This is a genomic window from Rothia terrae, from assembly GCF_012396615.1.
Taxonomy (GTDB): domain Bacteria; phylum Actinomycetota; class Actinomycetes; order Actinomycetales; family Micrococcaceae; genus Rothia; species Rothia terrae.
The window spans coordinates 1-40760 of record NZ_JAAXPV010000021.1 but is presented as its reverse complement, the minus strand read 5'-3'; the positions used below and the strand labels follow the sequence as shown (position 1 = coordinate 40760).

Here is a 40760-nt window from a genome sequence, read left to right as displayed (position 1 = left end):
GTTGGGCAACGGTCTCTCCGGTATGGCTTGAGGTTATTTCTGGCGATTTAGTCCTCTTATTTTGCCATTGGTGGGGCCGTTGTCTTTTGGTGGGGTGGGGTTGCCCCTCCCTTATGAATAAGCCTCAATGGTGACAAGAGAGCCTTAGCCCGCTACATTTTTAGATATGCAGATTAATAACGATTTAGAAAAACAGTTCCAAGCTCAGATCACTCTCGAATTTGAGTCATCACTTGTTTACCGTCAGCTGGCTATTGAAGCCGATGAGCAGGACCTTCCCGGCATTTCAGCCTGGTTCAACGCTCAGGCTGAAGAAGAAACTGAACACGCTCTCAAGTTCATCAAGTTCCTCTCAGACCGCGGTAACCATGCCAATATCGGCGCTATTGCTGAGCACAATGTAAAGACCGGTCTTACCCCCGTTGAGATGTTCGAAGCAGCCCTTGCCCACGAGCAGAAGGTTTCAGCGTCCATCCGCGATTTGTACCGAGAAAGCGATGCGGCTGGTGATCTTGAATCACGCCCTCTGCTCAACTGGTTTGTTGAAGAACAGATTGAGGAAGAAGCTACCGTCTCAGAGATTCTTGCGCATCTCAAGATGATCGGTAACGACGGCTCAGGTCTCTTGCGCCTAGACCGCGACCTAGCATCTCGCCAGCCCGCGCTGGACGCACCCGGCGAGTAAATGGTTTTATTCACTCAAAGATTGAGGGGTTCGGTACATCTACCCGATGTACCGAACCCCTCTTTTCGTAGTGGTTCAGTGTTTTGCCTCGTTAGTCGATGGTGCTGTGATGATGGCGTCCTACCAGCAGATACTCGAGCGAGAACTTACCGGCTCCGGTGAAGAAAAGAACCACGCCGGGAACAAAATAGAAGAGCGCCGGTTCAAAGCTCAAGCCGCCCTGCTCGCTGATCAAACCATTAGTGGGAATATTGACAGCGAGAATGATGAAAGCAAACATGCAGACCAGCCAGAGGCCAGACCAGCGAGTGAAAATTCCAAGAGCCAGAGCAATACCCAAAAGCAACTGCCCTGCAACAACCAAGAAACCGAAGAACTGTGGAGCCAGCTCACCTACTGGAGCTGTTCCCAAGAATTTCACGATCCCCTGGTAGCCGTGAAGTTTATGTCAGCCGTGAAGGAAAATCGCCAAGGTTCCCAGACGCAAAATCAGAAGACCGAAGCTTCGCATATTTTCGTGATTCAGGTAATCCAAAGTGACAAGGCGCTTCCAACCGCTGGTCTGTGCAGTGGAGTTGGCCGCGTACGAGCTGGTAGACGTAGTCATCATTTCTCCCATGAAACTATGAATGTAATGTGATGAATTACTTTCATTGTAGGAAGAGCTTTTAAAACTGTTAGTTATAAAACAACCTTATTACGTTGCCTTCTGCGAGGTTCACTGAAGAATCTAGGGCTGACAGCCATCAAATCTTCTAGTCACCCGGTATATTCTTTCCAGCACCCAACTACCCCGCAGATACATTCACGCAGCACCAGCTATGAAGTTACCCAAATGTTAAGTTAGAGATTATAAGACTCAGAGTTCTCTCATCTTCTACGGAGTTTACACGTAAGAACTAGCAACCCTGCGATTGCTTCCAGAGCGTCCTTTACGAAGAGAGTTTCGTCCCCTCCCGGAGAAGACCAGGCATGCAAAAGCCCCGCATCAGCAAAGACTGCGGATGCGGGGCTTGAGTGTACTTCGATGGTCTATGCGGCGTCCAAACAGGTTGGCCCAAAGAGCACCTTTAGATCGCCGTAGAGGTCGGGATTAGGCGTCACCCGAAGGTTCGGCGGTATGCGCATGTGCACCTTCTTAGTGCGAGTTGAGAGCATAATGCGCACCTCTGACTCACCGCGGTGGTTCTCCAGCACATCGCGAAGCGCAGTAATTGAATCCTGCGTGGCCTTATACTCAGGGATAAAGATCGTGACCGGCCCTGCCTTGCCGTCAGCTGAAATCTCGGGAATCTGCATCTCCTGAGCAGAGATTGTCACAGAGCCATCGTCGCGACGCTGCAGGCGCCCCTTAATCGTACAAATCTGATCTTCGACGAGCGCGTTGGAATACGGACCGTAGACCTTACCGAAGAACATGATTTCAATCGAACCGGTACGATCTTCAAGTTCAATACGCGCGTACGGGTTACCGCTAGCTTTAGCGATACGACGCGATACAGAGGTAATCATGCCTGCAACAGTCACAATCGAGCCATCACCGCGCGTAGAGTCCTCATCCAACAACGACTGTACAGACGCGTCCGACAGCGCATCCAGCTGCTCCTCTAAGCCACGCAGAGGGTGGTCAGAGACGTAAAGCCCGAGCATTTCGCGCTCAAAGTTGAGCTTGTCTTTCTTCTCCCACTCGGGAACATCCGGGATTGCAATCATGAGATCGTCGGAGGGATCATCGCCGCCCATTCCCATATCGCCAAAGAGGTCGAACTGGCCAGCAGCTTCTTGACGCTTGACCGAGACGGTTGCATCAATAGCTTCTTCGTGAATCATCGACAGCGGACGACGCGAGTGCCCAAGATCATCGAAAGCACCAGCCTTAATGAGTGAGTCCACGGTGCGCTTATTGCAGACGACCGCAGGGACTTTCTTCAAGAAGTCGTGGAAAGACTCAAAGCGTCCCTTTTCCTCACGGGTTTCGACCATTGCTGTCACAACGTTTGCGCCGACGTTACGAATAGCGCCCATGCCAAAGCGAATATCTTTACCTACAGGAGTGAAGTTCAGCGCTGATTCGTTGACGTCGGGCGGGAGCACCGTGATCTTCATGTGACGGCACTCGTTAAGGTACAGCGCGAGCTTGTCTTTATCATCGCCCACTGAGGTGAGCAGTGCTGCCATGTACTCCTGCGGATAGTGAGCCTTCAGGTAGGCGGTCCAGTAAGAGACCAAACCGTACGCCGCGGTGTGTGCCTTGTTGAACGCGTAGTCAGAGAAGGGCAGCAGAATGTCCCATAGAGCCTTGACAGCACCTTCTGAGAAGCCGTTATCGAGCATGCCCTGGTGGAAGGTTGCGTACTGTTTATCCAGCTCCGCTTTCTTCTTCTTACCCATTGCACGGCGCAAAATATCCGCCTCGCCCAACGAGTAACCAGCGACCTTCTGAGCGATTGCCATTACCTGCTCCTGATACACGATCAGGCCGTAGGTGGTATCTAGGATTTCTGCCAGCGGCTCTTCGAGCTCAGGGTGAATAGGCGTGACTTCCTGCAGTCCGTTCTTACGCAAAGCGTAGTTGGTGTGCGAGTTAGCACCCATGGGGCCGGGACGATACAGCGCCAAAACCGCCGAAATGTGCTCAAAGTGATCGGGCTGCATGAGCTTAAGGAGCTGACGCATGGGACCACCATCGAGCTGGAATACGCCCAGAGTATCGCCGCGCGCTAGGAGCTTGTACGACTCGGCGTCATCAATCTCAAGCGTCTCAAGGTCGATCTCTTCGTTTCGGTTCATCTTGATGTTCTCAAGAGCATCCGAAATGATGGTGAGGTTTCGCAGACCCAAGAAGTCCATCTTGATCAGGCCAAGACCTTCACACGTGGGGTAATCGAACTGAGTGATGACCTGGCCGTCTTGCTCTCGGCGCATAATAGGAATCACATCGATGAGGTCGTGGCTCGACATAATAACGCCTGCCGCGTGCACGCCCCACTGACGTTTCAGACCTTCCAAGCCTTTAGCGGTCTCAAAAACCTTGGCGGAATCGGGGTCGGTCTCAATCAGTTCACGCAAATCACCGGCGTCCCCGTAACGCTTATCATCGGGGTTGTAGACATTGGCGAGCGCGATGTTCTTACCCATAATGTCTTCGGGCATCGCCTTGGTCAGGCGTTCACCGGTTGAGAAGGGGTAGCCGAGGACGCGAGAGGAGTCTTTCAGCGCCTGCTTCGCTTTAATGGTGCCATAGGTAACGATCATCGCTACCTTGTCTTCGCCGTACTTCTCGGTCACGTAGTGAATCACTTCAGAACGGCGGCGATCATCGAAGTCGACGTCGAAGTCGGGCATGGAGACGCGGTCGGGGTTGAGGAATCGCTCAAAGATGAGGTCGTGTTCAAGAGGGTTGAGGTCGGTAATACGCATAGCGTACGCCACCATGGAACCCGCACCGGAGCCGCGTCCGGGACCTACGCGAATACCCTGACTCTTTGCCCAGTTGATGAAGTCCGCGACCACAAGGAAGTATCCGGGAAAGCCCATCTGAGAGATGATGCCGACTTCGTATTCGGCCTGTTTGCGCACCTCATCGGGAACTCCGTTGGGGAATCGGTAGTGTAGACCTTTTTCAACTTCTTTAACGAACCAGGATTCCTCGTTTTCGCCCTCGGGCACGGGGAAACGCGGCATGTAGTTCGCTTTGGTGTTGAATTCGACGTTGCAACGCTCAGCGATTTCTAGGGTGTTATCGCAGGCTTCTGGGAAATCACGGAAGAGATGACGCATTTCTTCCGGGGATTTCAAGTAGAAATCATCGGCATCGAATTTGAATCGCTTGGGGTCCTGCAGTGTTGAACCGGACTGCACGCACAGTAGAGCTGCGTGGGCTTTCGCGTCCTCCGCATGGGTGTAGTGAAGGTCGTTGGTGGCAACCAGTGGAAGATTCAGCTCTTTGGCGAGCTTGATGAGATCGTTCATCACGTTCTTCTCAATGGTAAGACCGTGATCCATGATTTCGCAGTAATAGTTTTCTTTACCGAAAATATCGCGGAAGTCGCTGGCTGCCTGCACAGCTTCTTTATACTGTCCCAGTCGCAAACGGGTTTGAACTTCGCCAGAGGGACACCCCGTGGTTGCAATCAGACCTTTACCGTAGGTCTGAAGCAGGTCGCGGTCCATACGCGGCTTATAAAAGTGACCTTCAAGCGATGCCAGTGAGGATGCGCGGAACAGGTTATGCATACCCTGCGTGTTTTCTGCCCACAGGGTCATATGGGTGTAAGCACCGCCGCCTGAGACGTCATCACGACCACCGTCAGCAAACTTCACTCGAGTGCGGTCCTGACGAGCAGTTCCGGGAGTGACATAGGCTTCAACACCAATAATAGGCTTCACGTCTGCTTGTTTTGCCTTGTTCCAGAAATCAAAAGCACCAAAGAGAAAGCCGTGGTCAGTGGTCGCCAAAGAGTTCATGCCGAGTTCTTTGGTGTGGTCGAAGAGGTCAGTTAGACGTGCTGCCCCATCGAGCATCGAGTACTCGGTGTGTACGTGAAGGTGGGTAAAGCCTTTGCCGCTCACTGCATTCCCCTGTTTCTCGTGAAGTTATAGTCAATCAAAGTGTTTAGAAGTCGCCGTTGCGCAGAGTTTCTACAGCGTATTCCAGGTCTTGCGGGTACGGTGATTCAAATTCAACGTACTCCCCCGTGCCCGGGTGTGTAAAGCCTAGTTTGTGAGCGTGCAACCACTGGCGAGTGAGACCGAGGTTCGCACTCATGGACGGATCTGACCCGTAGGTTAGGTCGCCTGCGCACGGATGCTTGAGGGCAGAGAAATGGACGCGAATCTGGTGGGTTCGTCCTGTCTCAAGGTGAACCTCAACTAACGAAGCCGGTCCGAACGCCTCAATGACCTCGTAGTGCGTCACGGAGTCGCGTCCACCCTCAATAACCGCGAACTTCCATTCGTAACCGGGGTGGCGTCCGATCGGCGCATCGATTGTGCCTTTGAGAGGATCGGGGATTCCCTGTACGAGGGCATGATAGACCTTCTCAACGGTGCGTTCTTTGAAGGCACGCTTGAATTCGGAGTACGAGTTCTCATTTTTGGCAACCACCATGAGCCCGGAGGTTCCAACGTCCAAGCGGTGCACGATACCCTGGCGTTCAGCGGCTCCAGAAGTAGAAACCGTGATTCCTGCCCCGAGTAATACTCCCACTACGGTGGGGCCGTGCCAGCCTTGCGATGGATGCGCCGCCACACCGGCAGGCTTATCGACGACCACGATGTCATCGTCTTGGTACACGATAGAAAAGCCATCAACGTATTCTGGCTGCACATCGGTGATATCCCGCGGCGCAGGCGCATCCACCACCACGGTGTCGCCTTCAGCAACCTTGGCAGATTTTGTACTCTTAACCGGTTTACCAGCTCGCTCAATCTTAATCTGGCTATCTTTGGCCCAGTCAGCAGCAACGCCACGCGGCACATCCAGTGAGGACGCTACGAAGGCGTCCAAGCGCGTCCCTGCATTATCAGATTCCACAGTCAGACGCTGGGTAATACGGTTACTCACTAGTTATTTCTCCTCGCTGGTTGATGCAGATTTTTCAAAGGTTCCATCGAGCTTAAGTCCCGCAACTGTCATGATGATGATTGCTGCCATCGCAAGGCAAATAGCGCTATCTGCAATGTTGAAAATAGCGAAATTGCTCACGGAGATGAAGTCAACGACATGCCCAATCGCAAATCCAGGTGCGCGGAATAAACGATCCGTGAGGTTCCCTAAAATACCGCCCAGCAGACAGGCAAGAGATACGACCCACCATAGTGCACGAGCCCGCATCAATGCCGTCACAACTATTACTGCCGCGACCGCCTGAATCACCGTAAAAACCCAGGTATGACCTTCGCCGAACGAGAAAGCGGCGCCCGGATTCAGAATGTAAAACCAACGAAAAACACCGGGAATAATTTCAATCCGTTGCCCCAGTGTCATCGCGTGTTCGACCAACCATTTAGAACCCTGGTCAATCACGTAGACCAACACAAAGAGGACAATAGCGAGAACCCACTTAGAATGAGAACTCACTAAACGACCGGTACGAACAACATCCTGCCCTGCGTTCACCTCACGCAACCCTTTCGCGAAACCGAATAACTTATCAAGCATACACGCGAGCTACCACTGACACCTATGACCTCAGACGGCGCACTCATCACACATAAAAATGATGGGCAAGACCTATACTGTCTTACCCACCACTTTTAATAAGTTTTATACGCCTAAACAGCATCAGTCACTTGCGAAGTGCTCACTTTCTGAGCTTCAATATTCGGCGTCGAATTCAGTTCTTTCAAATTCGCTTCCATGAATTCACGCAGGCCCTGGCGGTACTGCTTTTCAAAGGTACGTAAGCTATCAACAGAATTCTCAAGCTGCTTCTTGGTCTGATCCAAATCAGCCAACATACGATTACGCTCGGTGCGAGCATCAGAAAGCATAGTGTTTGCTTCTTTTCGAGCCTCACCAATCATACGTTCTTTTTCTGCCTTACCAGCAGCAACGTATTCGTCGTGCACCTTCTGAGCCATAGCAAGCAAAGAGGTGGCGTTATCAGGTCGCGCTGTAGAAACAGGTGCAACTTCAGGCTCCGCAACTACAGACTCAGTGTTCTGAACAACGGTTTCAGAAGCGTTGACAGGCGTTGAATCTTCAACCACCTCTGCCTCAAGCATCTCATTTTCAGAAGCACTAGCCTGAGACAGCTGATTCTCAGCTTCTTCGAGCTGTCGCTTGAGTGAAGCGTTTTCAGCATTCAATCGGCGAAACTCAACCACTACCTCATCAAGAAAGTCATCGACTTCCTCCATGGAGTAGCCCTTGGTGTACTTCGTGAATTTGAACCCCTTGTTGATCACGTTTTCTGGCGTAAGAGCCACGAGTGAATCACCTCATAATTCGAATACAACCGTTTTGGATAAAACGGTCAGATGTTACCCCAAAACATCTCTAACGGAATAAGATTCTACAATCTTTTGAGCGCTCGACAACCTCAAAACCAGCCAGAAAACCCGTGTAGGTTTATTTTCAGAGGAAATCTTCATCGTTACTAGTGTCTACACACAGAACTTGAAATGAAACACATCATTACGACACATCGCTCACCAATCCATGCGTTCACTTTATGAAATGCTCACTGTCACGGCATTGATAAAGCACTAAAATTCTATCCCCCAAACAGCCTACGAAGCTACCAAAAGAGAAAAATTTTATACTTAAAACTTAAACCAAGTAAAAACTATGAAAGTCCCGCAGTAATTCCACGCAAGATCGTCTGAGCAAAACCAACCGCAATCACAAGAATGAGGAAGCCGACATCCAGACCAACAGCGCCAAGACGCAAAGGGGGGATCCGGCGTCGCAACGCATTCATCGGAGGATCAGAAACGGCATAAACAGCCGACGCCACCACCAACACAATGCCCTTCGGCTTCCAATAACGCGAGAACATCTGCACCCAGTCAAAGACCAAGCGCAAAATGAGAGCTATGTAAAAGAGATACACAGCGATTGTTAACAGCGCAAAAACGTATCCCATTCAACAACCTATGCCTGGTTGAAGAGGTGGTTTGAATCCTCATCGACAGAAAGAGGAATATCAGCACCTTCCGCACCTAACACCTCGAGGTTAGCGGGGGTCAACAAAAAGACCTTGTCTGTCACACGCTCAATGGAACCGTGAAGAGCGAACGCCAAGCCAGCTGAGAAATCAACCAAGCGCTTAGCTTCTCCCTCACCCATATCTGTCACGTTCATGATGACGGGAATATTCTCACGGAATGATTCACCGATAATTTTTGCATCATTGTACGAACGGGGGTGAATAGTGGTAATACGGCGCAATTCTTCTTCGCTTTCGTAGTGGGTTTCAAGAGGGCGGACGGCGCGAGCTGCTCTACTGCCAGAGGTAGAAGGTTGAGGACGCTCAGCAATAGGAGTAGATTCAAAAACCTCATTAAAATCTGACTCTTCTTCGACCTCTGGCTCTTCTTCTACGGGCTCAACTGTCGTAGTAGTGTAGTCCTCAAAGAACTCTTCGCGAGGGAAGTCCAAATCATCGTCGCTGTAATATTCTTCCTGATGAGCAGGTGCTTTACGCGGCTGATTAGGCACGGGCTCACCTGGTTCAGCGAGTCCAAGGTATGCCATAGCCTGCTGCAGGGTTCGAGCCATCGTCTCTCCTTATACTGAGCATTTTTATCAATAATAAATCTATTGGATTGGAACTTGCTGAAAACTACGCTCCTACCGATATGTTCTACTGTACCAGCGGACGCGGTCCCATAATCTGCGACCCCACACGAACGATGGTGGATCCCCAGCGGATTGCAGATTCCATGTCGCCACTCATTCCTGCTGAAATCTGATCTGCGTGTGGAAACTGTTCGCGAAGACGCGATGAAATACCATAAAGACGTTCAAAGGCCTGGTCAGGGTCTCCACCCAGCGGAGGAACACCCATCACGCCCGCGCAACTCAACCCCGGTAGCTCTTCAAGAAGTTGCGCAATCTCAAGAGCAGCATCAGCGTCGCTTCCGCCGCGCTTTCCTTCAGCAGCTTGACCTGCTGTTGCAGCAGCGTCCTCATCAAGGCTCACCTGCACAAAGCACTTCAACCCGCCCAAGCTGTGCGCCAACGGAGCAGAATCTTCTTCTGCCTCATAGCGGTTGAGCTGGTTAGTGTAAGCCTTCGCCAATGCCTTAGCCAGCGAAGGACGATCCACGGAATGCACGTCCGTTGCGTAGCGCACCACTGACTTTGCTTTGTTTGTTTGCAACTGACCAATGAAAGACCAGCGCAAAGGACTCTCATTGTTCAAGGTGAGCGAATCTAGATCACGTGCCTTGACAGATGCTTCTTGATCTCGGTTTTCACCGACATGGCGCACGCCGATCGAATAGAGTTTTTCCACATCGGATGCGGGAAAAAACTTGGTCACAACCATGAGCTCAACATCGCGAGAGGTTTCGTTCCGAACAGCAGAATAATCAGTGGATGCCTCAGCAATAGCGTCCTGAACTTTCTCAAGACGAGCCCGAAGCTCCTCTACACGTTCATTCATTGTTCTTCCTTCCAAATTACTCCAGCAATTCGGCCGTGGGGTGCGCCGCGTCTGTGCGAAAACAAATTCTTATTTTCAAAGGTGCAAGCGTTGAACTCTGTACTCACGCGAGACACAAGGTGATGCCGGCTGGCAATAGCAACAGCTGCTGCAGGTAGATCAAGCGCAGGAGTACCCCAGCTCGTCTCAGAATCAAGCTCAGGGTGCTGCGCAACAGACTCATCATGCATAGCTGATGGCACCTCATAGCATTTACCGCAGATTGAAGGCCCAACCCATACCTGGATGCCAGTAGCGCCCTTTGCTTCTAAGGACGCCAAGGTTTGTTGAATAACACCGTCCAGCAACCCACGTCGTCCAGCGTGAGCCACAGCCATCAGAGGAAACCCCTCTTGTCGAGATGCACAAAAAACAAGCGGTACACAATCTGCCACCATCACAGCCAAAGCGCGAGCGTTCTCACTGATGGCAGCATCGGCAACAGGTGCGGTTTCCAGCAACTCAGCACCCGACTTCTCTGCCGCATCTCGACAAGTAACTGGCTCCAGCTCCTTATCGGTAGCCACGTGGATTCCATGCACCTGGTTGAGGTAGGCGACAGACCCCTCCATCAGCCCCAGCTCTCGATCAAGCAAGACCCTGGACATCTGCACTGCACGTGCATTATCACCCACGTGCAAGCCTAGATTTCCGGTATCTACCGAAGTAAAACCAACACACACTCGATGCTCGCCCAAGGTCACTTTTTCTTGGGCAAATAAAGTGCTCACCGAGACTCCTTAGAACAGCGAATAACGTGAAGTGGTACAGCAAGAGGTCGAGACTCAAAGCCTCGACCTCTTACTCAATAGCCCATAGGCAAGAATTACTTCAGGAAGTCAGGAACGTCCAGCGAATCCTTGCGAGAATTTGATGAAGAATCATCAACAACCGGAGGTAAATCTACATCGAAGCCTGCGGAAGCGGGAACGTCGTTGTTGGACTGTGACCAGTTGTTGGACGCGGGAGCTGATGAGAAACCACCGCGCTGAGGCGCTGAGCCAACACCGGGCTGTTGCTGTGCAGAGTTACCGCCGAAGGTCTGCTGAGTGCGCTGAGCCTGTGAAGCTGCCGCGTTGTTGTTGTTTGAGTTGGTTTCGGGGTTTACCGAATCGAAACCAGCTGCAATCACGGTCACGCGCGCTTCATCACCAAGAGCGTCATCGATAACAGCACCGAAGATGATGTTCGCATCGGGGTGTGCAACTTCCTGAACCAGGCGAGCCGCCTCGTTGATTTCGAACAGACCCAAGTCTGAGCCACCCTGGATGGACAGCAGAACGCCGTGCGCACCATCGATGGATGCCTCGAGCAAAGGTGATGCGATTGCAAGCTCAGCTGCCTTGACTGCGCGGTCTTCACCTGAAGCTGAACCAATACCCATCAATGCTGAGCCAGCACCCTGCATCACTGACTTAACGTCAGCGAAGTCAAGGTTGATCAGACCCGGAGTGGTAATCAAGTCGGTGATGCCCTGAACACCGGAGAGCAGAACCTGATCAGCTGACTTGAACGCATCCAGCATTGAAACGTTTCGGTCTGAGATTGAAAGCAGACGATCGTTAGGAATAACGATGAGGGTATCAACTTCGTCGCGAAGAGCTGCGATACCGGTTTCTGCCTGGTTTGAACGACGGCGGCCTTCGAAGGTGAAGGGGCGGGTCACAACACCAATGGTCAAAGCACCGAGTGAACGAGCGATGCGCGCAACTACGGGAGCGCCACCGGTACCGGTGCCACCACCCTCACCAGCGGTTACGAAGACCATGTCAGCACCCTTGAGTACTTCTTCAATCTCCTGCTCGTGATCTTCTGCTGCCTGTCGGCCAACCTCGGGATTAGCACCCGCACCGAGACCGCGAGTAAGTTCGCGTCCTACATCAAGCTTGACGTCAGCATCTGACATCAGCAGCGCCTGAGCGTCAGTGTTGATAGCAATGAATTCAACACCGCGAAGACCAACCTCAATCATGCGGTTAACAGCGTTTACGCCGCCGCCACCGATACCAACTACCTTGATAACAGCCAGGTAATTCTGGGGAGTTGCTGCGTCCATTTGTCCCTCAATAAATCTTGATTTCAATCGCTCAGACTTAAACCTTCATCTTTAGATTGAAGGAACCTGAACGACTATTTACCTACATACTCACATAAAAGAGTATCAATACAATATGCGCATGTCGCATATGTTTCTTACAATCAGGCACTTTTTACCCAAAAACAGCAAATTGCCTAAAACCTAAAGTTTAACTTTAGACTATTTAGTGGTGGGGTGAAGCGGGCTGGAAACATCATAAGTATCTACCCCGCCATTCTCCGACAGTGCTTCACGCAATGAAATTAGAACCTTAGCTTTAAGTTCACTTTCAGAGGAGGTCCCCCACATCACCGTACTACCGTCTTTCATTTTCAACGTGATAGTCGATGAAGAATCCGCTTTAGTCTCAGAGACTTCCGAAATCAACGAACTCGGCAAGGACGCAAGAACCTGCGTGATAGGCCCAAAGGAATCTTTATGAGTAGCGTCTAAGCCTCCGCCGATTAACGGCACACCGGCATCCTCAACAGAGTCTACGGTACCAAGTTGTACACCGTCAGAATCAACCAGATAGAACTTTTTATCCTGTTCGACTACAGCAACCGGAACGCGCTCTTGCAAGCGAACTACCAACTCATGGGGCGGATGCGACTCAATAGTGACACCTCTAAGAATGGAGTTCTCCCCCAACCTGTTCTGAACATCTTGTTCGCTCACACGCGTCAGCGGCACACCGTCTAGATCAGAGAGCTGCTGCTGCACATAGTCCTCTGATAGCAGATGCGCCCCCTGCACGGTGATGGTGCGAATAGCAAGTAAAGGCGAGTAAAAGACAATTCCCACGAATAGCACGGTAGCTACAAGAAAAGCTCCAAGCGCAACCGCCCACCGCTTAGCTTTCTTGCGCTTACGTTGCTGACGCAATTGCGATAACCGTCTATCAATCTCGGGGGTATGAACTGCCTTTTTCTGTCCCTGTTGCGCATTGCGTTCTTTCGTTGCAGCCCGCCACTGAGTCAGCCGACCAACTTTTTGGTCCTCGACGCTCACCAGCTCATCAGCAGTATCAAGGCGTCGCACCTTCGGCGAGTTAGCACTCACCTCAGGGTTCTGTTGTTCAGCCACGTGAGAGACATCCTTTACTGGTTGTGTCTTGATCAAGAAGTTGAGATGGAAAGACTAGTTTTCCTGGGTAGCAAGCGCTTCGATGAGAGCATTCCCGTACGAGGTGATATCACCAGCACCAACCGTCATGACAATATCGCCAGGCTGAGCCTGCTGAGCAATCAGTTCAACAGCCTCATGGCCACTATGAGCGTACTTCACCTCTGAATAACCGGCATCGGTAATAAGGTGGCTGGTGACACCCTCGATTGGGAGTTCACGGGCCGGATAGATATCTAGCACGTAGGAACGGTCAGCTAAAGACAGAGCCTGAGCGAACTCGCGTGAAAATTCCTGCGTACGTGAGAACAGGTGCGGCTGGAACATGACATACAGGTTGTGTCCGGCAGCCACGGTTCGTCCGGTTTCAAGAGCGCGCTGAACTTCGGTGGGATGATGCGCGTAGTCATCAAATACGCTCACACCGTTAGCTACACCGCGCAAGGTGAAACGACGGTCGGTACCGGTAAACTTACTCAGCGCCTGAACAATTTCAACGGGGTCAGAGCCCGCGAGCAAACCACACACGAAGCCTGCAGTTGCATTGAGCTGATTATGGATGCCGGGGATGTTAAGAGTCAGAGTTGTTGCACCTTGGTAGCTCTTTCCACCCAGTTCAAAGTCCCATCGGATGTTTGAAGAACACACGATTCCTTCGCTGGTGGAACCCAATAGCTGCACATCTGCCTCTGCAGATTCGCCGTAGGTGACTACCTGAACACCTGCCTCGCGGCTACGGCGCGCCAAATCCATCGCCCCTGCATCGTCAGCACACGTCACGAGCACACCGTCATCATTCATGGACGCCACAAAGCGGTTGAAGGATTCATACACTTTTTCAGCGGTGCCATAGAAATCAAGGTGGTCAGGCTCAACGTTAGTAACCACTGCAATCTGGGGCAGATAACGAACAAAAGAGCCATCAGACTCGTCAGCCTCAGCAACAAACCATGAGGTTTCAGAGGTACTACCCAAGTGAGCATTGGTACCGTAACCTGCAATTTCTGATCCCACAGCAAAGGAGGGATCCTGCGCAAGCCCGTCAAACATCACTGCAATCATGGACGACGTGGTGGTCTTACCGTGCGTACCTGCAACAGCAATAACCTGAGAATCTCCCATTGCAGCAGCCAAGGCTTCTGAGCGGTGAATGATACGAAGACCCAGCTCACGAGCAGCAACCATCTCGGGATTGTCCGCCTTGATAGCGGTCGAAACCACAACGGTCTGGACGCCCTCAACGTTCTGCGCAGCCTGAGGCACAGTAACCTTAGCTCCCTGAGCTCGAAGCGCGTTAAGCCCGGCGCTTTCACGCTGATCAGAGCCTGAAACTTCAACCCCAGCCTGCAACATCAAACGAGCCACGGCAGACATACCAGCGCCACCGATACCCACAAAGTGCGCGCGTCCTAGATCTGAAAGACGGGGACGCGCCGCAAACGGAGGATTCAGAACCTCGGGCATCTCAAGATCAAGATTCATCATTGATTTAGTCATTTACCTGCCACCTTCAATACTTCGTGTGCCATAACCTGCGCCGCGTTTCGAATACCGTGGCTGTATGACTTAGTTGCCATGTCGGCTAGCGTTTCGCTGTCTTTAACAAGTGTGGGAATGTTTGCTGAGAACCATTCAGGGGTGAACTCGGAGTCTTTCACCAGCAGGGCTGCACCAGCGTCCACCAATCCACGGGCGTTCAGTGCCTGCTCACCATTGCCAATAGGAAGCGGAACAAAGACTGCGGGTACGCCCACAGCTGCGATTTCGCTGACGGTTGCAGCTCCTGCTCGTACTACCAGTAAATCTGCAGCGGCGTAGACGTCCTGCATACCGTTGATGAACTCAACCTGTCGGTAGTTAGTGGCTTCAAGCGGTTTGCCTGAATCATCGAGTACGACCTTGTCGTGTCCGGTGATGTGAAGCAACTGAATGCCCCACTCCTCGAGCAAACCGGCAATGGCTTTAACGGTGGTGTTCATGCTCAAGGCACCCAAAGAACCACCGGTCACAATAATGGTGGGAAGATCAGCATCAATTCCCAGAGCTTTACGGGCGTCATTGCGACGAGCATTGCGATCAACGGACGCTACCTCACCGCGCATGGGCATACCAACATAGCGGGCACCCGCAATAGGGGTGTTTTCAAACGCGGTAGCTACAAGGCGAGCTTTCTTTGCGCCGACCTTATTAGCTAGGCCAGGTTTCGCATTGCCCTCGTGAATTACTACAGGAATGTTCAGCTTATGCGCAGCCAGATACATCGGTGTGCAGACGTAACCGCCCACGCCGACCACTACGTCTGCCTCTGCACGACGCAAAATATCGGCCGCTTGTTTCAAAGCCTTATTGAACTGAAGAGGAAATTTTAGAGCAGCCGCATTAGGACGACGCGGAAAAGGAACCTTAGGAATGAACTCAATATCGTATCCGGCCTCAGGCACTAGACGTTCTTCCATGCTTCCGGATGTTCCCACTGTCAGAATCTTCGTCTCTGGCGCTTCAGCCTTGATGGCATCTGCAATAGACAGCATCGGGCTAATATGCCCAGCGGTTCCACCGCCAGCAAGTACTACTGAAGGTGCTTTGCTCATCTCAAACTCCAATAAAATTTTGCGTATTAATCCTAAGTCTACGCGGTGAAGCGATGATTCTCTAAACGTATCCTTTCCTCAAACCACGCTGCTCTAGACTCAAGAATTAGCGGTCGGTCTTACGTGCTTTGCGAATTGGCTTTAGCCCCGGAGGCAGCGGGGCTGCTTGCGGTGAAGACTTCTTTACGGGTTGTTGCGGTTGTGTTTTCACAGGCGAAGACACTTTCTTGCCCGTCTGCGACGGAGTTGCGCGCCGCTCAGTAGAAGCATTCTTTGGTCGACGAGTTACCGCAGCTTCCGCACCGCGCGAGGACGTAGTGCCCCTAGATGAAGCTGAGTCTGCAGATACAGGACGCCTTGCGGCAGGAGAAGCACTCACCTTTGATGAGTCAGTACGGCGGACTTTTGCCGAGGCATTACGTTGCGTTTGCTGCTGACGCTTACGTTCTGTACGAACAGGCGAAGGACGATGCGCACCGCGTCCTTGACCGGGCTGAGCCGGTGCAGGACGCCTACGTTGAGGTGAAGAAGTAGCGGTCTGCAAACCCAGGCGAGCCAGCACAGGACTCCAGTCAATGGGAGCCTCGTGGGCGCGAGCTTTTTCTTCTTCGCGGATAACAGGCAACAGCTTAGCGCGTCGTTCAGCATCCTTACGCTCTAAGGGATTGGCAAGACGCGCGGGATCATCAAGACGCGGCTCCCCCGCCAGAGAGGTCAAGGGGGTTTGCCGGGCAAAAGCCACCAGGCAGCCAGCAGCTGCCATTGAAGCCATGAGAGAGGTACCACCGTAAGAAACGAACGGTAGCGGCACACCGATCACGGGGCCCATGCCTGTCACCATTGCAACGTTGATGAGCATCTGAGCTGAGAGCCACAGCAGAATGCCCGAAGTTGCCAAACGGATGTAACGGTCTGAGGAGCGCAACAAAATGCGCACCGCACAATAAATCAGACCCACATACAGCACAAGCGTCATAATGGTTCCGACCAGTCCCAGTTCTTCACCAATAATTGCGAAGATGTAGTCGTTATGCGCCTCAGGTAGGTAACTGTACTTCTGGCGCGACTGGCCAAGACCTACTCCCCAAATACCACCGGTCGCTAGAGCAGCCATACCGGCATTGGACTGATCGCAGACAAAGCCGGTGCAGTTACCAAATACCGCGAAAATACGATCAAGACGGTTAGGGCTGGTGAGTACAAAAATCAGGCCCACGAAACCGACCGCCGCGATTGCACCGAGCATAAGTTTCTTCGGCACACCGAGCATCCACAGCATACCCACATAAATAATCGAATACACGATTACGGTACCCAAGTCGTGGCCCAGCAGAATCATGAAAACCAGCGCACCAAAGCCCACAGCGGATGGCACAACGATTTTGAAAATACTATCGCCAAGCTTAGATTTCGATAGATCTCCGCGCAGGTTCAAAACATAGGCCAGCCACAGGATTAAGAGAAGTTTGCTAATTTCTGAGGGCTGAAGGCTCTGTCCACCTAGCCGAATCCAGTTACGGTTACCGTTGATGGTTACACCCGCAACAATCACAGCTAACTGCATGACAAGGGCCAAGGCGAGCAAGAGATGAGGCACAACCTTATTGCGATACCAGGTCACCGGAGTCAGCGACGCAACAAGCATGATAATCACGCCCAATGCAGCCGAACGCAGCTGGCTAAACGCCTGGGCGTAGGGCTCAAGTCCCTGAGCGATACTTTCAACAAACGACGCTGAAAGAACCATCATGCAACCAAAACCGGTCAGCAACAAAGCAAGCAACCACAGCAGTAGCGGCACATCTTTGATGCTCATCATCGAAAAACGGTTATATGCCCGATCATAGGTACGACGTAGCGAAGACACTTTGCGCCTAGGCAACGGCATACGCGAAGAATCTGACCGGCTAGCGGCAGGTGCGCTCATGAACTTCTCTCCTCAATATCAAAAGATATCTCAGTGGTTTTACGCTGTGATTGTACAAGCTAAAAGTGTAAAGAACAGCCGAAAATCCTAGGACTTTCGGCTGTTCTTAAAGCGGGTTTTAACCGTTGATGTCATCTACTAATTTGGCAACCGCATCAATAAATGTATTGCCACGGTGCGCATAGGTGTCGAACTGGTCCATGGATGCAGCAGCCGGAGCCATCAACACGGTGTCATCTTGAGCTGACAGTTCATGCGCTACAGCTACTGCTTGGCTCATTGCCCAGTGCCCATCGGTCGGGTCAAGACCCTGGTCTTTAGCTCGCTCTGTGATGTTATGAACCGGGACCTCCGGCGCGTGGTGCTCTAGAGCGTCCAGTAGCTTTTGGTGATCGGTGCCAATCACAATGACCGCTTTGAGTCGGTCTTTGTGTTCGGTGACCAGTTCATCGTATTCCACGCCTTTAGACAGGCCGCCGGCAATCCAGATAACAGGCTTAAAAGACGCCAGCGATGCGTTTGCTGCGTGCGGGTTCGTAGCCTTAGAGTCGTTTACCCACAGCACTCCGTGAGTGTTTGCTACTAACTGGATGCGGTGAGCACCGGGCTCGTAGGCACGCAAACCTTCGCGGATCTTTTCAGGTTCAATCTCGGCTGCGCGAGCTAAAGCAGAAGCAGCCAAAGCGTTTTCAATGGTGTGGCGGGTTGGAAGCTGACCGGTATCTTGAACCGCACCAATTTCCAGAGCCTTCGTGTGGCGATCGTCCAAGAAGGCGCGGTCAATTAGCAGGCCGTCAATGACGCCAAGCATTGAGATGCTAGGAGTATTTGCCCAGAAACCGATAGCACGCGCGCCTTCAATCACGTCAGCTTCTTCAACCATCTTTACGATTTCGTTCTGGTTAGCGTTGAAAATGCAGGCAACCTGAGTGTTCTCGTAGATACGAGCCTTATCAGCCAAGTAGTTAGCGTAACCCTCATGCCAGTCAACGTGATCTTCAGCGACGTTCAAAACAACCGAAGCTAGAGGAGACATGCTGTGGGTCCAGTGCAACTGGAAGCTTGAAAGTTCAACAGCGAAGAAGTCGTATTCCACCGGATCGCGTAGCGCATCAAGAATGGGAGTACCCACATTGCCTACAGCAATCGCTTTGAACCCAGCGGTCTGCAAAATCGATTCGAGCATACCCACAGTGGTGGTCTTACCGTTTGTGCCGGTAATGCACAGCCACTGCGCCGTCTTGCGTCCTTCGCGTTCGCGCAACCGCCAGGCAAGCTCTACATCGCCCCAAATTTGCACCCCTTGCTTAACCGCGTCGGCAAAAATACCGAGGGTCGGACGCAATCCGGGTGAAGTGATGACGAGGTCAGCTTTGTCACCGTCAACGGTGGGAAGGTCGTCCATGACGCCTTCGCCCAGAAGGACGTCTGCCGCACCGATAATGCGAAGAGTCTGTTCTTTTTCTTGATTGACATCGCTGGCGTTGCCGTCCACAACAACAACGCGGGCACCAAGTTCAATAAGGGTGTCTGCTGCTGAGAAGCCTGAGACGCCCAGACCAGCCACAACGACTTTCAGTCCCGCCCAGTCAGAATCCCAGCTAGTGAGCTGATCTAAACGAGCATTGGGCAAAATAGGGTTTTCGTTGGTTGCTCGCATTAGAGCATTCCTCCCTCGCTGATGAGCCAATCACCGTAGAACAGGCCAAGCGCGGCGAGTACAAAGAGACCGGCAATAATCCAGAAGCGGACAACAACCTTAACCTCGGGCCAGCCCAGCAGCTCAAAGTGGTGCTGCAAAGGTGCCATACGGAAGATGCGCTTACCGCCTGAAATTTTGAAGTAGCCAACCTGCAAAATAACGGATGCTGAAATCATGACGAATAGACCGGCAATAATGATGAGCAGCAGTTCAGTACGAGTCAGAATTGCGAAAGCAGCAAGTGCACCGCCCAGACCCAGCGAACCGGTGTCGCCCATAAAGATGGATGCAGGTGAGGTGTTCCACCAGAGGAAACCGATGAGTGAGCCAACCAGTGCTGCCGCCATCATAGAAAGTTGCAGTGAGTCACGTACTTCGTAGCAGACCCCATCTGTTGCGCCTGGCAGGCACAGGTGCTTGTTCTGCCACATGGTCATCAGCATGTAACCGCTGAATACCATGATGGCGACGCCTGATGCCAAACCATCAAGACCGTCGGTCAGGTTAACCGCGTTGGTGGTTGCGGTAGCAATAAGGTTAGCCCACAAGACAAAGAGAATAACGCCGATAATCGACCCGAAGAAGGCCAAGTCAAAAGCGGTATCTCGAGTAAAAGATACGTGAGTGGAGGCCGGAGTCCAACCATACTGGTTGGGGAACCACAGTGCCAAGACACCAAAAATAACGCCGATGAGACCCTGCAAGAAAATCTTGCCTTTAGGAGTCAAACCTTCAGACTGCTTCTTAGCGATTTTCTTGTAGTCATCGATGAAACCAACGCCGGCCATGCCGAGCATCAAGAAGAGAAGAAGACAGACAGAAACAGAAGGCAGCGCCTGGGTACCAAACAGCAAAGCTGAAAGCAACATAGACAGCAAGAAACCACCGGTTGCACCAGCCATAATGACGACACCGCCCATAGTGGGGGTACCGCGCTTAACTTGGTGCGAGGTAGGGCCGTCTTCACGAATGAACTGGCCGTAATGCTGTCGCACCAAGTACTTGGTGAACATCGGTGTACCAAAAATCGAGATAAGCAGACCAAAAGCGGCTGCTAACAGGATTGGAATCATAGGAGTTCTTTGTGCCTTCCCTTGTTATTCCTGCGTATCGTCCGGCGTCGTTTTCGCGCCAAAGTCTGAGTTTACAGGGTTCACGAAGTCCCCAGCACTTAACCACGATGCGGTGCGCGTCTCAGTAGCGTGGTTTTCCGGTGCGTCCTGCGCTACCTGATCGCCGAGATCTTTGACTTTGGCCGCGTTGGAAGACTTGAAAAGTACAACGTCGCCTGGTGCAAGCTCAGAACGTAGGATCTCCAGGGCCTGGTCGTTGGTTTCTACCCAGGTTGCTTCATTTCCCCAGGACCCCTCAAGATGAGCAGCATTGTAGATAGGCTTAGCTTCTGCGCCGATAGCAATCAACTTAGAAATATTCATGCGCACCGCTAGGCGACCGAGCTTGTCATGTTCCTCAGCAGAAGCATCACCCAGTTCTAGCATGGCGCCAAGCACTGCCCATGTACGACGCGGGGGCTCCTGGCGACCGAGCTGAGCCAGCGCGCGAAGTGCTGCTGCCATTGATTCCGGGTTGGCGTTGTAGGCATCGTTAATAACGGTGACGCCGTCTTCACGTTCGGTACGTTCCATGCGCCAGCGGGATGTGGCGCCGAGCTCGTTGAGTTTTTCTGCGATAACAGAGGTTTCGATTCCTACCTGGTACGCCAAGGTAGCAGCTGCCAGCAGGTTGTACACGTGGTGTTCACCGATCAGGCGTGAAGCGATTGCAAAGCTTTGCCCATCGGGAAAATGCAAGGTGAATTCCGGGCATCCGGTAGCGCCGGTGACCAGGTTGGTGGCAAAGACTCGAGGCTGAACGCCACCGTCGTGGTTGGATTCTCCCACACCAAAGTAAATGGTGGGTACTGAGGAACGAGAAATCATACGACGCACGCGGTAGTCGTCATCGTTGAGTGCGAGCGCCTGGCTGACGCCTTCGGCAAGCTCACCCTTGGTTTTTTCGATGTTGTCGACTCCCCCAAATTCGCCAGCGTGAGCTGTACCGACTTTGAGAATCGCACCGACGTCAGGTTTGACAATATTAGCGAGGTACTCGATGTGTCCCAGACCGTCCGCACCCATCTCGATTACGAGATAGCGAGTGTCGTATTCTGCACGGAAGACCGTTAGGGGCACACCGACTTCACCGTTGAACGAGCCCACGGGAGCTACAGTTTTTCCTGCGGTTGCGAAGATGCCGGCAAGGAGGTCTTTAGTGGTGGTTTTACCTGCGGACCCGGTGATTCCGATAACAGTGATTTCGCCCGCTCCACGAAGCTTCTCAATAATGAAAGCAGCCAGGCGCCCCATAGCAAGAACAACGTCGTCCACAAGGACGCTGGGGTACAGCGCTCCGTTGGCGTCAGTGATCTGACGTTCGACTAGGGCTAGTGTTGCACCGGATTCAAAAGCTGAGGGAACAAAATTATGCCCGTCAGTGGTCTCACCTGGCTTAGCCAAGAACAAAGTACCGGCTACAACCTCGCGTGAATCTGTGGTTGCTGAGCTGACACGGATGCTTTGAGCGCTTTCGTCGTCTGCTCCCATAAGCGTTCCGGCTACTGCTTGAGTAACCTCGGCTGCTGAAAGTTCAATCATGGGTTATTGCTTCCTTAGTCCAAGCGGTAGTCGGGCAAAACGTCGTAGCCCTGCTGGGTGAGTGCGCGTGCAACTTCTACGCGGTCGTCGAGTTCAAGGTCTTCACCGGCAACGTCCTGAGCGGTTTCGTGGCCGCGTCCGGCAACGACGATTGAGTCGTGTTCACCGGCGATGCTTGCCGCGAATTCGATAGCTCGTGAGCGCGGCTCAATGTTGTGAACTTCTTGAGCGCGAGCGCCCTGTTCTTGAGCTGCGCGAGCGCCGGCTTCTACTGCTTCGCGGATGGGAGCGGGAGCCTCATTGTGAGGATCATCGTCAGTAACAATAACGATGTCTGCATACTGCGCTGCGATATCGCCCATGATAGGACGCTTGGTTTGGTCGCGTTCGCCCGTTGCGCCAAAGACTACGATCACGCGTCCGTCCGCTTCTGCCGGTTCAACAGCTTCTAAGGCTCGTTTGAGAGCATCGGGGTTATGTGCGAAGTCAACGAGCGCGGTTGGCGTGTGAGCAATGAGCTGCATACGACCGGGCACGAGCGGGGTCAAAGTCTCAGGTCGCTTCAGCACAGCCGAGAGAGCCTCAAGGTCTACACCACTTTCCGCCACCATGACAGCGGCTAAGGCAGCGTTCGAAACGTTGAAATCTGCGGGGAGCTGTGTGGAGGTGCGTAGAGTTACGCCGTCGCCACGGACAACGGTGAAATCATGACCGATACCTGAGCGTTTTACGTCCGTAAGAGCCCAATCGTTTTCAGCGAGTTGCGGTGCTACATCATAGCCCTTGCCCATGTTGCTGTACAGACGAACCACGTTGCTCTGCCCCATTGCCTGATCAGCAGAATCAGCCATGGGGGTACCCCACGCATCGTCCGTCAAGATAACAGCTCGTGCGGCACGCTCGGGAGTAAACAAAGCAGCCTTGGATGCGAAATAGCTGTCCATAGTGCCGTGAAGGTCAAGGTGATCCTGAGTCAAGTTAGTAAATCCGGCTACGCTGTAGCGGATGCCATCTACACGACGGTAGTCCAAGGCGTGTGAAGATACTTCCATAGCTGCAGAGGTGATTCCGCGCTCACGCATCAGCGACAGCAAAGAATGTACGTGCGGTGATTCGGGGGTGGTGAGCTTAGAAGGAATAGCTACACCGCCTGCAACAATCTCAATGGTGCCAATCAAACCGGTAGTGTGTTCCAACGACTGCATGATGGAATTAATCATGTAGGTGGTCGTTGTCTTACCGTTGGTGCCGGTGACAGCAAACAGCGAGAAATCATCTGCGTTTTCGGGCTGCGAGTTATAAATTCGAGCAGAAATAGGGCCGACCACGGCGCGCAAGTCCTCGCAGACAAGCAGACCGATGCTCTCTGGCAACTCGCCAATGAGTTCAGCACCGCGCGCGTCCGTCAAGATAGCGGAGGCGCCAGATTTCACTGTAGCTTGAGCGAACTCAGCACCGTGAGCACGAGCGCCAGGTAAGGCCACATAGAGATCGCCTGGCTGGACTTCTCGCGAGTCCATGCTAAGACCTGTGATCGAAGAGCTACCTGCACTTTCGATCCGAGCCTGATAACCGAGCTCCTCGATGAGGTTCTTTACGCTTTCAACCTCATAGCCGGCAACGTTTGAAGGACGCAGCGTCTGCGCTGAACCCTCAAATTCTGCGGTGTCCACGGTTTCTCCTTGTCATCTGCACGTTTATTTCAAGTGCTCGTAAGCAACAGTAATTTTATTCTATTGCTTATTATTCTTTATCTTTGTCTTCAAACTTAGGCAACACGTTAGGTTCCGTGGTGGAATGCGGAACATTATAGGTTTGCAGAACTTTCTCCATGAGCTGCGAAAACTGCGCTGTTGCGCCCACGGTATATACAGAGCCCTGCGGACGCTGCAAAGTGATACCCACGAGGTATTGGGGATCCTCAATGGGCGCCAACCCAATAAACGATGTGGTGTAACCATCGAAACCGGCTTTGGTCTCGCTCGGCGCCTCCGCTGTACCGGTCTTACCGCCCACGCGATAACCGTTCACCTTAGCATCGCCTGTTTTAGAATGCTCAACAACGTTTTCCATGAGAGTAAGGCACTGCTCGGCTGTCTTCTCAGACACCACCCGAATACCCTCGGCGACCTCAGTCTTATGCTCGGTGCCGTCGGTATCGATAATCGCATCGACGATGCGCGGCTTCAAGCGCACGCCCTTATTGCCAAGAGTCTGGTAAATCATACAGGTCTGCAAGGGAGTCTGAGCTACGCCCTGTCCAAACAGCACAGTGTACTGCTGACGCACGTCCCACTCGCGCCAGTCGCTCACCAATCCCTGGCTCTCACCGCTAAGCTCAATACCGGTGTACTCACCCATGCCGTATTTTTTAATCCAGTCATAGCGCTGTTCAGGGGTCAGCTGCTTTCCGGCAAGAACGGTACCCGTGTTCATAGAGTCGGCGATAATACCGTTCAAAGTACGCTTTTCAGCACCGTGATCAAACGCATCCGTAATCGTCTGACCATCAATCTCAAGTTGCGCGGGAACATCGAAAACCGTCAGAGGATCAGCTAATCCCTGATCAATAACTGCCGAGGCTGTCAGCAACTTTTCGGTAGAACCAGGCTCAACAGCCTGCGAAATAGCACGCGGAGTCATGTCTTCTAGCTTAAACTTCTCAGAGCCAGGGTCCATGGTCGATGAATCAGCAAGAGCAAGCACAGAGCCATCGCGCACATCCATCACCACGGCACACGCCCACTCAGCTTTCAGCTCATCAGCGCGGGCTTTGACTACCTGCTGCGCGAAGTACTGAATATCCTGGTTGATAGTTAGACGTACACTCTTACCGTTTTCGGCTTGCTTAATGTGTTCCTCGCCCACGGGGATGCGCACACCATCGGCAGAGATTTCGTAGGTTCGGGAGCCAGAAACTCCGGCAAGTTCTTCTTCAAAGACCTTCTCGATACCCACCGAGTAATTGGTATCTTGAACATCGTTTTCGGTGCCCTCTACCTTTTCTTCAATGATGCTGTAACGACCCACAATAGAGCCGCCGACAGAGCCATCAGGGTAGAGACGATCCGAAATCACCTCGCCGTAAATATACGGAATATCCAATGCGCTAATGCGGTTATAGACATCGGGAGTCACGTTCTCTTTAATCACGTGATAACTGCTATCTCCATCGAGAGCAGTCTTTACGTCGTTGTCCTTCATCTTAAGGATGTCAGCTAGTTCGTACACCACCTGGACAGGACTAATTTTCTCGGACTTATATGTGCCATCGTCCTGCTGCACGTTACGATCAAAATCCTGCACAGCTTTCTGGTCAACGGTGATGTTATACCGCTGAACGGTACGTGCCATCACGTTTCCATTGATATCCAAAATCTCGCCGCGCAAAGCAGGAACCTCGACAGTTCGAGTTCGCTGTTCGAGTGCCTTCGCCGCGCGACCGGTCGGATCAAGACCCTGCAAGTACAGCAAACGACCGCCCAGTGCAGCGGTACCGCCGACCGCCAAAGTACTTGCCAAAAAACCGCGTCGGCCCATAGCGTACTGGGTCTGACGCTTATCTTCAGCGGGCTTTCGTGAACTCACGTGCTCGATAATCCTTTGCGTAGGTGGCTAGAGGTAGAAATTACTGGTTGGACGAAGGAGTAGGCTTTGCTGAGCTATTGGGAGTAGCTGTAGCGCTTGCCGAAGCTTTAGCTTCTTTCTCCTTCTTCTCTTTCTCTGCTTTTTCTTTTTCTTCCTTTTGCGCTTGCTCCTGCGCACGCTGCGTTGCCGTTGCATACGCATCGGTATCTGAAAGCGCCGGAGGGTCAATCATGTTCTTGTTGTAGTCAGGCTTATCAGAATCGTTTTCTGACTTCACAACAGGGGCAGGAGTACCGCTAATAGTATTTCCGCGGATATCGAGAGTCGCCTGCTGATGAGCCGCCACCATTCCCAGCTGGCTCGCTCGCACGGCCAAACTCTGGGGCGCCTGGTAGAACTCAATCTCCTGCGATAACTGCTCATTTTCTTGACGCAGGGCAGTCTCTTGAGCACGAAGCTCCACCAGTTCATACTGACGCTGAGTGATTTTGATGTTCAAGACCAAGATCATCGCCAGCGCCATCAAAATACCGAGCACCACGAAGAAAACGTAGTGGCGGCGTCCGCGCGGACCAATGGAAGGCAGAACTGCTAACGGTGCTCTCTCTCGTCGGCGGGCAGGACGCGCCTGCTTGGCGGTGCCGGCTCGCTGAGACTTATGAGCGGCTTGCGAAGCAGCTTTCTCGCGCACAACCGATAGGTGTGCACCTGCTGGGGTGGACGCCTGTTGCTCGTTGAAGCGAGGTTCTGCGCTCATAACTTTCCTTTAGCTACTTAATCTTTTCTGCGGCACGCAATTTCGCGCTAGCTGCGCGGGAGTTCTCAGCAATTTCCGCCTCTGTGGGGGGTTCGGCTCCACGGGTGATGATTTTCAGTGAAGGCTTGTGCTCTTCTAGCTCTACCGGAAATCCCTTGGGAGCGCTCGAGGTAGCGCGTTCAGTTAACACGCGCTTGACAATCTTGTCTTCCAAGCTGTGATAACTCATCGCAACGATGCGTCCGCCAACATTCAAAGTATCAATCGCGTTGGGAACAGCGCGCTCTAGGGCATCTAGCTCGTGGTTGACTTCGATACGCAAAGCCTGGAAGGTGCGCTTGGCGGGGTGCCCGCCTTTGCGCTGTGCACCAACGGGCACCGCTTTTTGAATAACTTTCACGAGCTCGCCAGTGGTTTCAAAGGGTTTCTGCTCGCGCTGACGGACAATAGCCGATGCGATTTTTCCGGCAAATTTTTCTTCACCGTACGTGCGCATGATGCGTCGAAGCTCAGCTTCTTCGTACTCGTTGACAACGGTTTGGGCGGTCAAGGACTCGGTGGAATCCATGCGCATATCAAGCGGCGCGTCGTACGAGTAGGCAAAGCCGCGTTCCCGCTCATCAAGCTGCATTGATGAAACACCGAGATCAAGCAACACACCGTCAATACCTGAAAATCCTAGGTCGGCAACAGCCTCGGGGATTTCGTCATACACCGCATGAACAGGCTTAAAACGATCTCCAAAACGAGCAAGACGCTCCCCCGCCAAACGGTGCGCCATCAAATCGCGGTCAATACCAATCATCGTCAAATCAGGAAAACGCTCCAACATAAATTCTGAATGGCCGCCCATACCTAAGGTGCCGTCCACAACGACAGCACCGGGACGCGAAATAGCCGGAGCCAACAATTCAAGACAGCGATCAAGCATGACAGGAACGTGCCTATCTTTAGCAGCCTTTTCAGAAGCTAAAGGTTCTGGGGTTGCCCCGAACATCTCAGTGTTCTTGTCCATTCGCTTCCTCACCGTTGTCTTTATATCGTCTCTTTACCCGAGCCTAAAGCCCGGGAATAATGTCTTGATCAGTTTCAGCAAACTGACTTTCTTGCTCCTGCAGGTAACTCTCCCATGCAGCAGCACTCCAAATTTCGGCTCGAGTTCCAGCGCCAATCACCGCTAAATCTTGATCTAGCCCTGCATATTCACGCAGCATCGGCGCAATGGTTACGCGTCCTTGTTTGTCGGGTACCTCGTCGGTTGCTCCGGACAAGAACACACGCACGTAGTCTCGAGCCTGTTTAGATGACATGGACGCCTCACGCATTTGCTCATGTATACGTTCAAATTCTTGAACACTAAATACATATAAACAGCGCTCCTGACCTCGTGTAATCACAAGACCGTCAGCAAGCTGAGGTCGGAATTTAGCCGGCAAAATCAGTCGTCCTTTGGCATCAAGACGAGGTGTATATGTTCCTAGAAACATATAACCGCCTCCTGCGCCGTTTTTGACAAGTTATTTACCCGAAAAATAGCTATAAATTCCGCCCGGTTCATCTAACTTGCACCACTTTACTCCACAACGCTCCACCCGTGCACAAAAATTACCATTTTGTGAGTGACTTTATGGCTTTTCACACGAAACACTCGAAAAACTAAAGTTGCACAGACATCGCAAAACGGCGGATGCTTATTTCCAAGCATCCGCCGTTGAAAGTTTTTAAAGATTAGAAACCGTTTTGTCGTTTATCCCATTTATCTTCCAGGGTTTTCATAAACCCTGAAGATTGTTCTTGTTTTTGTCGGGAGGACGCGCGGTGACGGTTAGTGCCGGCAGGTTGTGCGGTTTTCTTCTGCGATTGGGTGGTGGCCCAGAAAATTCCGGCTCCTGCAATGATGAAGCCGAGAACGCCTACGAGAATGAGTTTGGTGGCAACGCCGGTAACGATAACACCAAGACCCACCAGAGCAACTAGCGAACCGATAACGATGTTACGAGGAGAAACACTGGCGGAACGTACAGCGCTACTACCGGAGTTCATGGAATGAGCAAAAGTGGGATCGTCTGCACCTAGCTGCTTCTCAAGCTGGTCTAATAACCGTTGCTCATGCTCTGAAAGTGGCATCTAGCTCTCCATCGTTGGTCTTTTGCGGCAACTCCCATGAACTTCCCGCTATCTATTGGGGTTTCATGCTTGTTTTACGTCTTGTTTCTCATCATACATTTGCCGGTCACAGCTCGCGCAACCTCTTCACCAATTTGTAGGTGTTACGGTTCTTTTTTCTTCAAGATTGAGGCTGGCACCAGCCCTGTTCCACCGAACTTCGAGTGGATAAGATCCATCGTTTTTTCGGCGTCGTTCCAGTTTGATTCGAACACGTTATCGGTTTTGAGGTTCTCTTCAAAGAGCGAACCTTGAACACCATACTCTTCAGCCCCCAGCTTTTCAGCGCGAACGCCAATCAGGCGGATAGGGTGCGATACTTCGGGGCTTCCTTCCACCAGAATGCCCAGCTTGGTGAGTTCTCGAATAGAAGCTTTGAAAATTTCGTGACCGGAGGTAGTGGCAGTGGGCAAAATGCAACTTCTGGTGATGGTCTCAAAATCCTGGTTTCTGATTTTGAAGCTCAGCGAGCGCGTTTGTTTTCCGGATTTTCGAAGCCGTCTGGCAACTTTCAAGCTGAGGGTTAGTAGCTCTGCTTTTACTGCTTCTGCATCGCGCGCGTCATGATCGAAGGTGTGCTCAGCACCAATTGATTTTTCTTCCCGGTAGGGGGTAACCGGGCGCGGATCGATTCCTCGAGCGATGTTATACAGGTGTGTTCCTGATGCTGTACCAAATTTTGAGTGCAGGTATGAAAGGTCGTATTCGCGGAGTTGAGCTACCGTGTGGATACCGAGGTTATGGAGCGATTGCGTGCTTTTGGAGCCTACTCCCCAGAGTTTTCCTACCGGCATAGGGTCTAGGAATTCTTGGACGCGATGCGGAGGAATCACCCACAGCCCGTTGGGTTTAGAGCCTGTTGAAGCCATCTTGGCAATAAATTTGGTGGACGCTATTCCCGCGGATGCGGGGAGCGAGAGTTCTTGCTGAATGCGCTCTCTGATGCTCTGCGCTATGTCTACGGGGTTGCCGAGGCGGGTCATTGCGCCGGTGAGATCCACAAAAGCCTCATCGACGCTGACTTGTTCAACAAGGTCCGTCACGTCGTGCAGGATTTTCATGATTTGTCTGGAGTAATCCCGGTAGATGCGGGAAGGCTCAACGACAATAGCGTGTGGACTCATGCGTAACGCTCTGGAAAGCGGCATGGCTGACCCTACCCCGTCAACGCGGGCTTCGTAGGACGCTGAAAGAACCACTGACCGGGGCGAGTTATGGGCGACTATGATTTTTTGCCCGCGCAGATGGGGTTTATCGAGTAGCTCCACATTCACAAAGAAGGCGTCCATATCAAGATGCATGATGACCTTAGTCATGATCTCACCCACCTTACGAGCACCGGCCAATAATCGAAGATATATTCGATGATAGTTGTTCAGCGCTTCTCGCGCTACAGAGTGAACCTTTTATGCCATAAGCTGTAAGGAAAGAAACCTAACAGACACATCGGATGAGGAACTTAATGACTGCCAATACCAACGATGCAGGCTACCAGTCGTCCATTCAGGCTGAACAAGCAGAATTTATCGCGGCGCTTGAGTCGCAGATGCATGATTTCTTTGCATCGCAGCGGACGGTTGTGGAGCAGGTTTCACCCGATGCGCTTCCCCTTCTTAATTTTATTGAGTCGCTGTCAACCGGTGGCAAGCGTCTGCGAGCGCTGCTGTGTTACTGGGGTTGGCGAGGCGCTGGTGGTGCTACATTAGCGCCGGAGGTGGTACGTGCAGGTTTGGCGATTGAACTGTTTCAGACCGCAGCTCTGATTCACGATGACATTATCGATAACTCCGATACCCGTCGTGGTGCCCCCGCTGTTCACAAACGATTTGAAGCGATGCATACCGAGAATCGGTGGGCTGGTTCGGTCGCAGATTTTGGTGTCGCCGGTGCTATTTTGTCTGGCGACTTATGTCTATCTATGTCAGAAACCGCGTTCTCATCCGTCGGTCAGGCAGGCGCATGGGGTACCTATGCCCGTGAGGTCTTTGACGTCATGCGTGCTGAAGTCATGGCGGGCCAGTACCTCGATATTCTGGCTGAGGTAGAGGACGCCGCTGACCCCGATACCGCTTTCCAACGAGCTGAACGCGTGATTCGCTACAAGTCAGCCAAGTATTCCTGTGAGCATCCCCTTGTTTTGGGTGGAGCTCTAGCCAGCGGTGCGACAGCCGGAAAGCCATCTACTTTGTTGCAGGATTTCAGTAACTTCGCGCTTCCCCTGGGTGAAGGCTTTCAGATGCGCGATGACATCCTAGGCGTCTTTGGCGAGCCTGAGGTTACCGGCAAGCCAGCGGGCGACGATCTTCGCGAAGGTAAACGAACCGTACTGATTGCGCTCACTGAAAAGAATTCGACCGCGCAACAGGTTCAGCTTCTCAACAGCTCGTTGGGTTCACCGAATTTGAGCCTTGAGAAGGTTCAGGAACTTCAGCAGCTCATCTCTGGTTCTGGTGCTTTGGCTGAAGTTGAGCAACTGATTGATGATAAGCGCGCGGTGGTTTCTTCTGAGCTCGAAAAAATGTCGGTGGCCGATGATGTGCGTTTCGCGCTAGGACAGATCGCGGTTAAGGCGCTGCACCGTCTATCGTAGTCTCTTCAGCACCTACAAAGAGGGGTAGGACGCGACATCAGAGCATGAGCTGTGACCTCGCGTCCTACCCCTTTGAAGTTCAAAAAGAAGTTCGCTCTTGCAGCTGTTTACCAGGCCATTGCCTGAGCGCGGCGGCGAATTTCGGTCTTGCGTCCGTCGATGAGGGCATCAATGGGGCGGCCGGGCAGAGAATCGTCCTCGGTGTAGAGCCATTTGATAGCTTCTTCGTCAGAAAAACCAGCATCTTTCAGTACCTGCAAGGTACCGGGCAGAGGATCTAGCACGCGAGTATCTGAGATGAACAGTGCAGGAATCTTACGCACGTTCGTCTCGGGGTCGCGCAGGGCAATCAGCTGACCGTCTGTAATCAGCGCGTGCACCTTGGTGACCTTCAGGTCGAGTGCCTCGGCGATATCAGGAATAGTGGTCCATTCGCCAACAAGTTCAAAGAGTTCAGAAATATTTTCGTTCACCCTTTAAGAGTGCCAGAAATTTTTACTTTTTGCTCAGGCGTGACTGTTTTTGCCTCGATATCCGGTGCGATGACTACGATAGTCAGGTATCTTCATTATTTTTTAAGGTTGATGTTCTACTCTGGTGCTAATGAATACAGCAAAAAGTGGTAGGGCGTGGCTGACCGGCGCTATTTTCTCTGGTCACTATGAGGTGGGCTCTCTGATTGCCCGCGGCGGCATGTCAGAGGTGTACCATGCCGTTGATTTGTGGTCGAACAACCCCGTAGCCGTCAAGGTGCTACTCCCCCAGTTTTCGCAGGATGCCTCTGTTCAGCAGAAGTTCTTTCGTGAGGAACGTTCTTTGCGGCAGGTCCGCCACAAGGCTGTTGTAAGTGTTATTGATTCCGGCACGGAGTACCTCAACGGCTCCGATGTGATGTTCCTGGTGCTCGAGTACGTGCACGGTTGCACCCTTCACCAGCTCCTCAAAATACGCCCTGTTTTCTCGGTGGCCGAAGTTTTTGACATTATGCTGCCTATCGTTGAAGGGCTCTCCGAGGTGCACGCGCTATCGCTGATTCACCGCGATATCAAACCGGGAAATGTTCTCATGAGCTCAGCAGAACACGCGGTCAAGCTCGCGGACTTTGGGTTAACGCGTCGCCAAGATCAGTCGTGGACGGGTTCGCTGATGGGCACTCCCCCGTACGTGGCACCTGAAATTGTGTCAGCGCGCGGTGAGGTTGGCCCGCAAAGCGATATTTTTGCGCTCGGCGTCATGCTCTACCGTATGCTCAGCGGCCGCCTGCCCTTTGGCGGCATGGATGATCAGCAAGTTCTCTATCACAACGTCAATACGGAGCTCCCCAGCATCACACGGTATGCGCCGGGACTGTCGCAGGACATCGTAGGACTTATTAAATGGTGCACCCGCAAATCCCCTAGCGCACGCCCTGAAAACGCCACCGAACTCTTTGAAGTGATGTGTGAAATCAAGGATGCGTTGGCGCCTGCCGAACTCACCTACAAGGCTTCTATTGCTACCGAGGCTCACCACGATTTCTGGCTAGATGTTGCAGAGATTGCTGAGGTATCAGGGGCTAACCAGGCTCTTCGCCATCAATCTATCACTGCCTTCGGAAACGCAAAAGATCTGTTGGAAGAAACAGAGGGTTCCCCCGTGGATTTGCGCCCGTACGCGCATACTCCCACGGATTCTACCCCCGATGAGGACGACGATGAGTGGGGGGATCCAGGAGTCAATGATGAATCCGCCGCAGACAAAACTCAGGTCTACACCGTAAATGAGCTCCGGCAAGTACCTATTTCAGCTGAGTATTCTCCGAGCCACAGGTCGGTAGGCGCAAGCGTCACTTCTCGCCCATCCCAGCCCACCGTAACTATTGTTGCGCAGAAAGCCAGCGACCCGCGTCGTCCCTTAGAACCCTATGTTGCCCCAAAGGCTCCGGCACAGATAGCGGGAATTGCCGTAGCTCTCGTTGCGGCCGCTTTTCTCGCAAGTTTTCTAGGCTGGTGGTTAGCAACTGAACTTATGAGCACCCCGTGGTGGCAGAACCTGATGGGCTAGCTTTCATCACCATAAGCCTAAAATGCACAAGCAGGACGCACGAAAGGGGCGGTTTTCATCTCTGCCAATGAAAACCGCCCCTCTTTTATGGCGTCGAGTCAAGTCTTACTTGCGCGCTGAAAGGTACTCAGCCACCATAAAAGCAATTTCAAGTGACTGGCGATGGTTCAGACGAGGGTCGCACAGGGTCTCGTAACGATCAGCGAACGCTGACTCATCCACGGGATCAGAACCGCCCAAGCACTCAGCCACATCGTCGCCCGTCATCTCTACGTGAATACCGCCGGGGAAAGAACCCAGCGCTTCATGCACCTCAAAGAAGCCCTTGACCTCATCCACTACATCGTCAAAACGGCGGGTCTTGAAGCCGGAGGGTACAGAAATGGTGTTGCCGTGCATGGGGTCAGTCACCCACACCACCTTGGCGCCCTCTCGCTGAACACCCTCAACGATGGCAGGCAGATTTTCACGAATCTTGCCAGCGCCCATACGAGTAATGAAGGTCAGACGTCCGGGTTCGCGGTTGGGATCCAGCTTGTCGATAAGGTTAATGGCGTCTTCAGCGGTGGTTGTAGGCCCAAGCTTCACACCAATCGGGTTACGAACCTTCGACAGGAAGTTCACGTGAGCGTCCTCAAGACCGCGGGTACGCTCACCGATCCACAAAAAGTGGCTAGAAGTTCCGTAGGGCTGCTCGGTGCGTGAGTCGATGCGGGTCAGGGCACGCTCGTAATCAAGCAGCAGAGCTTCGTGCCCGGTGTACAGCTCAGTTGCCTTCAGTGCGTTGAAGTCTGCACCGCACGCATCCATGAACTTAATCGCACGATCAATCTCTCGTGCCAGTGACTCGTAGCGTGAGTGAGCGGGATTAGAAGTAAAGCCCTTATTCCAGTTGTGTACCGAACGCAGATCAGCAAAACCGCCGGTGGTGAAAGCGCGAATCAAGTTAAGGGTTGACGCGCTGGTGTGGTAACCCTGCAACATACGGTTGGGGTCGTGGACGCGAGACTCAGCGGTGAAGTCAAAGCCGTTGACCATTTCACCGCGGAAGGACGGCAGGGTGATATCGCCACGGGTTTCATCGTTTGATGAGCGCGGCTTGGAGAACTGCCCCGCCATGCGGCCCATCTTCACCACGGGAAGGGACGCGCCGTAAGTCAGTACGACGGCCATCTGAAGCAGAGTTCTAACGCGTGCTGAAATTTTATCGGCAGTTGCGCCTCCGAAGGTTTCAGCACAGTCTCCGCCCTGCAAGAAGAATGCGCGTCCTTCTGCAACTTCAGCTAGCTGTGATCGCAGGCGGTCTACTTCGCCCGCGAAAACCAGCGGGGGTACAGCTTCAAGTTCGCTGATGACGTTCGTAAAATCAGGGTGGTCAGCCCACTGCGGGTGCTGGTCGATGTGCAGGTTTCGCCATTCATCGAGCGCGGGGGCATGGTGGGTTTCAGGTGCGGGGTTAATGCTCATGAAAATTGTGTCCTTGTAACGTCTTGTGTATGCCCGCGCCAAAGCGGCTCGTTGTGTGCATGTCTTTGGCTCGGGCACGTTTGCATCTGCTGTGGGACGCCTGTGTGTAGCGATTCTAGTGTGGCCTGGGCCAAGTTTCACTTTCGCTGTTCATCACATGAGATGCAGTTATTTGTTTTTAGTAAGTTTTTGTACTGCTTCTTCGGCCGAGATGCCTTCTTTTTTCATCAGGTTCTTAACACTGGATGCGTAGACATCAACGTACTCCTGCTGCGAGAGTTTTTGGATTTCGCTCAGAATGAGGTCTGAGACGGTTCGCAGGGTTTCGTAGGAATCCTTCGTGTCGTAGTAAGGGCTGAGATCAATGGGTTCGCCGATGATGGTTTTGACGGTGATTTTTTGACCGTTTTTACGAAGCTTTACAGCATTTGAACCCACCGGCTGAACGTCGCTAGTACCGATCTGTCCTACAGGGATAACGGGTGCTTTGCTTTCCAGAGCGAGTCTTGCCACACCTGTCTTGGCACGGTAAATGCGTCCGTCGGGGCTGCGTGTGCCTTCGGGGTAGATACCCAGGAACTTGCCATCGCGCAGGGCGCTGAGACCAAGCTCCACAGCCGATGCGCTCTTGGTACCGCCTTCACGGTTGACAGGAATTTGCCCTACGCCGGTAAAGAAACTTTTAACGATTTTGCCCTTGATACCGGTACCGGTGAAGTAGTCCGCTTTAGCAAGATAGTTGACCTGTCGAGGGCTCGCTAGAGGGATAAAAATTGAGTCACCAAAAGCAAGATGGTTGCTGGCGATAATTGCTGGCCCGTGTTGTGGGAGGTTCTGAAGACCGGTCACTTCGTGGCGATAAAGCGCTTTCATGAGGGGCGCTACGAAAGCTTTCTTCAGGAACATGTACAGCATGGTGACCTCGTTTGTTGTATCGAGAAAGAGTGTTCTCTTTGGTGTTGTACGCTCGTTTATTGCGTCATCGTACGCGTCCACTTTAGCTTATTTTGGGCGGTTGCGAATGTGTTGGTTTGCAAGGTTACGTGAGCTCTAGCGATACCGGTGAGTGGTGCAATGTTCAGATACTAAACTGCGGCGGTGTTGCGTTATTTTTCTGGGGTATCTCATGAAATAATATGGTGCAGTTAATTTCGTAGAATTCACCGTTAAGAGCCCAGAGCTGAAGAGGAACTATGGACCCATTATCCTTACACGAGCCGATGTCTCACGCCACGGATTCTTCAGTGGGCGTGCTTGTTCTTCATGGTTTTACCGGCTCTACTTTTTCGATGCGTCCTGTCGCTGAGTTTTTTGCTGATCGCGGCTACGCCGTTGAGATGCCTCTTTTACCCGGGCACGGAACAACCTGGCAGGATATGGATACTTATTCCTATCAGGACTGGGTTGAGGCGGTTGATCAGGCGTATTGGCGTCTGCAACAACGCAAACGCAAGGTAGTCGTGTTTGGGTTGTCGATGGGTGGCACCTTGGCTCTGGTGCAAGCAGCTCGACGCGATGTCGATGCCGTGATTGTAGTCAATCCTTTTGTGAAGGATATGAAGCCAACGATGCGGTTCGCTCACCTACTCGCCAGGTTCACTCCCGCGCTAGATGCCATTGGATCTGACATCAAAAAACCAGATACCGATGAGCATGGCTATCAAGCGACTCCGCTTCTGTCCGTTCGGCAGTTGCATCTACTGGGTAAGGAGGCGCGTAGATCGCTGAGGTCTATTATCTGCCCGGTCTTGGTTTTTAAATCCCGTGAAGACCATGTCATTCCGGTAAGCTCGGTGGAGCACCTGCGACAGTGTCTCCCGCACACTCGCGTCGTACATTTGGATAACAGCTACCACGTTGCCACACTTGATTACGATGCACCCACGATTTTTGCCCGTTCATTAGAGTTCATCGAAGAGCTCGATAATTCATCCCGATAGAGGCTTTGATGCAAGAAATAAATTCACCGCAAATTGTTTTGACCGACCCGGCTCAGAACATCACCACCATTTTGGAACGCAAGGTTGAGGATTCCTCTAACCCGGTGCTGTACCGCGTCCAAAAATCACCGGGTAACTGGCAGGACGTACGCGCCACAGAGTTCAAAGCCCAGGTGGTAAAGCTTGCAAAAGGTCTGATGGCAGCCGGCATTGAACCCGGTGATGCCGTGGGCATTATGAGCCGCACACGTTTTGAGTGGGCGCTGGTTGACTTCGCTATTTGGTATGCCGGTGCGATTTCCGTTCCTGTGTACGAGACGTCATCTGCTGCGCAGGCTGGTTGGGCACTCTCTCATTCAGGTGCTAAGGCAGTCATTGTTGAAAAAGATTCCAATGCTGAAACCATTGAAAAGGCTCGCAACCTTGAGAACACAGACGTAGATTTGAGCGCGCTGGAATTCATGTGGGTGATGGACCGCGGGGATCTGCAGACTCTGGAGCAGGATGCGGTTGATATTACCGATGAGCAGGTGGAGGCGCGTCGTGCCTTCCGTACTCTCGATGATATCGCCACGATTGTTTACACTTCTGGTACTACCGGACGCCCCAAGGGTTGCCCTCTCTCTCACGGTAACTTTGTGCGGCTCTCAGCAAACACCAAGCTCACGATTCCTGAAATCGCTAACGAGACCAATTCAACGATTATTTTCTTGCCGCTGGCACATGTTCTAGCGCGCCTTATTCAGGTACTGGCACTGGACGCTGGTGTGGTCGTTGGTCACAGCCCGAATATCAAAAACTTGGCAAGCGACTTGGACAGTTTTAAACCCACCATGCTACTGGTGGTGCCGCGCGTTTTCGAGAAGATCTTCGAAGGAGCTGTTAAGAAGGCCGAAAAGGGCGGCAAGCTGAACTCGACTCTGTTCAACCGCAGCATCGATGTCGCCATTGCGTGGTCTAAGGCAAAGATTGCCGGCAATGTTCCGCTCAAGCTAGAGATGCAGTACCGCTTCTATCAGAAACTCGTTTACTCGAAGCTCCACAATGCTATGGGCGGTGTCGTGAAGTTCGCTGTATCCGGTGGTGGACGCCTAGCACCGCTCCTGGGTCACTTCTACCACGCAGTTGGTATTCAGGTAGTCGAAGGTTACGGCCTCACCGAGACCACCGCTCCACTGGCGGTGGGTCGCATCCGCGATTTTGCAATCGGTGATGTAGGAACGCTTATCCCCGGCAATAGCGTCCGCTTAGCTGAAGACGGCGAACTCGAGGTCAAAGGCGTCGGCGTTATTTCGGGCTACTACAATAACCCCGAAGAAGATCAGGTGGCATTCACCGAAGATGGTTGGCTACGTACCGGCGACTTTGTGCGCATCGATGAGAATAACCACCTAACTATCATTGGTCGCAAGAAAGAGATTATTGTGACCGCCGGCGGTAAGAATGTTGTTCCGGCTCCTGCTGAAGAACACATTCGCACTTCTCCCTTGGTGAGCCAAGCGATGCTGGTGGGCGATGAGAAGCCGTTTATTTCAGCATTGGTCACGCTCGATCCTGAAGTATTGCCCGATGAGCTGGAGCATCTTGGACTGCCGCGCACGCTCACGCCTAAGGAAGCGTCCACCAACCCTACGGTGCGCGAAGCAATCCAGAAGTTTATTGATGAAGCCAACGCGTTTGTTTCTAAGGCTGAGTCAATTCGCGAGTTCCGCATCACCGATAAAGATTTCACCGAAGAAGAAGGGCATTTGACTCCGTCTATGAAGGTTCGTCGTCCGCAGGTTCTGCAAGATTTCAGCTCGTACATTGAAGATATGTACAACCGCACTCGCGAATCAATGAATGAGCGCAGTGAGAAGTTCCAGGCGTACCGCGCTGAGCGGAATGAAAAGTACCAGGCCTTTAAAGCTGAGTCAGCCGAGAAGTTGCACGAGTTTGGCGAGAAGGTACAGAAGTATTCTTCCAAGAATGCTAAAGCTACCGATGATGCAGAAACCCCTATTGAAGAGACGCTAGATGTAGACGGCGAGACTTGGGTTGCTGTGACCGATGAGGACGCGGCTGCTGCAGGTCTGTTGGGCGAGTCCAAGCAGGTTGAGCAGGTTGTAACGGGGCTTCCCGCCTCAGAGCCGTTGGATGAAGATTCCGCGGACTTTACCGAGCAGCCGTCAGCTCAGCCCGATGCCTCAGAGGCACCCGCAGATATTACCGTGGTTGAGCCTGTCGGGTCTGAGAAGCCTTCACGTGCAGAGCACGAGGTGATTGTAGGGCAGACGTCCCCGGCGACCGCGTCCATGTCGTTGGTACCCGAGGGCGAAGACTATGCGTCACAGCGCACCGAGGGTCAGGGCGACTGGGTTCAGGTTGAGTCGACGCCTGCTGATAGCAAGGACACCAATAGCAAGAAGTAAATAAGTTACTCAACGGCAATGAAGAGGGGTGTTTTCAACAAACATCCCTCTTCTTTTATTTTTGAAATAATTTAAACAAGTACACTTATGTTTTATTTCAAGTTTAAATAAGTAAAGTTATCTTTTTCACTTCACATTAAATTGAAGTCTAAATATAACAAGGGGTAAAGTTTATACTAAGCAAACTTTATACTATCGGCGAACACTATTGGGGTGCGTGAGCCGAGAAATCCCCCTGGTAGAAAAAAGATAACATGAGCACAGGAGTTTCGCGACGATCCCTCACCAAAGGAGCAGCGCGAGCAGTACCCGCAGTGGCAGCAACCACAGCCATTCCCGCTTACGCATCATCAAAATGCGACCCAAGCATGCTGGATTTACCGGTCAACTCAAACATCGCTTGAGGCTCAGCCTCAGGCGTTCAGTACCGCACCTTCGACGGATCAGCAACGGTCATCAACCTGCCTGCCGATACCGTTATCACCGCAATCAACTACACCATCTGGACGCCCAACCGAGTTGATAACGATGCCAACAATACACGTTGGTACGAATTTGGTTCTTACGATCCAGGCAACGGTCACACCACCGACATAACCAACGTTGCATGTACTACTTCTTACGCAACTATTACCGGCTGCAACTTCCTACCCGCTTACCAGTCAGGCACCACCGCTAAATACAGCGATGTCCCCGCAACAAATTCCGAATCCCGCTTAATCAACACCACCGACTTTGGCGGCGTTGATAAGATTTGGACCTCTGCAGGTTCTTCAGCACGCCTAACGGCTAACTGGACCAACCACACCTACATTTCTGGTACCAAGTACGTTGAAAAGCACTCCGGCACCGATCTTTTCGGTGGCACCTCTGTGCCAGCTCATGGGCTGTAACCCACACTGGCGATGCCGCTGTAGCAAATACAGAGCTGGTCAATTATGGCGGCAACGGCTGTAAGGGTATTCGACTGGGCAGTACACCCCTGGCAATTTTTGAATCTAAGAATATTCAAACGCCAACCTCACCCTACGCAGCTACTCATACCCCAACGATTCCTGTAACCAAAGGTGTTTTCAATCTGGAATACACTTCAGGTGGCAAGAAGTACCGCATCACTGGTATTGCAAACACCACCGGCCTCAAGTCCTTCTCAGCTCCTGTTCAGATTGGCTAATCCTCATAGCCTCCTGTTCATCAAACACCAGAAGCTAACCGTAGTCATGTACTACATTTCTTATCACTGATCGCTATGACGTTTTAGCGCAGACGTATCAGACACCTGGCGCTTCAATAGCTGAGCTAGATAAAAACGGGGGTCACTCAGATTTTCTGAGTGCCCCCCCCCCCGTTTTTTGTTTCAACAAAAATACAGAAGCCACCAGTTCTCACCCATCTCTCCCAACACACCCTTCAATAGCAGGTAAACCCAGCGTTTTCCTCGCATCATCCCATTCACCGCCAGCCCGAGCCCATTGTTTTGTCACCGCTCACCGCCGGAATAATAGGCTACATCAGGCAAGACTCCCCTCATCCACCACAGCTGCACCGACTTGCACCTTACGGCGATACCCAGCTCAAACCTGCCACGTTGAGCCTTCATAGGCGCCATCCCCTTCAGCAAGAGGCTGCGAATAGCTAAGATAAAAAATACATAAACTACCCAACGGTAAATTAGCTGAATACACCCTACAAAATACCGCTCTTTTTCTGTTTTTGAAAATAAAAAAAGTAAATTTATATTTTTATTGCAATTTTTTGATAAAGTCCGTATAATTGTGTAAAAGTAAAAAGGCCATATAACAGTCCTTTTACGGTACAATGTTTTTAACGACAAAAACATACCCAGGAGGACTTTTACATGACCCAAGTACATTTTACACTG

The 40760-nt window shown here is 52.2% G+C and carries 34 protein-coding genes and 1 pseudogene; 6 read left to right on the top strand and 29 right to left on the bottom strand.

Annotation, left to right across the window (positions count from 1 at the left end; all coding sequences use genetic code 11):
- The first annotated feature begins 166 nt into the window (after positions 1–166).
- A complete protein-coding gene (locus HF984_RS10205; RefSeq protein WP_168615572.1) occupies positions 167–685 on the top strand; it encodes a ferritin in 519 nt (172 codons plus the stop codon).
- 91 nt (positions 686–776) lie between these two features.
- Here the strand turns inward: HF984_RS10205 and HF984_RS10200 are convergent.
- The 25 genes and pseudogenes from HF984_RS10200 to dinB all read right to left on the bottom strand — a co-directional run.
- Positions 777–1121 (bottom strand): annotated as a pseudogene (locus HF984_RS10200) (DoxX family membrane protein); the annotation flags it as partial.
- 12 nt (positions 1122–1133) lie between these two features.
- Positions 1134–1292: a hypothetical protein gene (locus HF984_RS10195; RefSeq protein ID WP_168615570.1), complete on the bottom strand. Its 159-nt coding sequence runs from the start codon at positions 1290–1292 to the stop codon at positions 1134–1136.
- A gap of 425 nt (positions 1293–1717) precedes the next feature.
- Complete coding sequence (gene dnaE, locus HF984_RS10190) at positions 1718–5257, bottom strand: DNA polymerase III subunit alpha (protein ID WP_168615569.1); 3540 nt, start codon at positions 5255–5257, stop codon at positions 1718–1720.
- A gap of 43 nt (positions 5258–5300) precedes the next feature.
- Entirely contained in the window at positions 5301–6251 is a 951-nt protein-coding gene (locus tag HF984_RS10185; protein WP_168615568.1) for an RluA family pseudouridine synthase, read from the bottom strand.
- A 3-nt stretch (positions 6252–6254) separates the two neighbouring features.
- Positions 6255–6848, bottom strand: a complete 594-nt coding sequence (lspA, locus tag HF984_RS10180; protein WP_168615567.1) for a signal peptidase II — start codon at positions 6846–6848, stop codon at positions 6255–6257.
- A gap of 113 nt (positions 6849–6961) precedes the next feature.
- The gene (locus HF984_RS10175) at positions 6962–7618 is read right to left on the bottom strand and encodes a DivIVA domain-containing protein (RefSeq protein WP_168615566.1); all 657 of its coding nucleotides are present in this window, start codon (positions 7616–7618) and stop codon (positions 6962–6964) included.
- A gap of 359 nt (positions 7619–7977) precedes the next feature.
- On the bottom strand, positions 7978–8277 hold the full coding sequence (locus HF984_RS10170) for a YggT family protein (protein ID WP_168615565.1): 300 nt from the start codon (positions 8275–8277) through the stop codon (positions 7978–7980).
- 8 nt (positions 8278–8285) lie between these two features.
- Positions 8286–8912, bottom strand: a complete 627-nt coding sequence (locus HF984_RS10165; protein WP_168615564.1) for a cell division protein SepF — start codon at positions 8910–8912, stop codon at positions 8286–8288.
- Positions 8913–8997: 85 nt separating this feature from the next.
- Complete coding sequence (locus HF984_RS10160; protein ID WP_168615563.1) at positions 8998–9801, bottom strand: YggS family pyridoxal phosphate-dependent enzyme; 804 nt, start codon at positions 9799–9801, stop codon at positions 8998–9000.
- The gene (locus HF984_RS10155) at positions 9798–10571 is read right to left on the bottom strand and encodes a purine nucleoside phosphorylase YfiH/LACC1 family protein (protein WP_168615562.1); all 774 of its coding nucleotides are present in this window, start codon (positions 10569–10571) and stop codon (positions 9798–9800) included. Before HF984_RS10155 ends, HF984_RS10160 begins: the two co-directional genes overlap by 4 nt.
- A gap of 95 nt (positions 10572–10666) precedes the next feature.
- Positions 10667–11896, bottom strand: a complete 1230-nt coding sequence (gene ftsZ, locus HF984_RS10150) for a cell division protein FtsZ (RefSeq protein ID WP_168615561.1) — start codon at positions 11894–11896, stop codon at positions 10667–10669.
- Positions 11897–12097: 201 nt separating this feature from the next.
- Positions 12098–13003: a cell division protein FtsQ/DivIB gene (locus HF984_RS10145; protein WP_168615560.1), complete on the bottom strand. Its 906-nt coding sequence runs from the start codon at positions 13001–13003 to the stop codon at positions 12098–12100.
- Positions 13004–13057: 54 nt separating this feature from the next.
- Complete coding sequence (murC, locus tag HF984_RS10140; RefSeq protein ID WP_168615559.1) at positions 13058–14539, bottom strand: UDP-N-acetylmuramate--L-alanine ligase; 1482 nt, start codon at positions 14537–14539, stop codon at positions 13058–13060.
- Positions 14536–15633: an undecaprenyldiphospho-muramoylpentapeptide beta-N-acetylglucosaminyltransferase gene (murG, locus tag HF984_RS10135; RefSeq protein WP_168615558.1), complete on the bottom strand. Its 1098-nt coding sequence runs from the start codon at positions 15631–15633 to the stop codon at positions 14536–14538. Before murG ends, murC begins: the two co-directional genes overlap by 4 nt.
- Positions 15634–15739: 106 nt before the next feature.
- Positions 15740–17560 (bottom strand): peptidoglycan glycosyltransferase FtsW, encoded by a 1821-nt coding sequence (locus tag HF984_RS10130; RefSeq protein ID WP_168615557.1) that lies wholly within the window; start codon positions 17558–17560, stop codon positions 15740–15742.
- Between the two features lie 118 nt (positions 17561–17678).
- The gene (murD, locus tag HF984_RS10125) at positions 17679–19220 is read right to left on the bottom strand and encodes a UDP-N-acetylmuramoyl-L-alanine--D-glutamate ligase (RefSeq protein ID WP_168615556.1); all 1542 of its coding nucleotides are present in this window, start codon (positions 19218–19220) and stop codon (positions 17679–17681) included.
- Positions 19220–20335, bottom strand: coding sequence for a phospho-N-acetylmuramoyl-pentapeptide-transferase (gene mraY, locus HF984_RS10120; RefSeq protein ID WP_168615555.1), 1116 nt, complete (start codon positions 20333–20335; stop codon positions 19220–19222). The genes murD and mraY overlap by 1 nt, the downstream gene beginning before the upstream one ends.
- Before the next feature lie 24 nt (positions 20336–20359).
- Complete coding sequence (locus HF984_RS10115) at positions 20360–21916, bottom strand: UDP-N-acetylmuramoyl-tripeptide--D-alanyl-D-alanine ligase (RefSeq protein ID WP_168615554.1); 1557 nt, start codon at positions 21914–21916, stop codon at positions 20360–20362.
- Between the two features lie 14 nt (positions 21917–21930).
- Positions 21931–23589: a UDP-N-acetylmuramoyl-L-alanyl-D-glutamate--2,6-diaminopimelate ligase gene (locus HF984_RS10110; RefSeq protein ID WP_168615553.1), complete on the bottom strand. Its 1659-nt coding sequence runs from the start codon at positions 23587–23589 to the stop codon at positions 21931–21933.
- Positions 23590–23659: 70 nt separating this feature from the next.
- Positions 23660–25504 (bottom strand): peptidoglycan D,D-transpeptidase FtsI family protein, encoded by a 1845-nt coding sequence (locus tag HF984_RS10105; protein ID WP_228008041.1) that lies wholly within the window; start codon positions 25502–25504, stop codon positions 23660–23662.
- 40 nt (positions 25505–25544) lie between these two features.
- Positions 25545–26261, bottom strand: a complete 717-nt coding sequence (ftsL, locus tag HF984_RS10100; RefSeq protein ID WP_168615552.1) for a cell division protein FtsL — start codon at positions 26259–26261, stop codon at positions 25545–25547.
- A 13-nt stretch (positions 26262–26274) separates the two neighbouring features.
- Positions 26275–27276, bottom strand: a complete 1002-nt coding sequence (gene rsmH / locus HF984_RS10095; protein WP_168615551.1) for a 16S rRNA (cytosine(1402)-N(4))-methyltransferase RsmH — start codon at positions 27274–27276, stop codon at positions 26275–26277.
- Between the two features lie 43 nt (positions 27277–27319).
- Entirely contained in the window at positions 27320–27748 is a 429-nt protein-coding gene (gene mraZ / locus HF984_RS10090; RefSeq protein ID WP_168615550.1) for a division/cell wall cluster transcriptional repressor MraZ, read from the bottom strand.
- Positions 27749–27989: 241 nt separating this feature from the next.
- Positions 27990–28388, bottom strand: a complete 399-nt coding sequence (locus HF984_RS10085; protein WP_168615549.1) for a DUF3040 domain-containing protein — start codon at positions 28386–28388, stop codon at positions 27990–27992.
- 143 nt (positions 28389–28531) lie between these two features.
- On the bottom strand, positions 28532–29743 hold the full coding sequence (dinB, locus tag HF984_RS10080; protein ID WP_168615548.1) for a DNA polymerase IV: 1212 nt from the start codon (positions 29741–29743) through the stop codon (positions 28532–28534).
- Positions 29744–29889: 146 nt separating this feature from the next.
- Between dinB and HF984_RS10075 the strand changes: the two genes are divergently transcribed.
- The gene (locus HF984_RS10075; RefSeq protein ID WP_168615547.1) at positions 29890–31017 is read left to right on the top strand and encodes a polyprenyl synthetase family protein; all 1128 of its coding nucleotides are present in this window, start codon (positions 29890–29892) and stop codon (positions 31015–31017) included.
- A gap of 107 nt (positions 31018–31124) precedes the next feature.
- Here HF984_RS10075 and HF984_RS10070 read toward each other — a convergent pair whose 3' ends face one another.
- The gene (locus tag HF984_RS10070; RefSeq protein ID WP_343947393.1) at positions 31125–31490 is read right to left on the bottom strand and encodes an Rv2175c family DNA-binding protein; all 366 of its coding nucleotides are present in this window, start codon (positions 31488–31490) and stop codon (positions 31125–31127) included.
- Between the two features lie 130 nt (positions 31491–31620).
- On the opposite strand from HF984_RS10070, the gene HF984_RS10065 reads away from it, so the two are divergent.
- The gene (locus tag HF984_RS10065; RefSeq protein ID WP_168615546.1) at positions 31621–33060 is read left to right on the top strand and encodes a serine/threonine protein kinase; all 1440 of its coding nucleotides are present in this window, start codon (positions 31621–31623) and stop codon (positions 33058–33060) included.
- 105 nt (positions 33061–33165) lie between these two features.
- Here the strand turns inward: HF984_RS10065 and HF984_RS10060 are convergent, their stop codons facing one another.
- Both HF984_RS10060 and HF984_RS10055 read right to left on the bottom strand, forming a co-directional pair.
- Complete coding sequence (locus HF984_RS10060; protein WP_168615545.1) at positions 33166–34527, bottom strand: class II 3-deoxy-7-phosphoheptulonate synthase; 1362 nt, start codon at positions 34525–34527, stop codon at positions 33166–33168.
- A gap of 168 nt (positions 34528–34695) precedes the next feature.
- Entirely contained in the window at positions 34696–35400 is a 705-nt protein-coding gene (locus HF984_RS10055; protein ID WP_228008043.1) for a lysophospholipid acyltransferase family protein, read from the bottom strand.
- Positions 35401–35720: 320 nt separating this feature from the next.
- Between HF984_RS10055 and HF984_RS10050 the strand changes: the two genes are divergently transcribed.
- From HF984_RS10050 to HF984_RS10040, 3 genes are all read left to right on the top strand, one after another.
- Positions 35721–36467: an alpha/beta hydrolase gene (locus HF984_RS10050; protein ID WP_168615543.1), complete on the top strand. Its 747-nt coding sequence runs from the start codon at positions 35721–35723 to the stop codon at positions 36465–36467.
- Positions 36468–36475: 8 nt separating this feature from the next.
- Positions 36476–38878 (top strand): AMP-dependent synthetase/ligase, encoded by a 2403-nt coding sequence (locus HF984_RS10045; protein WP_168615542.1) that lies wholly within the window; start codon positions 36476–36478, stop codon positions 38876–38878.
- 254 nt (positions 38879–39132) lie between these two features.
- Positions 39133–39282 (top strand): hypothetical protein, encoded by a 150-nt coding sequence (locus HF984_RS10040; RefSeq protein WP_168615541.1) that lies wholly within the window; start codon positions 39133–39135, stop codon positions 39280–39282.
- A 1076-nt stretch (positions 39283–40358) separates the two neighbouring features.
- Here the strand turns inward: HF984_RS10040 and HF984_RS11380 are convergent.
- Positions 40359–40760 (bottom strand): hypothetical protein (locus tag HF984_RS11380; protein ID WP_210729703.1); only part of this gene is annotated, 402 nt, incomplete at its 5' end.

Bases quoted from the DNA above. Each gene is read 5' to 3' on its own strand.
- HF984_RS10205 (WP_168615572.1), top strand. From the start codon at position 167: ATGCAGATTAATAACGATTTAGAAAAACAGTTCCAAGCTCAGATCACT.
- HF984_RS10195 (WP_168615570.1), bottom strand. From the start codon at position 1,292: ATGACTACGTCTACCAGCTCGTACGCGGCCAACTCCACTGCACAGACC.
- lspA (WP_168615567.1), bottom strand. From the start codon at position 6,848: ATGCTTGATAAGTTATTCGGTTTCGCGAAAGGGTTGCGTGAGGTGAAC.
- HF984_RS10170 (WP_168615565.1), bottom strand. From the start codon at position 8,277: ATGGGATACGTTTTTGCGCTGTTAACAATCGCTGTGTATCTCTTTTAC.
- HF984_RS10165 (WP_168615564.1), bottom strand. From the start codon at position 8,912: ATGGCTCGAACCCTGCAGCAGGCTATGGCATACCTTGGACTCGCTGAA.
- HF984_RS10160 (WP_168615563.1), bottom strand. From the start codon at position 9,801: ATGAATGAACGTGTAGAGGAGCTTCGGGCTCGTCTTGAGAAAGTTCAG.
- ftsZ (WP_168615561.1), bottom strand. From the start codon at position 11,896: ATGGACGCAGCAACTCCCCAGAATTACCTGGCTGTTATCAAGGTAGTT.
- murC (WP_168615559.1), bottom strand. From the start codon at position 14,539: ATGACTAAATCAATGATGAATCTTGATCTTGAGATGCCCGAGGTTCTG.
- murG (WP_168615558.1), bottom strand. From the start codon at position 15,633: ATGAGCAAAGCACCTTCAGTAGTACTTGCTGGCGGTGGAACCGCTGGG.
- HF984_RS10130 (WP_168615557.1), bottom strand. From the start codon at position 17,560: ATGAGCGCACCTGCCGCTAGCCGGTCAGATTCTTCGCGTATGCCGTTG.
- murD (WP_168615556.1), bottom strand. From the start codon at position 19,220: ATGCGAGCAACCAACGAAAACCCTATTTTGCCCAATGCTCGTTTAGAT.
- mraY (WP_168615555.1), bottom strand. From the start codon at position 20,335: ATGATTCCAATCCTGTTAGCAGCCGCTTTTGGTCTGCTTATCTCGATT.
- HF984_RS10115 (WP_168615554.1), bottom strand. From the start codon at position 21,916: ATGATTGAACTTTCAGCAGCCGAGGTTACTCAAGCAGTAGCCGGAACG.
- ftsL (WP_168615552.1), bottom strand. From the start codon at position 26,261: ATGAGCGCAGAACCTCGCTTCAACGAGCAACAGGCGTCCACCCCAGCA.
- rsmH (WP_168615551.1), bottom strand. From the start codon at position 27,276: ATGGACAAGAACACTGAGATGTTCGGGGCAACCCCAGAACCTTTAGCT.
- mraZ (WP_168615550.1), bottom strand. From the start codon at position 27,748: ATGTTTCTAGGAACATATACACCTCGTCTTGATGCCAAAGGACGACTG.
- HF984_RS10085 (WP_168615549.1), bottom strand. From the start codon at position 28,388: ATGCCACTTTCAGAGCATGAGCAACGGTTATTAGACCAGCTTGAGAAG.
- dinB (WP_168615548.1), bottom strand. From the start codon at position 29,743: ATGACTAAGGTCATCATGCATCTTGATATGGACGCCTTCTTTGTGAAT.
- HF984_RS10075 (WP_168615547.1), top strand. From the start codon at position 29,890: ATGACTGCCAATACCAACGATGCAGGCTACCAGTCGTCCATTCAGGCT.
- HF984_RS10065 (WP_168615546.1), top strand. From the start codon at position 31,621: ATGAATACAGCAAAAAGTGGTAGGGCGTGGCTGACCGGCGCTATTTTC.
- HF984_RS10060 (WP_168615545.1), bottom strand. From the start codon at position 34,527: ATGAGCATTAACCCCGCACCTGAAACCCACCATGCCCCCGCGCTCGAT.
- HF984_RS10055 (WP_228008043.1), bottom strand. From the start codon at position 35,400: ATGAAAGCGCTTTATCGCCACGAAGTGACCGGTCTTCAGAACCTCCCA.
- HF984_RS10050 (WP_168615543.1), top strand. From the start codon at position 35,721: ATGGACCCATTATCCTTACACGAGCCGATGTCTCACGCCACGGATTCT.
- HF984_RS10045 (WP_168615542.1), top strand. From the start codon at position 36,476: ATGCAAGAAATAAATTCACCGCAAATTGTTTTGACCGACCCGGCTCAG.
- HF984_RS10040 (WP_168615541.1), top strand. From the start codon at position 39,133: ATGAGCACAGGAGTTTCGCGACGATCCCTCACCAAAGGAGCAGCGCGA.